A 55,045-nucleotide genomic window follows, 5' to 3' on the forward strand; every position below is an offset into this window, starting at 1 on the left:
GCCGTAGCCCGGCCCCGACAGTGACGTGGCACCACCTGCGAGCTGGTAAGCATTGGCCTGCGCCGCAGCGGCATAGCCCGCCTGCCCCGGCTGCAGGCCGTTGATGGTGCCAGCATAGTCGTCGACCCTATAGAAAGTGATCGACAGCGAATCCTGGCCGTTCTGGCGTACGCGCACCACCGCCTGCTGGTCGTCGGCACTACCAGCCGTCTCCGCGATCGCCACAGGCCGCGCCACGCGCACGACGCCGTCGCTCGACATGAAATCAGCAAAGCCGAACGAGCTGGTGAGGCCTGCCTGGATCGCCTGCGCGTTTTTGCCGTCGATCGACACGTCGACCGATTGTCCTGCAGCGACGTAACGCTGCATCGCCATACCCTGCCCCTGCTTGTCGAACAGCGTCACGAGAGCGGAATCGAAATCCGCCTGCAGCGACTGCATCGCAAGCTGGCTGGTCCAGGCATAGGTGGCCGACGCATTGCTGGTGTAGTCGAAGCCGCCACTGCCGATGGTCACGTCGACAGCGACGCTGCTGCCCGCCATGGTCTGGAACAGCAGGCTCTGCGCCGTGCCGCTGGTCCAGCCGTCGGCCAGACTGCCGTTCACCACGTCGGGCTGGTCGGCGAAATACATCTGCGAGTGCGCCGCCGCGCTCAAGGTGCGCGCCAGCACCGTGCCGTTGGGCGAGCCCAGGCCGGAGACGAGATCGTAGCCCGGCCCGGCATAGTAGCCGAAGCCGGTCGGCGTGATGGCCACCTGATCGCCGGAGTAGCTTTCGGTCGTGTAGGAGCCGCCGAAGACGAAGGACGAGATGTTGTTGCCCATCGTCAGGTCGTTGAACGACGCGGGCGCGATCGCCGAGGCGGTGTAGAGCAGGTCGTGCGCGTAGCCGAGGTCGGGCAGGCCCTGGTCGTCGAAGATCGTGTCGATCTGCGCGATCAGCGAGGCCCATAGCGGCGACGCGGCGCTGGTGCCGTAATAGAAACCTTCGGTGAAGCTCATGTTGGCGTTGGCCAGCCGGTAGCTCGCATTGCCGCCGGCATTGGCCGTGACGTCGGGCGCGCCGCGGCCGACCTGCGCCAGCGGATCGCTGGTCGTCGGGTTGAGCCCATAGGCCACCTGATACGACGGCACCGGCTGGGTCGGATCGACGCCGCCGTTGGTCGTCGTGTTCTTCATGTAGCCGCCGTGGAAGTTCGTCGTACCGCTGATCTCGGTGCCGGCGACGTTGTAGTAGTTCCACGGCGTCTCGACGAAGAACTGAAACTGGCCGCTCGTCATGTTGGCGGGCAGGATGTCGAGCCCGCCGACGACGAGCTGCCAGAGCGTCGCCATGTCGCCCGCCAGCGCCGGCGCCACGATCGAATTCACCAAGGTAGGATCGGCCTGCGCGGCGCCCAGCGACGACAACGAACTGCCGCCGACCAGCAGGCTGAAGGGCTGCGTGCAGTTGTATTGGAGGTTGGTCAGGCCGTTGCCGATCTCCTCGCTCGAGCCGCCGTCGCCCAGCGCCGTCACCGCGGTCTGATTGGCCAGCACCGTATCGACATAGAGTTCCCAGTAGGCGCGATAGAACGGCGAGTCCGGCGACATGCTCTGCATATCGCCGAACGAGTCGGACCAGGCGACGACCCGCTCGACGCCCTCGCCGGGAAAGGTCGCGCTCTGGATCGCGGTGTAGGTCGTGGCCTGCGCGCCGTTGCTGGTCTGGCCCGAGCCGTTGAACAGCGCGATGTCGCTGTTGGGGTTGACGCCGGCCACGATGCTGACGTCGAGCGAACGTTCGCCGGCGCTGTTGTCGTAGACCTGTCCGTTGGCGCCCTGCACCGTCACCACGCCGTCGCCGCTCTGGCCGATGTCGGCGAGATACTTGGTGAGCTTCTCCTGGAAGGTCGTGCCCATCTGGTCGCCAGGCAGCGCCGAGCCGATGCCGGGTTCGATCAGCCCGACCTTCTTGGTCTGCACCGCCGCGCCATCGAGCGGGAAGTCGTATTGCGCCGCCATGTCCTGCGGCACGAGGTTGGTCGCCTCCGAAGGCGTCCCGCTGTTGCCGAGGCTCTGCGGCCCTTGAGGCAGCGTGACCGACGCGCCGGGCGCGAGGTTCGATCCCGGCGGGATGACCGACGTGTCGAACCACAGGCCCGCCACCTTCAACTGCTCCGGCAGCGAGAGGCCGCCGTTCCAGTAGCCCCTCAGGTCGCCGTTGGTCGCCTCCATCTGCGGGGTGTTGAACAGCTTCTCGAACTCGGCCGGCGACTGGAGCTGCACCCAGATGGTGCGCGACTCGGCCGAGGTGACGTAGTTGCTGTTGGAGGCATTCAGGATGGTGAGGCCGAGATCGTCCTTCAGGACGCCCAGCGCCGCGTCGAACTCGGCCTGCGAGGCGCCGTAGGTCGACCATAGCGAGCTGCTCTCGTTGAGGTCCTTCAGCGCCTCCTGGCGCTCCCCCCAATTGCCCGCGAGCAGGTCAGTCGGATCGTTGGCCCGGTCCAGCACGATGGCGACGTTCGTATAGAAGGTCTCGCCGGATGGGATGCGCTGCCCCTCGGGGAACCCGAAGGCCGCCGGCACCGTCGTGGCGTCCGTGATGCGATAACCGCAGAAGTCGAGATAGCTCGAATTTTCGATAGACGTATAGGTAATTGCCACCACCACGCTCCCGACTGATCTCGACCTCACCCTTCATATCGCAGGCGGGTGCCGGGGCCAATGATGTCACACAATTGGCCGACCAAGGTGAACCACAACGCCCCTACGGTTTGGAGAAGAAACCAGGGGAGGCATCAATGGGCAGGAGGATTCTTGCGGTTGCGACTGCCGTCGTCGCCGCGGCGGCCATGATGGGTTCGCTTCTGGCTCAATCGGCATCGTTCGGCGATATCGCGGGCAAATGGGAAGGTGTTGGGGCGGGCGGGACCAGGCTCGACATGGATATCGACGCCGCCGGCAAATACTCGGTCTCCTCGGCGCGAGGCTCGGAGTCGGGAACGGCAAAGATGGAAGGCGGCCAGGCCGTGCTCTCGTTCACCAAGAACCCGGGAAACATCAAGGTCGCCAAGAAAGGCGAAACGCTGGTTGGAACCCTGACGCTGGGCGCCAACACCAACCCCATCACGTTCAACCGGAAGAAGTAGCGTGCAATCGATTGCACGGCTGGGGGCGCACGCTGGGGGCGCGCCACTCCAGTGGCGCGATTCATGATCATGACCGCGCGACTGGAGTCGCGCGCTCCCAGCGTCAGGCCAGCCGGCGACTCATCCTCCTCCCCCGTCATCGGGGGAGGTGCCGCGTCTCACGCGGCGGAGGGGTCATACCCCTTTCTCCGCTTGACCCCTCCGTCGCCGGAAGACGGCGACACCTCCCCATTTGAATGGGGAGGCGACGACGGAACAGTCCATCGAATGCGGCCGGGGAGGACGTACGAGAGTCGTACAATCGATTGCACGGCTACACAGCCCGGCAATGGACAGGCCGCAACTGGCGTCCGACAATTGGTGATGCCTTCGGCAGGATCCTTCCTCGGTGCGCTCGTTGCCCTGATCGCGACGGCGGCCTCGTGCTTCGCGGGCACGCAAGTGGAGATCCCGGCGGCCGAGCCGGATCAGAAGCCGTTGCCGGCCTATCTCGCCCGTCCCTCCGGTGCGGGCCCCTTCCCGGCCGTCGTCGTGCTGCATGGCTGCGGCGGCTTCGGCTATCGCCCCGTCTCATGGGCCGATCTCCTCGCGAGCTGGGGCTACGTGGCGCTCGCGATCGACAGTCTGACGCCGCGCGGCAAGACGACGGCGTGCAGCACCGGCCTGGGCGAGCAGCCGGTGGATGCCTATCAGGCGCTGAAGTACCTCGCCGCGCAGCCGTTCGTGCGCGCCGATCGCGTTGGCGTGCTCGGCATGTCGATGGGCGGCTGGTCGGTGCTGTTCGCCCTCCAGCGCGACATGCTCGAGCCCAAGTACACGCAGAAGTTCCGCGCGGGCGTCGCGCTCTATCCTCAGTGCCGGGGCATGTCCGGCCTGATGACGGCGCCGACGCTGATCCTGATCGGCGAACTCGACGACTGGACACCGGCCGCCGCGTGCCGCGCGATGGTCGCGGGCGAGGCCGAGAGCGGCACCTATGCGCCGCCCTACGGGAAGCGGGAGTCCGGCGACCGTTCGATGCTCGAACTGGTCGTCTATCCGGACACCTATCATTCGTTCGACGCCGCGAACCTGCGGTTCGGCGACGGCATGCGCTTCCTGGGTCACTTCCTGCAATACAACGATGCCGCGACCAGAGACTCCGTCGAACGGGTCCGTACCTTCCTCGGGCGTACGCTCGCCGACTAGGTGCAGGTGCATGGCATCAGCTCTGCAATAGCGGTGCCTTGATTCATCGCAGCCCGGCACGGCAAGGTGGTGCCCCCGGCGTCGAATGGAGGACCGCATGAAAGGTGATCGACCGAGCATCGCACGATTCATGGTCGCCTTGCTGGCGGGAAGCGCCCTCCTCGGGCTGGCAGACAGCGCCCTTGCCCAGCAGCAACCGGCGCCGGCCGGCACGCCTTCCGTGCTTCCCCGCCCCGACTTCCGCTTCCACGGCAATGTCGGCCGCACCTATCTCGACTCCGATCCGGCGCAGTTCCCGCAGCCCGTCCAGGCGCCCAAGGGCGCACCGAACATCGTGCTGATCCTGCTCGACGATGCGGGGTTCGGGCAGTTCTCGACATTCGGTGGCGGCGTGCCATCGCCGACGATGGATCGTCTGGCCAGCGAGGGCCTGCGCTACAACCGCTTCCACACCACGGCGCTGTGCAGCCCGTCGCGCGCCGCGCTCATCACCGGCCGCAACCATCATTCGTGCGCCTTTGCCGGCATCACCGAAGTAGCGACCGGCTACGAAGGCTACACCGCCGTCATGCCGCGCGAGTGCGGCACGGTGGGCGAAGTGTTGCGTCAGAACGGTTACATGACGGCCTGGATCGGCAAGAACCACAATACGCCGCCGTGGGAGACCAGCGCGGTCGGCCCGTTCGACCGCTGGGCCAATGGGCTGGGCTTCGACTATTTCTACGGCTTCAACGCCGGCGACATGAACCACTGGAACCCGACGCTGTTCGAGAACCGGGACCTCGTGCCGGTCAGCACCGATCCGAACTATCACCTGACAGCCGACATCGCCGACAAGGCCATCGACTGGGTGCGCAAGGCCAAGTCCATCGCGCCCGACCGGCCCTTCCTGCTCTACGTCGCGCCCGGCGCCACCCATTCGCCGCACCACGCACCGGCCGACTGGATCGCGCGGTTCAAGGGCAAGTTCGACATGGGCTGGGACAAGTACCGCGAGGAGACGCTTGCCCGGCAGAAGCAGCTCGGCGTCGTGCCGCAGGAGGCCAAGCTTACCCAGCGCTCCGAAGGCCTGCCGGCGTGGGATTCGCTCAACGCCGACCAGAAGAAACTCTACGCGCACATGATGGAGGTCTTCGCCGCCTACGGCGCACATGTCGACCACCATATGGGCCGCGTCATCGACGCCGTGAAGCAGCTCCCCGACGCCGACAACACGCTGTTCGTCTACATTGCCGGTGACAACGGCGCGAGCGCGGAAGGCGGCATCGAGGGCTCGATCAACGAGAACCTGTTCTTCAACGGCTTTGCGGAAACATGGCAGGACAATCTCAAGGCGATCGACGATCTCGGCGGACCGAAATACTTCAACCATTTCCCGTCGGCCTGGGCGCACGCGATGAACACGCCCTTCCAGTGGACCAAGCAGGTGGCGAGCCACTTCGGCGGCACGCGCAACCCGATGATCGTGTCGTGGCCGGCGCGCATCAAGGACAAGGGCACCGTGCGCAGCCAGTTCCTGCACGTGATCGACGTGGTGCCGACCATCTATGAGCTGGCCGGCATCACCGCTCCCACGATGTTGAACGGCATCCCGCAGAAGCCCATCGAAGGCGCGAGCTTTCTCGACACGTTCACCGATGCCAAGGCCAAGGACCGGCACGTCACGCAATACTTCGAGCTTGGCGTCAATCGTGGTCTCTACCATCAGGGCTGGATGGCCTCGACCATCTCCTTCCCGCCGTGGCAGCCGATCCGCACCGGCTTCGATCCCGACAAGCAGAAGTGGGAGCTCTACAACGTCGCCGAGGACTTCTCGCAGGCGACCGACCTTGCGGCCGCGAACCCGCAGAAGCTGCGCGAGCTGCAGGACATGTGGTGGGCCGAGGCCGGCAAGTACAATGTCCTGCCGCTCGACTGGCGCGCCTCCGAGCGGCTGAACGCCGAGGCCATGGGCCGGCCGAGCCTGACCGGCGACCGCAAGGTCTTCACCTACTATCCGGGCCAGGTGGCGCTGCCGAGCGAGGCCGCACCGCGCACCCTGAACAAGTCGTGGACCCTGACCGCCACCGTCGACACCAGCGATGGAAAGAACGAGGGCATGATCGCCACACACGGCGGCATCGTCGGCGGCTACGGGCTCTACCTGCGCGCGGGCAAGCCCACCTTCGTCTACAACTTCCTGGCCCTCGACCGCACGACCGTGGCGGCCGAGCAGCCGCTGCCGGCCGGCAAGGCCGAGATCAAGGTCGAGTTCGCCTACGAGGGCAAGCCGGGCGAGTTCGGCAAGCCCGCCACCGTCACGCTCTCGGTCGACGGCCGCAAGGTCGGCGAGGCGAAGATCGCCCGCACCGTCCCCGTCCAGTACTCGATCGGCGAAGGCTTCGACATCGGCGAGGAAACCAGCTCTCCGATCGACTTCACCTACAAGCCTCCGTTCAAGTTCACCGGCAAGATCGACAAGGTGGTGGTCGAATTGAAGTAGTCGAACTGAAGTAGTGGTGCATTGTTGGAGGAGTAGGCCATGAAGCGGACCTTTCTGCGAACGAGTGCACTGTGCACGGCGGCGCTCTCGGTCGGTCTCTCCTGGCCTGCAGCGGCTCAGGATCGGTCGAACCTGCCGATGCCGCTGTCTCCCTTCACCGGCAAGATTGGCCGCGACTACACCCAGTCGACGGCGGTCTGGCAGCAGGTGCCGACCGCCCCGGCGGGCGCGCCCAACGTGCTGATCATCCTGCTCGACGATGTCGGCTTCGGTCAGTCGAGTACCTTCGGCGGCCTGATCCCCACGCCCAACCTCGACCGGCTGGCCAGCGAAGGCCTGAAGTTCAACCGCTTCCACACGACGGCGATCTGCGGCCCGAGCCGTGCGGCATTGCTGACCGGACGGAACCACCACACCACGGGCAACGGCTTCCTGATGGAATGGGCCGTCGGCCTGCCGAACTACAGCACGATGATTCCGCGCGAGACCGCGACGGTGGGCGCGATGCTGAAGTACAACGGCTACAGCACGTCGTGGCTGGGCAAGAACCACAACACGCCGGACTGGGAGACCTCGGCCGCCGGCCCGTTCGATCGCTGGCCGACCGGACTGGGCTTCGAATACTTCTACGGCTTCAATGCCGGCGAGACCCATCAGTACTATCCGGTGCTGTTCGAGAACACGGTTGCCGTCGATCCGTCGAAGTCCCCCGAGCAGGGCTATCACTTGATGACGGACATGACCGACCGGGCAATCTCGCGGTTGCGTCTCACCAAGAGCGTCGCACCGGACAAGCCGTACTTCATGTACTTCGCCCCCGGCGCCATGCACGCGCCGCACCATGTCGCCAAGGAATGGCGCGACAGATTCAAGGGGCAGTTCGACATGGGCTGGGACCGGTATCGTGACACCGTGTACCGCCGCCAGCTCGAGATGGGCATCATCCCGCCGGACACCAAGCTCACGCCGCGGCCCGACTGGGTCCCGGCATGGGACAGTCTCTCCGCCGACCAGAAGAAGCTCTACACGCGGCTGATGGAGAACTACGCCGGCTACTTCGCCTTCACCGATCACGAGATCGGCCGCCTGCTCGACGCCGTCCGCCAACTTCCGGGAGCGGACAACACCCTGATCTTCTTCATCGTCGGCGATAACGGCGCGTCGGCCGAAGGCGGCCCGGATGGAACGGTCAACGAGATCAAGGCGCTCAACGGCGAGAAGACGACCCTCGAAGAGACGCTGAAGCGCTACGACGAGATCGGCGGCCCCAACACCGAACCGCACTATCCCGTGGGCTGGGCCTGGGCAGGCAACACGCCATTCCAGTGGGTCAAGCAGGTCGCCTCCCATCTCGGCGGCTCGCGCAATCCGATGGTCGTCTCCTGGCCGGCCAAGATTAAGCCCGATCCCAAGGCGCGCGATCAGTTCCTGCACCTCGTGGACGTCGTGCCGACCATCCTGGAAGCGTCGGGAATACCCATGCCGACGACGGTCGACGGCGTGACGCAGAAGCCGCTCGAAGGCGCGTCCTTCCTGTCGGTGCTGAGCGATCCCAAGGCGCCATCGCCGCGCAACGAGCAGTATTTCGAGATCCTCTCCAACCGCTCGATCTATCTCGACGGCTGGAAGGCCAACGCCCAGCACACCTTGCCGTGGCGACAGGACCTCGCGCCGGGCAACTGGGACAAGGACCGCTGGGAACTCTATGACCTCACGAAGGATTTCAGCGAAGCCAACGATCTCGCCGCCAGCCGGCCCGATAAGCTCGCCGAACTGAAAGGACGCTTCGAGGAACAGGCGGCACGCTACAACGTCTTCCCGCTGGATGACCGCGGCGCGGCGCGGCTCCTGGTTCCCAAGCCGCCGGTGCCGGGCTCCGATCCCAAGGCCACTCAGTTCGTCTACTACAGCGGCGCCACGCATCTTGCGGAGAACACCGCGCCGCCGATGAAGAACCGTTCATGGTCGCTGGTCGCCGACATCGACGTGAAGGACGACAGCAACAGTGGCGTCATCATGGCCTTCGGCGGCGTTGCTGCCGGCATGGTGCTCTATCTCGACAAGGGCGCGCCTGTCTTTCACTACAACTGGTTCGAGGAGAACCGTTACGTGATCACCGCCACGGAGAAGGTGCCTTCGGGCAAGAGCAAGGTGAAGCTCGACTTCACCTACGACGGCAATGGCGCGGGCAAAGGCGGCACGGCGGTGATCAGCATCGGCGACAAGAAGGTCGCCGAGGGCAAGATCGGCAAGACGGTCGCCGGCCGCTTCGGCATCGACACTTTCGGTATCGGCGAGGACAGCGGACAGCCGGTGGCGCCCGCCTACAAGCCGCCCTATCGCTTCCAAGGAAGCATCGACAAGGTGACGATCGACCTCAAGTAGGCCATCGAGCCCTGCCGCTCGGAAATCAACCGCTCCTAGTTCAGCCGCCGGTGTGGACGTATTCGAGTTTCATGCCGTCCGGGTCGGCAAAGAACACCGAGTAATAAACCGGGCCGTACTTCGGATAGTCGGCCGGCGGATCGAGGATCGTCACCTGCCTCGACGCGAGGAGCGCGTGCAGCGCGTCGACCGACTCGCGGCTGTCGGCAGTCCACGCGACATGGTGCAGGCCCGCCGTGTAGCGGTCGTGCGCCTGCTGGGAATGTGCGGGCCGGAGCGCCAGCGAACAGACATAGCGGCCGTCCGGTTCGAGATGCCAGACCACGACATCGTCAGAGGATTTGACCCGGCGATAATCGAGGAAGGCCAGGATCGGCTCGTAGAAGGCGACCGCCGCCTCGATGTCCCGCACCGACAAATCCAGATGATGGAACGATCCCTTCATGAATCCTCCTTCCCGAACGTGTCGGTCTTCAACCCTGCAACTCGGTGACGAGTTCCCCCGGCGTTCGGCGCGCTCAATCATGACACGAGCCGTAAACCGTCATGTTCCTCGACAGGTGCAGTGAATGTGCATACAAGTGTGAGACCGTCGCCCACCAAGCCCTAGGCTTGCGATGGCTGAGAGATGCGTGTGCTCCCGCCCGGACAGCGCGTGCACCTTCTCCAGCAACGGCCCACACCGCCCGTCCTGTTTCAGATTTCTCCTGTTGCTGATCGTCGGCGACGCAATCTTGCGCTCGCCGAACTGAGGCCGCTTCGGCTTTGAAAGCCGGCTGGCCTCGAAAGGACGTGTCATGGCAATTGCAATTCCCAAGAACGCCAGTTCGTATTTCTGGGCCGCCGTCGGTGGCGCCGTCGTCTGCGCGCTCGTCGGCTTCACCTGGGGCGGCTGGGTCACCGGCGGCTCGGCACAGAAGCAGGCCACCACCCAGGCCCGCGACGCCGTCGTCACTGCCCTGGCGCCGATCTGCGTCGAGCGCTTCAACGCCCAGAGCGATGCGGCGGCCAAGGTCGTCGAACTGGCCAAGGCCAGCTCGTGGGATCGCGGCAACGTGATCGGCCGCAGCGGCTACGCCACGATGCCCGGCGCCAAGGATTTCGACTCCGATGTCGCGCGCGCCTGCGCCGAACTGCTGGCCAACCCGCCGAAGCCCAAGGCCTAGGCACTACGCGCACGCTGCGGACGCGCCCGCACTCGCCCTCGAGTGCGGGCCTGCTCCGCAGCGCGAGCCTCACCACGGCAGCATCAACCGTGCGGCCGAGACGATCGACAAGAAGGACGACACACCTTCGCGACGGTGATGACAGAGCTGCGTCGAAGACGAACCATGCCGCTGTGACAATCCTCTCTGCTAATTGCAGTGGACCTCGATGAATATCGCCTGCCGATGGCCGGCCAACGCGCGACATTTACAAGAAACGTGCGCCGATTAAAGTCCGCCACCGTGCTCTATTGGATTATCGATTCGCGTAAACGTCTGGTCACGCATACCGCTGAAGGCGAGCTGACGCGTGGCGATCTCACGGCCTACTTCGATGCCGTCACCGCTGCGGACGCCTGGAGCTGGCGCAAGCTGTTCGATGCGCGCAAGGCCCGCCCCACCATGACGGCCGAGGATCTCATGGCGATCGGCGTCCGCATCCGCGCCCAGCACGCGCGCGGCGTGGCGGGGCCGATCGCCATCGTCCTGCCCGAGGTCGAAAGCGACACGTTCACCCGTCTGCTGGGATTCATCGCGGTGGCCGACCGTCCGATGCGGGTCTTCAAGACGCTGGACCCGGCCCGGCAATGGATCGAAACGACGTGAGCGTCATCTGGAGTACGGAACCGGCCAAGTGAGCCTCGCGTTGAAAGGATCGTTGCGGGCGTCGCCCGAGATGTCGCCCGAGGGTTCGCATGGGAGGTGGTGCATGCGTCTCCACACGACTCTGACCGCCGGGCTCTCGGCGATCGCGGCGCTGCTGGTGCTGTGGGCCTGCCCCACCGAGGCCCGCGAGCTGACTGCGGCCGACGTCTATCCGCCCGATCATCCGAACGTGCAGGCCGTCGCTCACCTCTCCACGCTCGTCGCGGAGCGCACGGAGGGACGCCACAGGATCGTCTTCCAGTCCAGCCAGCGCGGCAGTTCCGAGGGCTATCTGATCGGCCAGGTCCGCAACGGCACGCTCGACATGGCGCGCATCGACTTCGCCTCGCTCGCCAGCCTGGTGCCGACGGCCAACGTGCTGGCCCTGCCCTACATCTTCAAGTCGGCGGCGCACCGCCACCGCGTGCTGGACGGCGAGATCGGCGCGATGATTCTGGCCCAGCTCGAAGCGCAGGGCCTGATCGGCCTCTGCTTCTACGAAACCAGCCCGCGTTCCTTCTATGGCACGAAGCCGATCCGCCGCCCCGCCGACCTGCAGGGCCTGACGGTGCGTGCGCCGCAATCCGGTCCGTGGATCAGGATGATGCGCACGCTCGGCATCAAGCCCCTGGCGATGCCCTACGAGCATGTCTACGCCGCCCTGCAGCAGGGCACGATCGACCTGGCCGAGAACAACTGGCAGGCGTTCATCGGCTCGCGGCACCATGAGGTCGCCAGGTATTTCAGCCTCACCGAGCATATGAGGACGCCGTCGGTGGTGATCTTCTCCAAGCGGACCTGGGATACACTCGGCGCCGACGACCAGGCCAGCCTCCGCGCCGCCGCCCGCGACTCGGCGAACCATCTGCGCGACACCGTGGGCGACGCGCGGCCGACCCCGTCGATGGCGCCGGCCGGTGTCGAGATCGTCGCCGATGTCGACCATGCCGCCTTCGCCACGGCCGCCCTCCCGCTCTACCAGGACCTCGCGACCACGCCGCAACTGCAGGGCATCCTGAAGCGGATACAGGCGATGGAGGAGTAGCGACGGCGGGCGGCGGGCGGCGGCTAGCTGGACTCGCCGGACTCGCCCGACTTGCCGCCATCGAGGGCGGCTTTCACCGCCGCCTCGAGCTGGCTCAGCGTGTAGGGCTTCTGCAGCATGACGTGCTTGCTCCAGCCGTCCTTGCCGCGCATCTCCGCGAGATCGTAGCCGCTGGACGCGACGACGGGGATGCTGCGGCGCATCAGGACATCGATGATCGGTTGCGACGTCTTGCCGGCGAGCGACATGTCGATGACCGCGACATCGGCCTCCAGCGCGCTGGCCTTGTCCACGCCCTCGTCGAGCGAGGTCGCGGAGCCGACCACGTCGTAGCCCAGCTCCGCCAGCATGCTCTCCAGGGACATCACGAGGACGATTTCATCGTCGACAACGAAGACCTTCTTTCTGCGCAAGCACCGTCTCCTTTTCTCGCTGGAGTGATCCTCCTGCCTTCGGGATGCGTAAACGGGGACGCGGCGGCGAATGTTCCGGCCATTATTTGGCGCGATCCACGGGAACCGACTGTTCTGCTTGACCAGGGAACAACCCCCGCGTCCGAGGCGTTGGCCTAGACAGTAGAGTAGGATTCCCATGGCCGAGGAGCGACGATCGCGACCACAGTCGAGAGCTAAGGTAAAGCGTGCAGCCGCAGCGCGGGCGCGGCGGCTGGCCTCGGCGCTCAACCCGGAAGAGGACCGCGAGCGCCTGCTCGATTACGCGAAAAAGCTCGACGCCGAAGCCGACGCCCTCGACCGCCAGGACCCCGTCTCGACCCACAAGCAGGAACAGGCCCAGCAACAGGAAGCTGTGCAGGCACCGCCCGAAGGCGAGCCGAAGGGTTAGGACGATCGGTCCCTACTTCTTCACCACCGGCGGTGGCGCCCACTTGCCTTCGAGGAATTCCTCGCGGGGTGAATAGAGGCGCATCAGGAGCGTGAATGGCGCCTTGCCGACGGGAAGCCAGTTGGCCTCCTTTTCCTTCCCCGGCGAGTCGGCCTGGATGTAGAGGTCGAGCGAGCCGTCGGCGTTGGGCACGAGCCTGTCACGGTCGCCGATGGCGTAGCGCTTCAGCGTGTTCGGAATGAAGTAGCCTTCGATGTCGTAGGCCGTCACCGACCAGAAGGCATCGACCGGCGGCAGCTTGCCCTTATCGAAATGCAGCACGTAGGCGTTGTTGCCATCGAGCGGCCGTCCCTCGCCATCGCTCGACAGCGAAGGATAAACCGCGTCCTGCGGCAGGTTCATGCCCAGGCCGAAATCAGCGACGGCGGCACGGTAGAGATAGTCCACGCCATAGGCGCCGCTGCGCGTGGTGTAGATCCAGCCCTTACCGCCGATGCCCGCTTCCTTCTTGCCCGCGGCATGCACCAGCGCCTTGCCCTCGGCATAGCCGCGTTCGAGCGCCAGCCTGATGCTTGCCGGCGCTTTCGCGAGGTCGAAGCTCTGGCCGGCCTTGAAGCCCACCCGCTCCAGGCGATGGAGCGTGGGATAGTCGACGGGGTTCGGTGGATTGTCCTTCAGGAGATCGGCGAAGCGGCCTAAGTAGGTCGCGGCGTCCATGCGGTCGACGATCACCGGCGGCGGCGTCTTCATGTCGATGGCCGGATCGACCTTGTGCTTGGGCAGCGTGGAGACACCTTTCCCCCCATCCTTTCCCCATGCCGAGAGCGGCGTGAGCTTCATGGCGTCCTGCACCTTGTGGACGTTGGCATAGTCGGCGGCGCCGTTGGTCTGGGTGCGGCCGATGATCCAGACATAGCGCGTCGGACTGCGGATCAGCTCGAGGCCCGCCGGCACGCCGCCCTGCCACTGCGGCGCGACCACGAGGAAATCGCGCGCCGTGTTCCTGCCGGTCGTGCGCGTACCGGGCACGGCGAACACGTCGGTCCACAGGCTCAGCATCGGCAGCATGAAGTAGCGGTCGGTCGACGGCACGGTGAGCACCATCGGCTCGGCCTTCAGGTCGAGCGTGGCGGCCGAGTAGAGCGTGTCGACATTCTCGCGGATGACGATCCTGTCGTCGGGGTTGGGAAAGGCGCGCGCGTGGTTGAAGCGGTTGGGCGGGCCGAAGGCGTCGCCGTCCTTGGGCTCGGCGAAGTTGCTCAACTTCTGCAGAGTGGCATGAGTCAGCATCATCGGATAGGCGTAGACATAAGCGTCGCGGCCGATCGCCTGCGCTTCCTGCTCGGTAATCGCCAGTGTTTGCACAGGCGCCGTGTTCTGGGCGAATGTCGCGTGAGGAACAGCGCTCGCCAGGAACGTTGCGGCCGTGAGGGATACGAACCAGCGCCTCATGGAAGCCTCCTTGTCAGACGAACGGCGTCCCACCAATACCATCGCGTCGCCATAATCGCTGGGCTAATTTCACACTCCCATGTCCGGCGACTCCCCCACGCTGATCGTGACGACCCGCAGCGGCGTGCGGCCGCTCGGTGTGCGCGGCGAGCCGCTGCACAATGCGGCGCCGCAGCTCAGTCGCGTGCTGCGCCGGCGGCTGGGCGACGCGGCGGCCGATCTGCTGGCCGAGCCGCAGGTCCACGCCGACGGCAAGGCCATCGACTGGTATGCCGGCTGGTCCGGCGCCGTCCGCACGCTCGACTCTCTGCCGGCCGAGCAGCGCCAGTCCGTCATGGCCGGCGTCGAGAGCACGCTGGCGGAGATCCGGCGGCTCGGCGACCTGCTCGCGGGCCACGGTCCGAAAGAGGAAACCGGCGTCGTCGGCCTCTCGCTCAAGCTCGCCGCCCGCGCGCCCTCGCCCGCCTTCGTGTTCCTGGTCGGCGACCGTCCGGTGATCGTCGCCTGGGGTTACGAGAAGGATGGCGCGCCCGCGCTGCCGCCTCTCGGTGCCGTGCGCGTGCCAGAGAGACAGCCGGCGCGACGGTCGGTGCTGCAGCCCGAGCCGGAGCCGCACTCGACAATGACCGCGCGAGTGGACTCGCGCGTCCCCAGCATCCCCCCGCCTGTCGCCGGCATTCCGTGGTGGCGCACGATGGCCGCCGCGTTGCCGTTGCTGCTGCTGTTGATCGGCGGTGCGTGGCTGTTGCGCGGCTGCCTGCCGGCCGAGCCCGATCTCGACATCGTGACGCGCGAAGGCCCCGACACGCCGCTGCCCGGCATCGCGCCGCCGGATCGTTTGCCGGTGCTCAAGGCGTCGCTCTCCACCGAGCAGTCACGGAGTCGCGCGCTAAAAGTCGAGCTGTCGCTGGCCGAGGCCGAGATCAAGCGGCGCATCGCCGACTGCAAGCCGCCCGAAGCCGCGAAGCCGCCGCCGCAGGTCGCCATTGCGCCACCGCCGCCGCAGCCCGCGCCGCAACCGAAGGTGACGCCGCCTGCACCGCCGCCCCAGCCCAAGGTCGCGCCGCGCAATCCCAACGACAACCGCCTGCGCCTGCCGCAAGCGCCGACCAACAACTATTCATTCATGGAAGGCTGCTGGCGCACCGATCCGTTCCGCCACGAGGCGCAGCAGATGCAGCCCGGCGTCTCATCCTATTGCTTCGACGCCAGCGGCAACGGCCGCCTCGAATGGCGGCGCGGCCGCACGGCCTGCCGCACCAACGCGCAGGCCCGCTTCTCCGGCGCGGTGCTGGCGCTGCGCGACGCCGACTCGACGTGCAACGACGGCTCGCGCTGGTTCGCCGACCAGCTCAACTGCCAGCGCGGCGCCGACAATGTCGCGCAATGCAGCGGCAACTCGCGCGATGCCTACGGCCGCCTGGTCTCCTGGACCGTCAACCTGCACAAGCTGAATTGAGTCTCTATTTCTCTTCCCAGCCAAAGTCGTAGAAGACGCGGAAGTAATTGCCGTCGGGGTCCTGGGCGAAGAACTCGTAGAGCTTGTACGGCTTGGCCTCGGGCGGACCGGCGATCGTGGCGCCCGCGCCGGCCCACTCGGCGTGCAGCGCGTCGATCTCGGCGCGATTGTCGAGGTTGAGCCACAGCACCACCGGCGCCTTCAGGCCGAGCCCTTCGCGGAACGCAGCCGTCGACAGGAACATCCGGCTGCCGCCGCGCGACAAGCCGGCGAGACCGATATCGTCCGCCACCCAGTCGACGCCGAACCCCAGCCGCTCACGATAATACGCCACCGCCGCGCCGAGATCGGACACGGGGATTTCGGGACAGACCGACGGAAACCTCATCGCGCGTTTCTAGAACGCCTTCGCCTCCCCATTCAAATGGGGAGGTGTCAGCGTCTTACGCTGACGCAGGGGTCAAGGTGGAAAGAGACTATGACCCCTCCGCCGCATCAGATGCGGCACCTCCCCCGATGACGGGGGAGGAGAAGTCATGTCCTCCCCATTCAAATGGGGAGGTGTCCGCGTCTGCGCGGACGGAGGGGTCATACGGCCCCTACGCGCCCCGGCTCAGGCGGGGTTCTTCTGCGTCAGGGTGCGCACGGCCTCGAGCCATCGCGCGCCCTCGCCTTCGAAGCGGCGTGTGAAGTCTTCGGGCGAGCCGCCGACCGGCGACAGCGCGGCGTTGGCCAGGAGCTTGATCACCTTCGGATCGGTCAGCGCGTCGCGCAGGACGGCCGACATACGATCCACGATGGCTTTCGGCGTCTGCGGCGGCGCGAAGAGCGCGAACCATTGCGAGATGTCGACATCGGCATAGCCCAGTTCGGCCATGCCGGGGACATCGGGCAACAGCGGATCGCGGTCCTTCGACGTGACGGCGAGCAAGGTCAGCTTGCCCGACTGGATGTAGGGCACGACCGGCGCCGAACCCAGCAGACCGAGCGGCACGACGTTGCTCAACAGGTCCTGCACCGCCTGGCCGCCGCCCTTGTACGGCACGTTCATCACCTTCGCACCGCTCCGCCGGAAGATCGCCTCGGCCGCGATGGTGTTGGAGCCCATGCCGGACGAGGGCGTGGCATAGGACAGGCCCTGCGGCTCGGCCTTTGCCGCCGCGATCACGTCGGCCACCGTCTTCCAGCCGCGCGCCGGATTGGCCGCCAGGACCAGCGCCTGCGTGGTCAGGATCGTCACCGGCGCCAGCGGCTGGCCGGCCTTGACCGGCGTCTTCTGTTCCAGCGCCATCTGGTAGAACGACTCGGCCGGACCGACCAGGAAGGTCTGCCCGTCGGGCTTGGCGCGCGCGACCATGTCGATGGCGATGCGGCCGAGCGCGCCCGGCCGGTTCTCGATCACCACCAGTTCGTTGAGCCGTGCCGCCACCGCCTCGCCCAGCACGCGGGCAGTCACATCCGACGTGCCGCCGGGCGCATAGCCGACGATGAACTTGATCGGCCCGTCGGGCCACTTGTCGGCGCGCGCGGGCGATGTGCGTGCAATGAGTGCCGGAGCGAGACCGGCCGCGAGTGCCCCGAGGGAAAAGGAACGGCGCTTCATCGTCGTGCCCATGATCACGCCATCCCGATCTGCGGCAGCGGATCGATCTGATCCTTCGGCCGGCTGCGGATCATGTCTTCGAGTTCGCGCTGCACCTTGGCGACGCCGGGATCGCCGAAGCGGTTGTCCATCTCCTGCGGATCGTTCGCGAGATCGTACAGCTCGCCCGCACCGGAGTTGGTTTCGAGCGTCAGCTTGTGCGTGCCGGTGCGCACCGTGCGCAGCCACAGGTCGACGCCGCAGCGCGAGGCGCGCAGGTCCCATTCGCTGTAGGCGAAGTCGCGCGTCGCATCCTTCTCGATCAGTGGCTTCAGGCTGCGGCTGTGACGGGCGTCGCCCAGCGACACGCCGGCATAGTCGGCGAAGGTGCGCGGCAGGTCGATCGTCGAGACCGGATCGGCCACCACCTTGCCGGCCGGCACGCCCGGCCCGCGCATCAGCAGGCCGACGCGCAGCAGTCCCTCGTAGGCCATCGGGCCCTTGAGGATGAGGCCGTGGTCGCCCAGCCAGTCGCCGTGATCGGTCGAGTAGACGACCAGCGTATTCTCCGACAGGCCGTAGGCATCGAGCGCCGCCAGGATGCGGCCGACATTGTGATCGACCAGCGAGATCATGCCGTAATAGTTGGCGATCAGTTCGCGGAGCTGCTTGTCGGTCTGCACCGGCGTGCGCGAATGCTTTTCGCGGAAGTTGAGCAGCATCGGATCGTCGAGCTTGGGCTTGCCGTAGAGGCTCTCGCGGTGCCACCACGGGCGGCGTTCGAGATCCATCGTGCGATGCTCCGGCAGATCGACCTCGTCGGGATGATGCAGGCGGCTCCACGGTTCGGGACAGTCGAACGGATGGTGCGGGTCGGGGAACGAGGCCCAAGCGCAGAACGGCTTGTCCTTATTGGCGCGCAGGAACTCGATGGTGCGGTCGCCGATCCAGGTCGAATTGTGCCACGCGACCGGCAGCGCCGAATTGTAGGTCTGCGCTGCATCCGACAGCGGCGCCAGGCCGGTGTGCAGCAGCTTGTTCTTCTCCTCGCCGCGGCCGTCGGCGTAGTACCAGCGCTCGTAATGCTGCGTGAACGGCGGCTTGCGCGGCGCCCGCGTGTTGTGGCCCTCAACCATCAGCTCGACATGGTTCCAGCCCATGTAGGGCCCGTACCAGTCGTCGCGCTGTTCGGTCAGGCGGCATTCCGGCGAGCCCGTCGCGTGGAAGGTGTTCGACGTCTTGAAGTGCGCCTTGCCGATATAGCCGGTGCTGTAGCCCGCGCGCGCGAAGTCGCCGGCATAGCCCGCCTCGCCCGTCGCGTCGGGCAGGTCGATGCCGTTGTCCGAAACGCCGTGCGTCGACGGCAGCAGGCCGGTCAGGATCGAGGCGCGCGTCGGCTGGCAGACGAGGTTCGGCGTGATGCAGGCCGAGAAGCGCGTGCCCTCGCGCGCCAGCATGTCGAGATGCGGCGTCTTCACCTTGCGGCCCTCGAAGCCGTAGCAGTCGGCGCGCTGCTGGTCGGACGTGATGAACAGGATATTCATGTTTTCTCCTGGCGGCGGCTCTGGGGCACTGGGCCCGTTTCCTCAGGTGTCGGCGTTTGCAACGCTCTGTCTGCTCAAAACCTAGCTTGCCGGGATCATGCCGAAAAATGATAAGTTCTGATCAGTTCATGCATCAGGCGCATTACATGACGACCGTCGACCGCCCCCTCGATCTCCTGCAACTGCGCGCAGCACTCGCCGTCCGGGAGACCGGCACGGTGACGCGCGCCGCCGGCGATCTCGGCCTCAGCCAGCCCGCCGTCAGCCGCCTGATCGGCGCACTCGAAACCGAGCTGGGCTTTCTCATTTTCGAGCGGCGGGCCAAGCGCATGGTGCTGTCCGAGCGCGGCCGCCAGTTCCTCGACGAGGGCCAGTCGGCGATGCGCAGCATGGCACGGCTGGGCGTCGTGGCCGGCGAGCTGCGGCGTGGCAATCACGGCCTGCTGCGGATCGGCGCCATCGCACCGCTGGCGGTCGGGCTGGTCGCGCGCGCCGTCGCCGTGCATCGGCGGGCCTGGCCCAAGATGACCATCGACGTCGAGACGCGCGGCCGCGAGGCGCAGTTCGAGGAGCTGCGCGCCGGCCGCCTCGACATCGGCCTGGCCGCGATGCCGTTCGCCGGCACGGGCCTGCGCGTCGAGCCTGTCATGGACGCAGATGTCGTCTGCCTGCTGCGCACCGACCATCCGCTGGCACGCCGCGCGGCGCTGGGCCCGGCCGACCTCGCCGACGAGCCGCTGGTGCTCAGCCGGCCCGGATCGATCATCCGCCATCGCCTCGACGATATCTTCCGGCAGGCGGGCGTGGTGCAACGGGTCGCCGCGATCGTCGACAGCACGCCGGTGGCCGTCGCGCTGGTGGGCCTGGGCACGGGCGTTGGCATCATGCACGCCTTCCCGCAGGACGCGCTGCCGCCCAACGTCGTCTCGCGCCGCTTCCGGCCGCGCATCCCCTTCACCTACGCGATGATCACCCAGGACGACGATGCCCGCTCCGCCGCCGTCGCCCAGTTCGGCACCACCCTGCGCAGCGTCGCCCGCGCCGTCCATCGCGCCCACCGCCCCAGCCGCCCAGGCCGCTAACTGCCTCCCCCGTCATCGGGGGAGGTGCCGCGTCTGACGCGGCGGAGGGGTCATGCGCGTCGCATGCACGATGACCCCTCCGTCGCCGTAAGACGGCGACACCTCCCCATTTGAATGGGGAGGAGGATTGGCGCGGAAGATGCTGGTAAGACGGGGCACGGTTTTCGAGGAGAGAGAAGTGAAGGTTTCGCGTCGGTCGGTGATGGTGATGTCGAGCGCTACGGCGGCAGTATCGGCGGGTTCGGCATTTGCGAACGAATGGCCGAGCCGGCCCATCCGCTTCCTGGTGCCGTGGCCCGCTGGTGGCCTCAACGACCTGATCGCGCGCGCCTTCAACGATCGCGTCTCCAAGACCTTGGGCCAGACCATCATCACCGACTTCAAGGCGGGCGCCGCCGGCCGCATCGGCGTCACCGAGATCGCGAAGGCGAAGCCCGACGGCTACACGATCGGCATGGGCAATCTCGGACCGCTCACCATCTTCCCAGGCCTCTACAAGACGATGCCCTACGATGTGGGCAAGGAGCTGATCCCCATCACCATGTTCGCAGCCTCGCCGCTGGTGCTGGTGGTCGGCGCGGACTCACCGGTCAAGAGCGCAGCCGAGCTGATCACCGCCAGCCGCGCCAAGCCGGGTGGCTATAACTTCGCCTCGGTCGGCATGGGCAGCCCCGCGCATCTCACCTACGAGATGCTGAAGGTGAAGACCGGCATCGAGGTGGTGCACGTTCCCTACAAGGGCACCAACGAGTCCCTGCCCGCCCTCTTCGCGGGCGACATCCAGTCGACGTTCGACACCTTGCCGAGCCTGCTGCCCTTCATCCGCTCCGGCAAGCTGCGGGCGCTGGCGGTGACGACGCCGAACCGCGTGCCGCAGCTTCCCGACGTGCCGACGTTGAAGGAGCTGGGCCTGGGCGATGCCGACGTCATGTCGTGGTACGCGCTGATAGCGCCCGCCGGCACGCCGCAGCCGATCGTCGACCGCCTCTACACCGCCTACACCGCCGCCGCGCAGACGCCGGAGATCCAGAAGCTGCTCGCCGACCAGGGCCTGATCTACATCCCCAACACCACCGCGCAGTTCCAGGCCCAGATCGTCGCCGAGACGGCCCGCTGGGCCAAGCTGATCAAAGACAACAAACTCGAGATTGATCAGTAGTCACGCCGGGGGCGCGCCACTCCAGTGGCGCGGTCATGAATCGCGCGAGTGGACTCGCGCGCCCCCGGCACCTGCCCTTCGCCTCGTAGCAGCTAGTGGGCCTGGGCGTCGCGTCGCCAGGCCGTTGGCGTGGTGTCGAAGCGATCGCGGAACCAGCGTGAGAAGGCGCTGAGCGAGGAGAAGCCCGCCATGTCGGCCAGCGTGCTGAGCTTCCTCTCCGGATTCAGCAGCGCGCGCGACACGACCTCGGCGCGAACCGCCTCCACGATGCCAGAGAACGTCTGATCCTCTTCGGCGAGCCGGCGATGAAGCATCCGGCGGTTGAGATTCAGCTGTCCGGCCACCAGCTCGACCGTGCAGCAGCCCGTCCCCAGTTGCAGCGAAACGAGTTCGCGCACCTTGTCGGACGTTCCGACATTGGGGCGCGCCAGGAGCGAGTCGAGATGCTGGCGCACATAACGCGCCAGCGCGGGGTCCGCCGTCGGAATGGCACGGTCGAGGTCGCGCGTCGGGCACACGATGCCGTTGAAGTCGTGGCCGAACTCGACCTTGTCCCCGAACAGGCGGTGGTATGTTTCCCGGCGCCGCCCTGCCGCATGGGAAAAGCAGACCAGCGGTTTCCAGTGCGGCCCGATCAACGACTGCACCACGCGGTAGAGGACGCCGACCGTCAGCTCCGTTCCCTGCCGGAGAGGAACCGGTCGGGGAACGCGGATTTCCGTGATCATGACGGTGGTCCCGTCCCGTTCTTCGAGGCGCATATGGAGCGACTCGTTGTGCAGCGGGATGTAGCGCATCAGCGAGGTCACGGCGTCGCGCACCGTGGCCTCCTCGCGCACCAGCAGGCCGATGGGCCCGAGCACTGACAAGGTCCGGGTTTCCGCGAGTCTCAGGCCGAAATCCTCGACCTTGGCCACCCGTGCCGAGTTCTCCAGCAGCCGGCGGAGCGCCGCCGCCGACACCTTTACATCCGGGCTCTCCAGGAACCGCCGATCGATCCCGGCCTCCTTGAGCATGCGCAGCGGATCGAGCCCGACCGATCGGGCGATCTCGGGGTAGGAAGTGAGACAGGCGCTGCGAATGAGGTCGGTCACGGTGTCCGGCCCGAACTGTCAAATCCGTGTCCCCAAATGTCAAATGGCGTTCCCCGTCCCCCGCTACGCTCGGGCAAATCTCGGGAGGGTCCCATGGCCTATCAATCAATCGACGTCAGGAAACTCACGCCCACGATCGGCGCCGAGATCTTCGGCGTCGACCTGTCCACGCCGCTGGGCAACCAGCAGTTCGACGAGGTCCACCAAGCATTGATGGACAACCTGGTGATCTTCTTCCGCGACCAGCAGATGAGCATCGAGCAGCACAAGGAATTCGGCCAGCGCTTCGGCCGCCTGCACGTGCATCCCAACGCGCCGATCGGGCTGCCGGAGCATCGCGAGATCCTGGTGATCAAGGCCGACGAGACCTCCAAGCGCGTGGCCGGCGAAGAATGGCACAGCGACGTGTCGTGCGACGCCGAGCCGCCGATGGGCTCGATCCTGCATCTCACGGAGGTTCCGCCCGACGGCGGCGGCGACACGCTGTTCGCCAACATGTATCGCGCCTTCGAGACGCTGTCGGAGCCGATGCGGAAGATGCTGACCGGCCTGACCGCGATCCACGACAGCGCCAAGGCCCACGGCTACCGCGCGAAGGCGACCGACCGCGCCGACCTGGCCTTCCCGTCGACCGAGCATCCGATCGTCCGCACCCATCCCGAGACCGGCCGCCAGGCGCTTTATGTCAGCCGCGGGTTCACCAGCCGCATTCCGCAGTTGCGCAAGCACGAAAGCGATGCGCTGCTCGACATGCTCTATCGCCACATCGAGACGCCCGAGCTGCAGTGCCGCTTCAAGTGGCGGCCGAACTCCGTCGCCTTCTGGGACAACCGCGCCACCCAGCACCACGCGATGTTCGATTACTTCCCGCACCGTCGCTACGGCCACCGCGTGACCATCTGCGGCGACAAACCCTTCTACAGGGGCTGACACCATGAAGCGCCGTCTGTTCCTCGCCACGCCGTTCCTGGCCTCGCCACTCCTGGCCGCTGGCGCCGCCGCCGGCGCCGAGCCCTATCCGAACAAGCCCGTTCGCGTGATCCTGCCGGGTCCGGTGGGCGGCCTGCTCGACGTGGCGGGCCGCGCCGTCTCCGACGTCATGCAGCGCGAACTCGGCCAGCCCTGGCTGATCGATCCCCGGCCCGGCGCCAACGGCATCCTGGCCGCCCAGCTTGTCCTGGGCTCGCCCGCCGACGGCTACACCCTCTACCTCACCGTGTCGGGCCACGTCGTGCTCAACATGCTGATGAAGGCGCCCTTCGATGCCATGGCCGACTTCAAGCCGATCGCCATGGTGGGCGTGAGCAGCGGCCTGATCTGCGTGGCGCCGAATTCGCCTGCCAACACCATCGCGGAGTTCGTGGCCCTGGCGCGCGCCAATCCCGGCAAGCTCAACTATCTCAATCCGGGCAACGGCACCGGCGCCCACCTGATCCCGGAACAGCTCAAGATCAAGTACGGCGTCGACATCACGTCGATCTCGTACAAGGGCCTGCCGCCCGGTGTGCAGGACCTGCTGGGCGGCCGCCTCGACATCGGCGTTGTCAGCACCGTGCTGGCGGCGTCCCACGTCAAGGCCGGGCGCCTCAAGGCGATCGCCGTGGTGGGACTGAAGCAGTACGACGACCTGCCCGGCGTGAAGACCATGGCCGAACAGGGCGAGGCGGATCTCGAAGTCCAGTCGTCGATACCGCTCTATGGGCAGAAGAGCCTGCCCGATGCGGTCGTCAGCCGGCTGAACAGCGCCATCAACGCGGCACTGGCCGACCCGACCGTCCGCGCCCGTCTCGCCAGCGCCTACATCGACCCGATGCCGATGACTCCCGCCCAGCTCGGCGACGCCATGCAGCGCGAGCATGTGCGGCTCGGCAAGGTCATCCAGAAGCTCGGCATCACGGCCGACGGCGCGTAAGGCCAGTCCGGCCGTCCTCAGGAGGCCGGTGACGCGGCGGCCAGGGCGATGCGCGTCTCGGCGATCCAGCCGGTGGCCTTCATCTCCTCGAAGAGACGCAGCGCGCGTTCGAGCAACGGCCGGTCCTCCTGCGCATTGTCGCCCCGGCGAAAGCGGCCATACGCCAACAGCGTTTGGGCGAGTTCGGGAGGACACTGTATGTCGTCGAGGACCTCCAGACTGCGCCGGAAGGCAGCGTCGGCCTCGGCCCGGTCACCCATCGCTTCATGGATCTGTCCCAGGACACGATGGGCTGCGACTTCTTCGAGACGAAAGGAACGCCGCACGGCAGCAGCGAGCGCCTGATAAACGGTATCGAGGGCCTCGCTGTAGTTGCCGGCCGTCAGGTAGATCTGAGCGCGGGCGATCTGTGCATACGGCAGTGCCATCCATTGCGACTTGACGGCGCGCACGGGCAGTTCATCGAAGAGCCGATCGAGAACCCGCTGCGCATTGTCGGCCTGTCCGAGCTTCGAATAGGCCAGCGCCAGCCAGGCGGAGGAGAAGATGATCACGGGCCATTCGCCGATCTCCCATGCAACCGGCAATGCGTCCTGCGCCGCCACGACGGCTTCGTCCCAAAGCCCCCTGTAGTAATAGGGCTCGGCGTTCATCGCGCACCATGCCCGAAGCTCGGCATTGTTGAGAGCATCGGCGTTCTCGCGGACCTGTCCTGCGAAGTCGAGCGACTGATCGAGCTTTCCGGCTCGGGCGTTGTAACAGCGGCCGCCGCTCGCCATGACAATGCTCTGGCGCAACCGATTGCCCTGCGTCCCATAAATTTCGACGGCTCGCGCGAAATGCTCGAGTGACGCCTCGAATTGGCCATGCCCTCCGAGAACATCACCGTAGCGTTGGGCGCAATACGCCATGGCGAGCTTGTCTCCAGAGACCTCAGCGCGGGCAATCGCGCCCTCCAGGAGAGTCCTGTCATCCAGAATGCCGCCCCTTGTTGCCTCCAGCCTGGCCAGGTTCGCCGTTTGGCCCGCCTCGCTCGCATCGGTCATCGCGAGGTCGAGATGGTGCAGCATGCGCGCTTCCTCTTTCTCGTCCCGCCTCCAGCCCGGTAGCTGAACGATCGACACAAGGATCTCGAAGTGGACGCGGCTGCGTTCGGACGAGGCGGGCAAGCGCTCGACCAGCTCGAGCGCTTGCCAGTAGTGATTGATTGCTTCGGGACGCGCATAGAGGTTGCGGGCCCGTTCCGCCGCCTCCAGCGTGTAGGCGAGCGCTTTGTCCCACGCCTCGGCCCTGAGCCAATGATGCGCGAGGAGCGCCGACCGTTCACCGACAGACGTGTCTTGCTTCGGGAGTGGCCCGCCCAGCTCTTCGAGCGCTTTAGCGATGCCGGCATGAAGCTCCTGGCGCCGGCCGCGCAGCAGCGTGCCATAGGCCGCGTCCTGCACGAGCGCATGCTTGAAGACGAACGACGTCTGCTGCGCGCCGCCGCGGCGGAAGATCAAACCTGCGTCGACCAGTTGGTCCAGCTCGGCCCCCAGCCGATCGTCCGGGCGGTTCGTGACCGCCTTCACGATGTCGTAGGTGAACTCGCGCCCGATCGCGGCCCCGATCTGCGCCACTTCCTTCACCGGTCCCAACCGATCGAGTCGGGCCATCAGCGAATCGTGCAGGCTCGACGGAATCGCCAGCGACGGCATGGGACCGGAGAGAATGAATTGCCCGCTGACTTCCTGAAGGAAGTTGCTCTCCAGCAGCGCCTTGGTCAGTTCCTCGACGCAAAGCGGGATGCCGTCGGTGTGCTCGATGATCCGATCGAGGATTTCACCCGGAAGCGGCTTGCCGCCAGCGACGCCTCCGGCCAGTGCCATCGTCTCCCGCTCGCCAAGACGGCCCAACAGGACCGAGGTCACCTGCGCCTGGCCGATCCACACCGGCTCGAACTCCGGGCGGAACGTCACGACCATGAGGACAGGGAGCTGGCGCACGCGCTCGCCGAACCGCTCCAGCAGATCGAGGGAGGTCGAATCACTCCAGTGCGCATCCTCGAACAGCAGCAGCACAGGTTGCTGGCGGGCCAGATCTTCCAGCCGCCAAACGAGCGCCGAGAGAATCCGCTCGCGCTTTTCCCGAGGATTACCGGGCAGATTCGGAATGCCATCGCCGGCCGGCACCGCCAGAAGATCGGCGAAAGCGGCCTCCAGGTCGGGGACGGCGTTGCCCGACTGCGACAGCAGCGCCGAGAGCTTGGTCCGTTTTGCCGTGGCGTCGTCATGGCGTGCAAAAACCGCAGCGCGCTCGAGCTCGGCAATGATGGGAAAGAGCGCGCTGTTGCGGCGATTGGGCGAGCAGAAATAGCGTAACCGTACAGGCCGCTCCGCCTGGAGCCGTTCCTGCAACGCCGCGGCAATGCGTGACTTGCCGATGCCGGCTTCCCCGGAAATCAGCACGATCTGCCCTTCGCCGGCCTTTGCCTGTCTCCACCGTCGCAGCAGCAGCCTGACTTCTTCCTCGCGACCGACGAGTGGGCTCAACGTCGCCGAACGCAAGGCCTCGAAGCGACTTTCGATCGAACTCTCGCCGAGCACTTGCAAGGCCGATACGGAGTCGCGAAACCCCTTGATCGCGACGGGCCCCAGGTCGCGATACTCGAAGAGATCGCCGACGAGCCGTCGCGTACTCTCTGCCACCAGCACAGCGTTGGCCGGCGCCATCTCCTGTAACCGGGCCGCGAGATTGGGTGTCTCGCCGACAACCCCCCGCTCCTGCGCCTGGCCGACGCCGATGAGATCGCCCACGACGACCAGTCCGGTGGCAATGCCGACCCTGCTCGCCAACGCAGTGCCGCCAGCCTTCAATCGTCCGACGCCGGCGACCACGGCCATGCCGGCCCGCACCGCCCGCTCTGCATCATGCTCATGGGCTTGCGGGTAGCCGAAATACGAGAGGACGCCGTCGCCCATATACTTGGCCACGTAACCACTGCCATCCGCGACGACGGCAGCCACTGCCGCGCGATACGCCTCGAGGACTTCCCGCAGATCCTCCGGATCCAGCCGCGATGCCAGCGCGGTCGATCCGACGAGATCGCAGAACATGACGGTGAGCTGCCGTCGCTCGGCAGCGTTCGGACCAATGCCGGCATCTTGCTCCCGTCGCATAGGTTCCGCGGGCGACGCTGCTACGAACGAACCCCTGCCGTCCCTCAAGGCCGCAATTGCCGCCAGCAGCTTTCGCCGATGCCCGATCGACGTGACACCGAGGCCAACAAGGTCGTCGGCGGTGATCTCCAGCAGTATTTCGGCATCTATGTCATTGGCGAGGAACGCAGCTGCATAGTGCTCGAGCCCCAGCCCGCGCAACCAATGGACGATGTCCATCGACATCTCCGGTCGACCGGCTACCGCCCGAGGCGGCAGCGCCAACGGCGATCCCGCACTCCAACGCCGATCCGCAGAGTGTCGCCGGTCGTCGAGGACAGCCTGGAGGACGTCATGTCAACTCCCCTCCGCCGCTCGCAGTATAGCGTGAAACGCGCCTGGCAAGAAACGCACCGAGAGCGCCACCGGTAACGATTGAGTTCCCTGGCAGCGGAGAGGTGGTGCCGTCTGCGGCGACAGAGGGGTCATGACCCCTCCGCCTCGCAAGACGAGGCACCTCCCCATCTGAATGGGGAGGATGAAGAAGCGCGCTAGAAATCCGCCGTCAGTGACAGGCGGAAGGTCCGCGGCAGGCCAAGCGACAACAGCGTGGCCCCCTGCCCACCCAGCCAATAGTTGGTATCGAGAACGTTATCGACATTGAAGCGGATGGAGACGGGCTTGCCGGTCGGGCTGCGGTCGGTGTCGAAGGTATAGCGCGCACCCAGGTCGAGACGGGTCCAGTCCGGCAGGCTGCGCCGCGGGCTGGTGGTGTCGATGTACTGCGATCCGGTGTAGACGACGCGCCCGGTCAGCGTCAGTCCGCGCACGAAGGGCGTATCCCACTCGCCACCGAGATTGAGATTGAAGTTCGGCGAAAACGGCGCGGTCCAGCCGTCGGTAAGTCCTCCTGGTGTCTTCGTGAGGACCGCGTTGAGGAACATCGCACCGCCCAGCACGCGAACACCTTCCAGTGGTTCGCCGAAGAAATTGAACTCGAGACCCTGATTGCGTTGCTCGCCGGCCAGGACCTGCGTGTTGGTCGCGACGTTGGTGATGATGCTGGGCTGCGTGATCTGGAAAAGGCTCGCGGTCGTTGTGAACTTGCCCCAGTCCACCTTCACGCCCGCTTCGAATTGCGTCGACTTGTAGGGCGCGAAGGTCTCGCCGGCGTTCGAGAAGGCCGGACCGACAATGGCGCCTTGCTGAAGTCCCTGGATGAAGTTGCCGTAGACGGACACGTTCTGCCAGGGCTTGAACACGAGCGCCACCGAGGGCGTGAACGCGCTTTGATCGTAGCTTGAGGTTTCTGCTCCGGTCACAGGGTTGAAGTTCGACGCCTTCACCTGCTGCAACCGACCTCCGACCGTCAACTGGATGCGCTTGCCGGCCGCCGACAGCGTGTCGGCGATGGCAATGCTCGACATTCCCTGGGTCACCGACTTGTTCGCCGCAGGATTGGGAAGATTGGGGCGCGCGATGACGACCGAATTGTAGATGTTGGTGGCATAGGCCGGACCACTGACGCTCGCATAGCCGGAGTCCAGCGCATAGGTCGTCGCACTCACCGCAATCTCGTGGGTGATCGGGCCGGTGTCGGCCACGGCGCGCACGCCCACTTCTCCTGTCAGATATTGATTGTAGGCATTGGCAACCATCGGCGCCGCCGTCGCCGCACCGTTCTGATTGGTGGCGGTCATGAAGATGCCGCCGAGCAGATCGCCTTGTCGATTGTCGTGAATGCCGAAGGCCGCATAGGCCGTGACACGCTCCGTCAGATCGATTTCGCCGCGGACCACACCGAAGAGATCCTTGCGCTCGCTGTTGCTCCAGGGCTGCCCGCCCGGATTGTTCCGGACATTCGGCGCCCAGGGGAGCGGAACACCAGCGGCGACACCGAGATACGGGACGACGCCGCCTATGTACTGATACTGATAGCCGAGATCGGCCGAGAGCCGCACGCGCTCGCCGCGAAAGTCCAGGCCCAGCGTGGCCAGTGCCCTTTGATCGCTGTTCCACTGCATGTCCGTCTGGCCGGACTTGAACACGCCGTTGAAACGCACGCCGAACTGCTTGTCGGAGCCGAAGCGGCGACCGATGTCGGCATGCCCGCCAAACTGCGATGCCGATGCATAGGCCGCCGTGACCTGGGTGAGCGGCGCGTCTGCCGCGCGCTTGGGAACGAGATTGATCACGCCGCCGATGGCGCCGACCGGCTGCATGCCGTTCAGCATGGCGCTCGGCCCCTTCAGCACTTCGATACGTTCGGCCAGCTCCGGCATGATGGAGAAGGTCGGAAGCATGCCATAGAGGCCGCCATAAGCGATCGACGTGCTTCCCACGACGAAACCGCGAATATAGACGTTCTCGGCCGCGATGCTGCCTTCAGGAAGCGAGGCCCGCACGGACGGATCGTCGATCAGCGCGTCGCGGACCGTCTTCGCCTGCTGGTTTTGCACCTTCTGCGCCGTGTAGCTGGTCTGGTTGAACGGCGTGTCCATCACGTCACGGTTGCCGAGCAGGCCGAGCTGACCGCCGGTCGCGACCTGGCCACCGGCATAGGGCGGCGGCACATTGTCGATCATCGCCTGCGGCGGCACCGGGAAGACGCCCTGGACCTGCACGGGATCGAGCTGCATCGCGGCGCCTGCATCCGGCCCGCCGGTAACAGTCACGACAGTTGCCGAAGTGAAGCGATAGCCGACGCCCGTTCCGGAAAGCAGTCGCTGCAAGGCTTGCTCGGCCGTCATTACCCCGTTGACCGCCGTGCTGCTCTTCCCGGCAACCACTGTTGCATTGACGCCCACCTGGAGACCGGCTTGAGCCCCGAATGCCATCAAGGCCTGCCCGAGAGGCTGCGAGGGGATGTTGAAGTTCACAGTCCGCGGGGATTGTGCCTGCTGTGTTTCGGCGGGAGGAAAGGTCTGTGCCGTCAATTCGCTTGTGAGCAGGAAACTCGCCACAACAGCCATAACCGCAATGCCGCCGTTCGCTCGCCGCGGCGTCGTTCCTTGAACTGACACGAAACTCTCCCCCGAACTGTCCGTGCCGGCGGGTCACGGAACCTCATTCCTGCGAACAAAAATCGTTCGCCTGGGGTTTGACGAAAGCTGCCCTCGACATTTCTAGGGCGCAGCGAAAAAGATTTCGCGGCAGCCTAACGTCTCGACACGATGATCAGATAGGGAGTGATCTGCGTAAGCTGGGCATCCTGGGATCCCGCAAGAGCCTGCAGGGCATCCGACGGGTTGGACAGGTCGAAAACCCCGGTAACCAGCTGCCGGTTCAGCGACTTGTCCCTCAGTATGATCGCGCCCGGCACGTGCCGCCCGACTTCCTCAAGGATATCCTCGAAAGGCTCCTCGTGAATCATAAGGCGTCGGGAGCGCCATGAGGCGATCGTCGTCGAAGGCACATCGCGGCGGCTGACGACGCCGCTGTCGTGATCGTAGACAAGGGAATCACCTGCCGTCAGGAGGCTTGTCGGCTCGGAAGGCGTCGATACTTCGACGCTGCCGGATTCTACCAGCACCGAGGTTGAACGCGGCGCGATTCGCACTCCGAACGCCGTACCTGAGACCGCGACCGTAACCTTGTTCGCTTCAACGACGAAAGGCCGGTCGCTGTTCTTGACGACCTTGAAGAAGGCCTGTCCCTCCAGGAGGGTAATGTCCCGGCGCGTTCCGCGATAATTGACCGCAATTGCACTCCCAGCATCGAGATAGGCCGTACTCCCGTCCGGCAGTTCGACTTCGCGGAGCTGGGCAACCCCTGTCACATAGTCCGCCAGCATATGCTTCTGCAGGACCGGAAACAGCGCAAACGCCAGGCAAGCCGCGGCAACCAATGCCGCCCCGGCACCGACTAGCCGCAAGCCCCGACGCCGGCGCTCCGGCAATCGGATGACGGTCTCCGACTGAGCCGCCGCCTGACTCCCCCGCTTGACCGTGGCCGAAATGAACTCGACTTTTCGGTACGCGGCGCGATTTGCTTCACTTGCATCGAGCCAGTGCTCGAATTCCTGGCGCAACAGGGAGTCGGACGGCGACTCCTGAAGGCGCAGCAACCAGTCGACCGCCTGCATTCTTGCGGGGCTTCGCTCGTCAGCCGATGCGTCCACGAACTTCCATCCCGGTTGCAAGGTGCGCATGCAATTGCACGGCCCGATAATTGTAGATCGTTTGGGCACCACGTTTTCTAGGCGGCGCCGGAAATATATCTGCTTCAGTCGTCATCGCCGAAGAAGCGACGGGACGCATGCATGAACCCGTCTTGCACGAGTTGATGGGCGCGGCCAACGGAGATGTTCAAGACAGCCGCAATCTCATGCAGCGGCTTGCCCTCGATCTGGGACATCTTGAAAGCGATCTGCGTGCGCTCGGGCAGTTCGGCTATTGCCTCCATCACCGAACGAAACTCGTCCCGGTGGTAAACCACATCTTCCGCGGAAGGCGCATCCACCGGATGCGCCTTCCAGGTGGAGCCCGTTGGGTCCTCGATGACTTCGCGATGGCCCTTGCGTATCCAATCGAGGGCAAGGTTCCTGACGACCGAGTAAAGATAGCTCAGGGTATTGGCGACCTCGCTGTGCTTGCGGCCTGATACGCGCAGCCAGGCTTCCTGGACGACATCCTCGGCCTTCGCTGGGTCTCGAATGAAGCGATTCGCGTATTTCACGAGATCGCTGCGATTCTCGATGTAGACGTTCAAAAAGGAATCCGAGGGAGCCACGCCGGGGTCCAAGCAAATGCGAATAATTCGCAATCGTATAAACCCCGCCCCCGCTCAAAGCAATTGATGCATCCAAGCGCGCCTGCGAACGGCCCCCGACAGGAGTGAACAAGGCATCAGAAGTCCGCGGTCAGGGACAGGCGGAAGGTGCGCGGGGCGCCGACCATCAGGCTGGTCGCGGAGCCGCCGCCGGACCAGTAGTCGTTGTCGAGAAGGTTTTCGACGTTGAAGCGGGCCACCAGCGGCTTGCCCTTGGCGGCCGGATTGTCGAACGCATAGCGGACGCCGAAATCGACGCGCGTCCACTCGGGAATCATGCGGCGCGGATAGAGCGTGTCGTAGAACTGCGCGCCGGTGTAGATGAACCGGCCGTTGAGCGTCAGCCCGCGCACCCAGGGCACATCCCATTCGCTGGCGATGTTCAACTGGACCTGCGGCGACGACGGCGCGATCCATCCGTCGGTCGTGCCGCCCGGCGTCTTGGTCAGCACGGGATTGAGGAACATGGCGCCGCCCAGCAGGCGGAAGCCTTCCGTCACTTCGCCGAAGAAGTTGAGTTCGAGACCCTGGTTCCGCTGCTCGCCGCCAAGAGTCTGGGTGTTGCTCGCGACGTCGGTAATGACGCTGGGCTGCGTGATCTGGAAAAGGCTCGCCGTCGTGGTCAGCTTCCCCCAGTCGACCTTGACGCCCACTTCGAACTGCGTCGACAGGTAGGGTGGGAACGCTGTGCCGGCATTGGCAAAGGTCGGACCGACCGTCGCTCCGGGCTGCAGGCCCTGAATGTAGTTGCCGTAGACGGAGACATTCTCCCAGGGCTTGAACACCAGCGCGACCGACGGCGTGACCGCGTTCTGGTCGTAACTCGTCGTCACGGCCCCGGTCCCCAGCGCGTAGTTGGTGACCTGGACCTGCTGGATGCGGAGGCCGGCCGTCAACTGGATGCGCTTGTCGGCAGCGGAGAGGGTGTCGGCGATGGCGATGCTGTTCAGCGAGAGCGCGCTCGTCTTGGTCGTGTTCGGCGCAGGCACGTTGGGCCGGGCGACCACTGTCGGATTGTAGATGTTGGTGGCGAAGCCCGCGCCCTGAATGACCGAGCCCACGCCGCCTTGCCGGTTGTACGTCGTCGCGACGACGGCGATCTCGTGGCCGATGGGGCCGGTGTCGGCGAACGCCCGTACGCCCGTCTCCGCGGTCAGGTGGGAGAAGTATTGCTGGCTGTTGAAGTAAGGCCCCGCCAGGCCGTTGCCATTGAAGTTGTTGATGGTGATCGTGCTGGAGGAATAGATGCCGAGCCGATAGTCGTGCGCGCCGAACGCGGCATAGGCCGTGACGCGCTCGGTGATGTCGTACTCCGCGCGGACGACGCCGAAGATGTCGGTGGTCTCGCGGCTGCCCCAGGACTGGCCCATGTTCTTGCGGGCATCCGGCGCCCACGGCAGCGAGACCGTCGCCGGCGGTCCGAGATAAAGATACGGAACGACGCCGCCGATATACTGGCTCTGGTAGCCGAGATCGGCGGAGAGGCGCAGGCGCTCGCCGCGGAAGTCGAGACCGATGAGCGCAAGCGCCCGCTGGTCGGTGTTGTTCTCGATGGCCGTCTGGCCGGAACGGAAGGCGCCGTTCACGCGCACGCCGAACTGCTTGTCCTCGCCGAAGCGCCGCCCGACATCGGCCGCGCCGCCGAACACGCCGAGCGAGGAATAGTTGGCGGTGATCTGCGTCAGGTCCTCGTCGCGGGCGCGCTTCGGCACCAGGTTGATCGTGCCGCCGATCGCACCGTTGGGCGGCATGCCGTTCAGCATGGCGCTCGGACCTTTCAGCAACTCCACCCGCTCCGCCACTTCCATCATGACGGAGATGTCGGGCAGCATGCCGTAGAGGCCGCCATAGGCCATGTTCTGCGGACCGACCGGAAAGCCGCGGATGCTGACCTGGTCCTGGCCGGCGGTGCCTTCGGTGTAGGTCGTCCGCACGGACGGATCGTCGACCAGCACGTCGCGGATCGTCTTGGCCTGCTGGTCCTGCGCCTTCTTCGCGGTGTAGCTCGTCTGGTTGAACGGCGTGTTCATCACATCGCGATTGCCGAGCAAGCCGAGCTGGCTGCCGGTGCCGACCTGACCACCGGCATAGGGCGGCGGCACGTTATCGATCATCGCCTGCGGCGGCACCGGGAAGACGCCCTGGACCTGCACGGGATCGAGCTGCATTGCGCCGGCGCCGCTCGGCTGATCGATCCGGTGAACCGTGATCGTGCCGCCGGCCGCACCGCTGAAGGTGAGGCCGGTGCCCGCGAGCAACCGGCCGAGCGCTTCCTCGGCAGTCATCGTGCCCTGCACGCCCGGCGTCGCGGCTCCGCGAACGAGCGCGCCGTCGACGGTGAGATGCCGGCCGGCCTGCTGGCCGAATTGCACGAGCGCACTCGACAGCGACTGAGCCGGAATGTTGAAGGCGCGCGCGTTGCCTTGCGCCATCTGCGTCGGTGCATCGACCGCTTGAGCGCGAACGACGGCGGGCGACAGCGCCACCGTCGCGGCCATCACCGACGTCAGCATCCCCAATCCCGAGCGGCGAGCCCTGGTCCTCATACGCGATCTCCCCCAACGCAAACGCGACGCATCCGCTGTTCCGAGGGGTAGACGGAGTCGACCGATGGCTTTCTACAAACGCCGCAAAAAAAGTTTCGCTACTTGCTCGACAGGACGAGCATCCACGGCGAGATCCGCCGAACATCCGCACCGATGGCGCGGGCAATGTCGCGCAACGATGCTTCCGGATCTGCCAGTCCATAGACGCCCGTCACCCGGCGCGTCGCCAGCGCGGAGTCCATGATCACGATCGTGCCGCCGTAGTAACGCGCGAGGTCGGCCACCGCATCGCCGACCGGCCGATCGTCTGCCAGCAGCAGCTTCTGGCGCCACGCTGCGACGGTTGGAGTCGTGTTGCTGGTCACGCCGGTGCGGCCGACACGGGCCGACTGGCCGGCACCCAGCCGCGTATTCAACGAAGGAAGCTGCCGGTCGCTCAGTGCGACCAGCCCCTCCTCGACCGAAACCGTCACGCCGTCGTCGCCGCGGTTCACCTCGAAGCGCGTGCCCAGCACGGTCGTCTCCACCGCGCCAGCCTGCACGATGAACGGCCGCTCGGAATCCTTGCGCACGGTAAAGAAGGCCACGCCGCTCAGAAGCTCGACCTTGCGCTCGCGCGCCGCATAGTCGACAGCGATCGCGCTTTTCGGCGCCAGGGTGACTTCGCTGCCGTCGTCGAGCGTCACCGTGCGCAGCTCAGCGGTCGCGGTCGTGTAGTCGGACTTGAGCTGAAGCAGAACCGCGGGCGCTGCGAACGCGGCAATGCAGGCCGCCAGTGCAACACCTGCAAGCATCGCGGCCGGCCGACGCGCGAACCAGCGTTGTCGTGGTCCTGGGCGCGGGCTTGCGGGTTGCGGTCGAGAGGAGTCGCGGGGATGCGTTGCCCATTCGTCGGCATGCGCGGCCTGGACCTGTTCGAGTCCGCCCGACAAGCGCAGGGTCGATTGCCAGGACGCGGCATGGATCGGGCTGGCGTCGTGCCATTCCTCGAAGCGGCGACGCAGATCCTTGTCGGCCGGCTCCTCCTTCAGGAGCAGCAGCCAGTCCGTCGCCTCGCGTGCGGCCTTCCGTTGGGGTGCGTCGGGCGTGAGACCCATCGTGCCTATTCCGTCGGTCGCGTTAGACATCCATCCTAGACGGGCTAACGGGTGAAAATTCTACAAGAAGATTGAAACGCCGGTGTTGGTGCGATCTACCACCAGCCCAGCCGTTCGCGACAATGCTCCAGCCCCTCGGCGACGAGCCTCTGCGCATAGGGCAACGAGATGTCGAGGAACGCCGCGATTTCCCTGAGCTTGTAGTTGCCCAGCCGGTGCATCTCGACGGCGATGCGTGTGCGCTTCGGCAGCTCCGCCAGCGCCTGCTCCAGCGAGCGCAGCTCGTCCTTGTAGAGCGCGATCGTCTCGGGCGACGCGCTCGCCGTGCCGGAAAGCACGGGCGCATTTTCGTGGCTGAGGTGAAGAAGCCGCTGCTTGCGCGCGAACTCGCGGCGGCCGTCGTGCGCGAGATTGCGGATGATGCGGTAGAGATAGGCCAGCGGCTCGCCGACCAGGCGCTCGCGCGTCGCCTGCTCGAGCCGCACCCACGCTTCCTGCACCAGGTCCTCGGCTTGCGTGCGCGACCCCACCATGGTGGTCGCGTAGGCGACCAGCGAGCCTCTATGCTCGACGAAGACTGCCGTCGGATCTGAAGACACAGCGACTCTCGGAGCCCCCGCCCAGTTGCGCACAAACGAGACTGCCCTTAGCGCAATTGCGAATTATTCGCAATATCTTCTCCTCCCCATTCAAATGGGGAGGTGCCCCTGTAACCAGGGGCGGAGGGGTCAGGGCCACACATCGCGCATGCCCCCTCCGCCTCGTAAGACGAGGCACCTCCCCATCTGAATGAGGAGGCGTACGGAGCATGCGCCCTCCTCTTCCTACTCCGCCGTGACGCCGCCCTACTTCGCCGCGCCGGCTCCCAGAATCTTCAGGTGGAAGTCCACGAGCCGGTAGCCGAGCCGCTGCGCCACCTTCTCGATCTGGCGTGCCAGGTCCTCGTCGTCGACCTCGACGATCTCGCCGGTCGTGACGTCGATCAGGTGCGGATGTGCCCTCCGGCCGAGGATCTCGTAGCGCGCCCGGCCGTCGCTGAAGAGGCTGCGCTTCAGGATGCCCGCTTCGGTCAGCATGTTCAGCGTGCGGTAGACGGTGGCCAGGGCGACCCGGCGCTTGCGCGAGATGCGACGCCTGATCTCGGTCGCACAGGGATGGTCGGTCGCCTGTTGCAGCACCTCGAGGACGATCCGCCGCTGACGCGTAAGCGTAATGCCCAGGCTGCCGCACAGCCGCTCCACGCTCTCGAACGCCGTATCGGCCCCTGGCCGGGTACTGTAGTCGCCCTCCATCGCGGCCGATCTGCCGGCGGGCATCGGTGTCGTTTCCAGGCTCAGCGTCGCCTCCCAGCGAATGCCCCTCTCAAGACTAGACGTATGAGCGCTGGGGATATTTCGCAAAAAAGAGACATTTGTTCGTGAACCACTCTGGTCCACGACCGTGCGAAACCCGACCTGGTGCTGCCCGCCGTCGACGTTCCAGCGAGCTGGCATCCGCGTCAAAATGGAGACGCCCGACACAAGTGGTTGCGAGAGTTCTTAGTCAAAGTCTCGGGAATGCAATAGGCCCGCTTGGGTCCTCCGCGTCATTTCTGTGGCTTCGCAACAACTCGGTCATGTCCAGGGCGACTGGGGGTATTTCCGGCGAAAGAGACACTTGTTCCTGAGCCGCCCTGGTCCACGTTCCTACGAAGCCAGACTTGATGGCCTTGGGGCAGGACCGAGGGAGCTCCCATGGTTTTCTGGACAGCGAGCGTGGTTGGGCTGGCGTTCGCCTATCTCTTCGGCTCCATACCGACGGGCTATCTGGCGGGGCGCCTGCTCAGAGGCATCGACATCCGCGAACACGGCTCCCGGTCGACCGGGACAGCGAACGTCCTGCGCACCCTTGGGAAAGGGCCGGCGCTGGTCGTGCTCCTGGTCGATGTGCTGAAGGGCGCGGTCGCGATCGTCCTTGCGCTCTGGTTCTATCCCTGGCTCGTGGAAACACCCTATGTCGAACACTTCGACGAGATCGATCCGGAAATCTGGTTGCCGTGGGCCATCTGCCTCGCCGGACTCGCCGTGATGCTGGGACATAGCCGGTCGATCTGGCTGAACTTCGCCGGTGGCAAGGCCGCAGCGACGGGGCTCGGCGTGCTGCTGGCCTTGTCGTGGCCGGCCGGTGTCGCCGCCGTGGCGGTCTTCGGCGCGGTGCTCACCCTCACGCGCATCGTCTCGCTGGCAGCGATGCTGGCCGCCCTGACGGCGATCGTCCTCGTCTTCGCCCTGGAGGAACCGCTGCCCTATTGCCTGCTGGTGCTCGCCGGCGGCCTCTATGTGGTCGTCCACCATCGCGCCAGCATCCGGCGCCTGCTCGCAGGAACCGAGCCGCACCTCGGACAGCACGTTCGGTGACCGCCGGGGGCGCATCACCTCGAAAGCGCTAGTCCGCTGTCTTGCGGAGCCAGACCTGACTGCCCTTCGAGAGCATCGTGAACTTGTTGGCGTAGAGCGCGACGAAGGCGTCGATGGCGGGCTTGGGCCGGCCGTGTTCGCGCAGGCGGCTGTCGTCCCACCTGTAGTCGTCGAACGCCAGGATGCCGCCGGTCTTGAGCAGCCGGAACGACAGCACCGCATCCTCCATCACGTCGATGGTCGCATGGCTGCCGTCGACATAGATGAAATCGTAATGCAGTTGCGGCAGGCGGCGCAGCGCGTCGCGCGACGGCTGGTTGACGAAGGTGACCTTCTCCGCACCGCCGGTGGCCGCGACATTGCCGTCGAAGACCGGCTGCTTCACGCCGTCGATGCAGGTCATCGTCGCGTCGGCATGGGTGGCGACATGCTGCAGCAGCCAGCAGGTCGCGCGGCCTTCGTGGCAGCCGATCTCGAGCAGATGGCAGGGCATGCCCGCCAGCGGCGCGAGCCGCTTGTGAAACTGCTTCGTATTCGCGGAGAACCAGTCTTCGCTGAACGAAAATCCCGGCGGATCGGGCCGTTTCGGCAGCAGGCGTGAGACAAACCAGAAATAGCGGCGCAACATGCGTGCGCTTCTAGCGTGCGGCCTCGCCCACCGTATCGAGGCAAACGGCCGCCCCCTTTCACCGCTTGCGGCCTTGCTTACTCTGGAAGCCCCGCCCTGCGAAGCGCCGTTTCGAAGAGTTTGCGATCCGAGGCTTGGAAAGGACCGAAGCGCGCCATGCATCCTGCGATCGAAAAACGGGGACGCAACGATTTCAGTTGCTCAAGCAGATCCGCCAGTTCGTCGGGACGGTTACCCTCCATCGCTAGTGCAACGATCTTCCACATTATGGCCAGAAACGAGCGCGGCCTGTCGCGAAGCGCCCGTTCGGCCCAATGGAGAGCCTGGTCATGGCGACCGAGGAAAAAGCAGGGAGTGACGAAACCGATGTACGTTTCAAATGCAAAGTCATCCCTGGGGCTGAGCTGCATCGCCCGTTCAAAATACTGAATGGATTTCTCGTGCTTTCCGATCATCGAGTGCGCGGCACCGCCAAATCGCCACGCCATGAGGAAATTGGGATTTAGAGTCAGCGCGCGTTCTATGTGCTCCACTCCCTCCTCAGGCTTTCCGCCGAGAGAGGCAATGCCGAATCCTCCGAGCGCAAGGGCAACGGGATCGTCCTTGCCAATCTCGACAGCTCGCTTCGCTGCTTCATAGCCCTGTGCCCTCGCCTCGCGACTCGAACCCCATCCTTGATGCAGGCGCCCCCAATGAGCGCGGGCCACGTAGGCATAGGCGGACGAAAACTGCGGGTCGGCGGCAATGGCACGATCGAGCAGCATCAGGGCTTCGCTGATTGAGCTCTCCGTAGCGACGGGGACAATCCCCGGAATTGCACGCAGATAGAAATCGTAGGCTGTCAGGTTGCTGGTCGGCTTCGCCTGGGCGCGGGTTATCTCGGAACTCATGAGCTGAGGGTAGATCGTGGCGACGATGCTCGACGTGATGCTGTCCTGCAGATCGAAGACGTCCTCGATGGCGCCGTCATAGCGTTCGGCCCAAATGTGATTTCCGCTTGTCGCGTCGATGAGCACGCAATTGATACGCAGCCTGTTTCCGGCACTGCGAATGCTGCCGTCGAGGACGTAGCGGACCCCGAGTTCGCTCCCTATCTGCCGTACGTCGACGGAACGGCCTTTGTACGAGTAAGAAGAATTGCGGGCGATCACCAGGAAGTTCGGAACACGCGACAGGATGGTGATGATGTCGTCGACCATGCCGTCCGCGAAATACTCGCGCTCGGCATCGCCGCTCAGATTTCGGAAGGCAAGCACGGCGATCGAGGGCTTGTCGGAAAGGGCAAAGGCCGGGACGGGGATGACGGACTTGGGCAACGGCGCTTGGGTAGCGGTCGGCCAGTCAGCTTCCTTCCACTCCACTCGAAAGGCACGGATCGGCCGCACGATGTTCTTGAGGGATAGCTCTCCTAGGGCGTGAAGCTCCGCCTTGATGCGGCCGTCTACCGCCTCACGTACGGCGCGCGAAATTAGGATGCCACCTGGCGGGGACTCACCCTGGAGGCGTACTGCGATGTTCACGTCGTCGCCGTAGAGATCATCAGCCTCCACGATCACTTCGCCGAGATGGATGCCAGCCCGAAAGACAATGCGGCTTGGCTCCGGCTGGTCTCGGTTTGCACCGGCCATCGCTTGCTGCAGCTCGATGAGGGCGCTCAGCGCATTGACGGCGCTATCGAACTCGGCAAGCGCGCCATCGCCGGTTAGCTTGACCACGCGACCTCCATGGCGGTGGATGGAGGGCTCTACGCGTTCGGCAAGATGCGTCTTGAGGAGAGCATGGGTGCCACTTTCATTTTGGCCCATCAGGCGCGAGTAGCCCACAACGTCTATGGCGACGATAACCGCAAGTCTGCGCTGCTCGTGGGCCAATGGCGTATCCTCCGTCGCCTGGCCACGATGATATGAAGGGCCTTCGAACAGGGCAATGGCCGCAAGCCCACCCCGGAAGGACCGCAAGGAGCAGCGCTCGGTCGATCCATAGCTCTATCGCCAGCGCAATCCGGTCGAGCGCTTCTTCGACAAACTCAAACACTTCCGATGTATCGCAGCACGCTACGACAAGACCGCCCGAAACTTCCTCACTGCCGTCCTCATCTCATCTGCCAGACTGTGGGTTATGTTTGAGTCCACTACTTAATCCGAATCGCCGAGGAAGATTTCCTGGCCGACGTTGAGGTGCAGGACGAACTGGCTCATCGCGTAGGCGTTAACGAGTTGCGTGGCGGTGTCGTTCAAGTGATAGCGCGCGCCGCGGTCGTTGACCGGGTTGCCGCCGAAATCCTGGTGGCGGTCGGCGATGTCGTGGAACGCCTCGTGGATCAGGATGGTCGGCCGCAGGAACCGCCCCGACACGCCGTAGTCGAGATTGATGTAGGTGTGGCCGTCGCGCGGCGTCGGCGTGTCGGCGAAACCGGGGCTCGTGCCCTGACGCAGCCAGGCGCGCGCCGACAGCAGCCGGCTCGACACCTGCGCCAGGTTGTTGCGCACCTCGCGCGCGACGCGGTCGACGTCGGGCGCGGCCGTCACCTTGTAGTGCCGCGTAAGAGCGGCGAGCCCCAGGGTCCGGTCCGCCGCAGCACCGCCATCGATCACGGCGTTGAGCACGGTGCGCGCACGGTCGCGCATCCCGCTCGCGGCGGGTACGGCCGCCAGCGCGAGCGCGAGTGTTGACTGCGAGCCGCCGCCCGTGAGCTGCTTGGCGGTGCCGCCTGAGGAGCCGCCCGCTCCACCCGTCGAGTCGACAGGAATCGCGAAGGCGAAGAAGTGTTCCTTGCGCGCGCCGCCGCTGGCCGGCGTGTAGGTGCAGCCGCAGCGCTTGAGGCTCACCTGGCGGCCGAACATCTCGTTGTCGAGCGAGGCCATGGTCATGCGGCCGACGATATTGTCCGGCGTCGTCTGGTAGCGCGCGTTGACGATGCGGCGCCGGCGCTTGTAGGCCAGCACCGCCGCGGCCGTGCTCGGGCCGTAGAGGTCGTCGGCGAGTTCGTCGCTGGCGATCTCGGCATCGTCGAGCAGCATCAGCGCGAGATGGATCTTCTCGACATGCGGGCCACGGCCGCCCGGCACGATATGCGCGCTGTCGCGGCTGGCCGCGCCCTCCAGTCTCGTATCGCCGCGAAACAGTTCCGACCGGAGAGGCATGGCGTACCTGAATAAAAAGGGTACCTACTTCGAGGTGCGTAGTACGGACGCGCCGAGCATCCCATATGGGGCGGATGACCGACACAAGATCCGCTCTCCCCAACAAGACTGCCAGCTGTGCATGCGGCGGCCTCAGGCTCACCGTCGCCGGCGATCCTGCCTCCGTCTATGCCTGCGGCTGCCTCGAATGCCAGCGCGCCACCGGCACCGCCTTTGCCTGGCGTGCGCGCTTCGCCAAGGCGGCGATCGTGAGCGTCGACGGCGAACGCCGCTCGTGGCGCCGCAGCAGCGACTCCGACCGCTGGATCGAGCAGACCTTCTGCCCGAGCTGCGGCACGCTTCTTTACATGTCGGCCGAAGCCATCCCCGATGACATCGTGGTCTCCGCCGGCTGCTTCGGCGACCCCGCCTTCACCGCTCCGGCCGCGTTCTTCTGGTCCAAACACCGCCCCGCCTGGTACGCGCTCGACAACGGCGTGCGGTCGGTGGCGTGATCTCCGCCTCCCCATTCAGATGGGGAGGTGCCTCGTCATACGAGGCGGAGGGGTCATGACCCCTCCGTCGCCGCAGACGGCGCCACCTCCCCATTTGAATGGGGAGGGGTCATGAGCCTTCCTCATTTGAAGGGGGAAGAGGAAAGCGACTATAGAGAGCGCCCCGTTTCATAGGTCTTTCCCCCGTGTCCCTTTCTGCGCGCGTGACGTGGCGAAGTTTTCAGGCCGGTGCGTTGCGCATGATCCTGCCCGGCCTCGCCTCGCTGCCCTTCGGCATCGGCTTCGGCGTCGCCGCGGCGCAGAAAGGCTTGAGCGCCTTCGAGACGACGTTGATGAGCTTCACCGTCATGGCCGGCACCAGCCAGATGGTGGCGCTCGACATCTGGGCGCGGCCGCTGCCGCTGGTCGCGCTGTTCGTCTCGGTGTTCGTGGCCAACCTGCGCTACTTCGTGATGGGCGCCGCACTGCAGCCGCATCTGCCGCACCTGCCGTGGTGGCAGCAGCCGCTGGTCTGGTACGTCACCGTCGACCAGAACTGGGCGATCAACATCGCCGAGTATCGCCGCGGCCATGGCGACCTCGGCCGATTCCTGGGCGGCGGCTTCATCATGGCCTGCATCTGGTCAGGCTCGACGCTGCTCGGCCATCTCGCAGCGGGCGGAGTTCTCAGCGATCCCACGGCCGCGCGTCGGCTCGGCCTCGACTTCGTGGGCGTCGCGGTATTCGTCGTGGTGGCGACGATCCTCTTTCGCGGCAAGCGCGATCTCGCGCCGTGGGCCGTCGCCATCGTGGTCGCGCTTGCGGCCAAATGGTCGATCGGCGGCAACTGGTACATCGTGATCGGCGGACTGGCCGGCGGCCTGTTCGGCGCGCTGCGCGATTACCGCAAGACCGGCGAGAAGACGCCCTCATGAGCGCGAGCCCCGAGAACCTCGTCGCGATCTTCGTGATGGCGCTGGCGGCGATGGCGGCCAAGGGCGGCGGCTTCATCGCCATGCGCTGGCTCGGCCGTCATCGATTTGTCGCAGCAATGTTGGATCATGCGCCGGGCGCCGTGCTGGTCTCGGCGGCGGTCGTGCCCCTCACACAAGCGGGCGGCGCCTACTGGGCGGGCGCGATCGCGGCCGCCGTGCTCACGCGCACGGCGGGCGGATTCACGCCCGGCCTGTTCGGCGCGGTCGGCGCTGTGGCGCTCGCGCGCTGGGCCGGACTTCAGTGAGTGAGGAAGATTAGTGAGGTGGTGCGGCCCCGCTCAATCGGACGATCTCGTCCTTGATCATTAATTTTCGTTTCTTGAGGCTGCAGATCGCATCGTCATCGGGATGCGGGCGCGTGCTTTCTTGATCGATCGCGTGCTCCAGCGAAGCGTGCTTGGCTTTCAGCGCTTCGATGTGGTCCACGGTGCTCATAAAGCGACCTCCGAGCTGGTTGTGGATAGCCGACTCTGACTCTTACATAGGGACGAGTCACGCTGAATCGAGCACCAGTTGTCGCACCCCTCCCGGACTGTGCATAAGCCGCACGAAACGAGCTGCCGTGACGTGAGTTGTCACGACGTGAGTTGTCACGGGCAACGGCTTCAAAAGCGTGGAACGGATGGAAGGACGCCGACGTGCGACGGCTCGCGGATGTGGCATACCCAATCGGCAACCCCGCCGGTGCGTTTTCGAGTGGATCGTCCTGACCGGGGATGGTCGTGGCACCCTGCTCTACGCGCACCTTGCTGAGATCGCCTACGGCATCACCAGCAAATTGCTGACGCGAGCCGCCGACGTCGTGCTGAAGAAACGCCGCAAATTGGTCTTGGTTGCCCGAGAAACGCCTTTGCCTGTGGATCGTCTTTGATGTCGTCCTCCTCCCCATTCAAATGGGGAGGTGGCGGCGTCTGCGCCGTCGGAGGGGTCATGACCCCTCCGCCTCGTATGACGAGGCACCTCCCCATTTGAATGGGGAGGTGTTGACGCCCGACCTAGCCGCGGCAAGCCTCGGTGAGCTTGCGGACATGCGCGCCGTCCTGGTCGGTCGTCGCGTACCTCTTCACCTCTTTGCCGTCGGCGGTCAGGGTGAAGCCGCCTTGCAGCAGGTCGGCGAGTGAGGGCGTCATCGTGGTCTGGCCGTCGATCACATAGCGGCCCCTGTACATCTGGCCAGTCGCGTCGATCGCAACCGAGGTGGCGCCGCGCGACAGCGCGAGCTTCACCTGCGTCTTGCCGTCCGGCCCCTTGGTCTCCGGCATGAAGGCGACGATCGTGTCGGTGTAGCCCTTGGTGCAGGACACGGAAAAGCTCACATAGGTCGGCTCGTAGAAAGCGAGGTCCAGCGTCGGTGCCAGCTCCTCGTGCAGGAACCAGCCCTTGGGTATCACCTTCGTCTGGGCGGATGCGGCGAGGGCGCCGGCAGAGAGTGCAACCGACAAGAGCGCAGCACGCGACCACAGTGACATGGATACTCCCCCGCTTCGCTCCAAACGAAACACCATCGTGGTTGGATGAGCAACCCCCTCTGTCGTCCTCAATCGAAGGCGACTTCCACCTGGCCCAGCGGGCCGAAGTCGGCGGTGTGCGTCGTGCCGGGAGCGATGAGGGTCATGCCAGTGCAGCTCCCCGTGGTGACGATGTCGCCCGCCTTCAGCGGCATGCCTTCGGCGGCGCGGCGATTGGCGAGCCAGGCCAGCGCCTTCAGCGGATGGCCGAGCACTTCCCGGCCGCTGCCGCGTCGGCGTTCCACGCCGTCGATGCTCAACGCCACGGTCGCGGCCGCGAGATCGTGCCGGCGCCAGTCCGGTACCGCGGCGCCGAGCACGAGATGGCCCGCGGCCGAGTCGTCGGCAATGAGCGCGGCAATCGGTACCGGATGGGTGCGCGCGATGCGCCGCTCGCCGACCTCGATGGCGGGATGCAGCGCGGCGATGCGCTCGGGAAGATTGTTGCCAGACCACGGCTCCGCGCGCGCCGGCAGATCGTCCGCCAGCACGAAGGCGAACTCGCACTCGTCGACCGGCGTCATCAGGTCGGCGAAGCGAAGACGGCACGGGCTGGGACGGACGGCGCTGGCGGCAACCCGGCCATAGATCGGCTGCGACGCGCCGAGATCGCGCAGGTTATCGAGCGCGGTGGCGCCGATCTTCCACGCGCCGACGGTCTGTCCTGTTGTCTCCGCGACAAGCGCGGCAACGCGATAGGCGGCGTCCTCGTCCGGCGGCACCAGCCGATCCGCCAGACGCTCGATCGGCCGGCGCGTGCGCCGCGCTTCGACGAGCTGCGCCGCCAGCTCGGCTTCCGGCGAAGTCATGTGACGCGATCGGCCTGCAGTCCGACCGCATCCGCGATCTCGACCGGCACCAGCGCGGGAAACGTCGCGCGCATGAGCGTCGCCACGGCCACACGATCCTTCTCGTCGGGCACGACGCCGAGACAGACGGCGTAGACGCCGAGGTTGCCGACCGCGGCGCGCATCCGCTTCTCGGGCGGCTCGTCGCGATGGATGGCGCGATCGGCGAGCGGCATGTGCAGGCTCGCGAGTTCGAGCTGCTCGGCATGCTCGGCCGCCAGCTCGGCATCGGCGACGCGACGACGCACGGCTTCGACGGTCTCGGGCAAGGCGCCAGCCCAGCTTCCATCCTTCAGCTTGCGCCGGATCGCGCGCAGCGGCTTCACGACATCGGCCTGCCAGGCATCGCTCGCCTTCAGGATCGCGCGCAGCCGATCGGCGCTGAGCGTCGGCCGCCCCGACGCGGCGAGCCAGCAGCAGAACAGCAGCACGTTGACGTCGCAGCCGCGCCGGTCCTGCAGATCGAGACAAGCCTCGGCCACGCCCTCAGCCCCGTAAAGCTCGAGCGAAAAATTCCAGAACGGATGCGGCAGGAAATCGGACACGGCGCAGGTTCTAGACCCTGTCGCCGCGGGACTCCAGAGGACCAGTTCTGCTCAATCCGCCTTTGCGAAATGCGCCAACTGGTCGGCGTGCGCCTTCGCGAAAGCCGGACGGGCCGTGGCGCGCGCGACATAGGCGCGGCAGGCGGGATAGTCCGCCAGCCCGTCGAAGCGATGAACGGGACGCAGCACGTCCGACATGACGATGTCGGCGGCGGAGAACGACCCCGCCAGCCAGTCGCGTTTCGCCAGCACAGGCTCCATGCGCTGCAGCCGCAGCGTGAGGAACCCGTCGAGAAATTTCCAGGCCGGCGTATCGTCGTTGTTGTTGGTGAACATCAGGAGCGCCCAGGGCAGGCTCGCCATCTCGACCGAGTTGAGCGCGGCGAACAGCCACTCCGTCGCCTCGCTGCGCGCCCGCGGATCGGCCGGCAGCAGCGCCTCGCTCCGCTGGCCGAGATGCAGCAGGATCGCGCCGCTCTCGAAGATCGAGAGGTCGCCGTCGGTCAGCCACGGCACCTGGCCGAACGGTTGATGCTCGATATGCGCCGGGCCGCGGTCGCGAAACGGCACGCTTTCGACGCGATAGGGCAGCCCCGCTTCTTCCAGCGCCCAGCGCACGCGCAGATCGCGCACGAAGCCGCGCGGCATCTCGGGTACCCAATCGAAGGTGGTCAGGACCAGCTCGCCCATTCGGCAACTCCCTCCATCGATGCCGACCTATGGCAGCTTTACCCGCCGTATTCCACGCACACCGCGTTGTAGTCGACGATCTCGGCGGTCGTGTCGGCGGTGAGCGTGCCGTCGGCGTGGGCGGTGGCCATGACGCCGAGCAGGCGTTGCTTGAGGTCGTTCATGTCGGCGCTGTTCGGTTCGACGGTGAGATCGACGGCGAGACGGATCTTCTTCTGGCTCATGTGAGTCCTCCTTCCAAAGTGTTCGCCTCACCCTGAGGAGCCGCGCGAAGCGCGGCGTCTCGAAGGGTCGGCAACAGCATGACTGGCTCCCACCCTTCGAGACGCGCTCCTATGGAGCGCTCCTCAGGGTGAGGTTTTGTTTTGTCCCCTTCCCTCGCAATAGGTCGCCGGGCAGACCCTCCTTGGTCGTACAGCCCTCCTTGGCTGGCCCGGCTTCCCATTGCAGCGACCTTCCCCGGTCACTGAAACTCGCACTGAAACTCTTCGGCGATCATCCGATCCGAGTCTGCGAAACGCGAATCTTGCGCGCCAAACTTTTTTGCAGATCAGCCTTCCTCGCCTAGCTCTCCTCGACGGTGAGAGCGAGATCGGGAAAGTTTTGTTCGAAGACCGCCAAGGTGGCTTCCCAGCCGATGGCGGCCATGTGCGCCTTGAACTGCGCATCGGTAATCGCGGAGGCTGAGATCGCGGGTTCCGAAGAGGCGACACGCCGTTGAGTCCCCTCGCCTTTCGCCTCGCCCTTCGTCTCGCGCACCAGCGCGTGCAGCTTCAGCACCGTCATATCCTCGGCCGCGGCGGTCGCCAGCCATTGCGAGGCATTGTCCTGGGTGATGACGCCGACCAGCTCCTTGAGCTTGGACCAGCCGACCGGCTTCAGCTCGTTCCATGTCAGGCCGAGGTCGATCACGCTTTCGTAGATCGACACGAGATAGAGCGCCTTGCGCAGCTTGAAGCCGTGGCGCTGCTCGACGTAGCTGCGGAAGTCGGCATGGCCGGCGCCGACGAACCATTTCTCGCGATGGATGCGCGCCAGCAGGCCGCCCAGGCGAAAGGCGTCGAAGTCGCTGGTTTCGGCAATCTCCGCCGCCAGCATATGCGCCTCCGCTTCGGACATGTTCTCGATCTCGTGCGCGGCGCAGGTCAGCGGATCGGGCGCGAGCACATCGCCCTTGAGTGCGCGCGCCATAGGGACGTGAGTCTTGGTGGCGAGTTGCATGATGCTGCCTCTATCGAATGAAGGCTTGGGTCGGCGCGGCGAAGGCGGCGGGATAGCGCGTGATCCCGCGCGTCGCCTTGAAGCGGCGGATCGCCGCCTGCTCCTCGTCGACCGTGAGGCGCGGCTGGCGTGCCAGCTTTGCCATCAACAGGCGGTTGGCGATGAGCTGCGCGGAACGGCGTTTGTATTCCGCGCCGTTGCGGCCCGCTGCACCGCTCGTCGCTGCCGTGGCTTCGCATTCCTTGACGATGGGTTCGGGCGCAGGCGCAACACCGCGCCGCACGATCGTGATGGGCATGTCCAGCGACCCTCCTTGGTCTTTGCCAGAATCCTACTTCTGCGACGTTTCTCCAGGAACGCAAGGAATCCCGCTTAACGAGGATTCCGAAAGGATGTGCAATCGAGGGGCGTGCAATCGATTGCACAGCCAACCACCTGCAGCGCGGCGCGCAGGTTGCCGATGTTGGGCGTGCGCTGGCCGCGCGCCCACGAGCCAATCGTGTCCTTGCCCAGCCCGGCATCGAGCGACACCTGCTCGCGCGCGAGCCCGCGCTCCTCGATCTCGCCGACGAGGCGATGCACCAGCGGATCGAGGGCCGTGCTGTGCTGCGGGCTCATGCTCCTCCCCATTCAAATGGGGAGGTGGCGCCGTCTGCGGCGACGGAGGGGTCATGACCCCTCCGCCTCGCAAGGCGAGGCACCTCCCCCGTTGACGGGGGAGGAAGCTTGATTGCGGCGCTCACATCGCCTCCGCCAGCTTGGCGATGTCGAACGAGCGTGGCGTGAAGGTGGCCGCCACTGGAGCGCGGCCGAGGCCGAGCTGGATCAGGCGCGACGCGGGCAGGTAGGGAAACTCCTGCTCGTAGTTGGCGGGCACGCCCTCAGCGCCATACTTCTCCGCCAGCACGTCGAGCGGCGTGCGTTCGACGAAATCGAACTCCGTGCCGACGCCGGGCGAGAGACCGTCGCCGGTGTCGAGGCGCGTCACCGCCATGGTCACGCCATCAAGGCCACCGAGCGTCGTCGCCTTGAACTGCAGCTTGGCGAGCGTGCTCTTCTTGGCGACGAACAGTTTGCGCTGGTCGACCACGACCGTGCCCGCCTTGGGGCCGCGGCGGATCGTGTAGGGCCGGTGGTCGATCACCGTGAAGGCCGCGACCAGCGCCGGCGGGCGGCCACTGTCGCAGATCGGGCACGGCTCGGCACCGCCGCCGACACAGACGAACGTCGCCCAGCGCCCGGCGAGCTGCACCGTGTGCTCGTAGAGGCTGGGCACCGCCAGCAATCCATCCTCGTCGAGCGCGCCATCGAGGAAGGTGATGCGCGCCGGTTCGTTCACGTCGATGCGAAAGCGATGCAGGCGCCGCTGCGCCTCGCGGCGGACCTCCTGCTCGGCGGCATCGCGCGCATAGGCCTCGTGCGCGGCCTTCCCGCGCATCATCCAGCTTGGTGTGGTGTTGGGAGTCGTGGGAACAGCGTCGTTCGGAGCGATGGACATCGAAATGGTCCTCCTTGACCGGTGAATGTCGAACACGGTCGAGGAGTAGCCGCCCCTCACAATCCTGCAAGTTTTCTGTCGATCTTTCAGCGGTCGCGGAGCCGGTTCCAGTCCGTGCGCGCCAACTCGTACCAGACGTCGCCGTGCTCGTTGCCCGGAATGGGATCGGGCCTGTCGACGAAAACCGTGCGCGCGTACGTCAAGCCGATCTTCTCCATCACGCGGCGCGAGGCGTGGTTCACCGCCATGGTGGTCGCCACGACCTTGTCATACCCACCGCTTCTGAATCCCCAGTCGACGAGAGCCGACGCCCCTTCCGAGGCGAACCCCTGCCCCCACTCCGTCCGGCGCAGGCGATAGCCGAGTTCGGCCACCGTCTCGCTCTCCGGCCACAGACAGAACCACCCGACGAACGCGCCGTTGGCGGTGCGACGCGCCGTCCAGACGTGAGGCTCCGTGCCTCTCGGCATGAGGAACGTCGCGTTCGGATCGATTTTCTCGTGGTCGACGGCGTGTCCGCCGTTGAGAAAGCGCATGACCTCCGGGTCGCGCTCGAGGCTCATGAAGTCGGCGCGGTCACTCGGGCAGCACGGACGGAGCGTCAGCCGCATCGTCTGCAAGACGGTCATTCTCGAACATCCATCCATCGCATTGCCGAGTATCTATCGCTTCTTCTTCGGCTTGCTCTGGTTGAACGCGATAGCGGCGCGGACGAGGGTCTTGAGGGCGGGCGCGTCGACCTTGTCGCCCTCTGAGAAGTCGATGGCACGCCACACCTTGCCGCCGAGGCCGGCGTTGAAGAGCTTGTCGGGGTCGGCGAGGCTCGCGCCGTGGCTGAAGGTGAGCTTCACCTTGTCCTTGTGGGCGTTGCCGACCGCGATCATGCCGTCGCGCGACCAGACGGGGCTGCCCATCCACTTCCATTCTTCGACGATCTCGCGGTCGGCCGCGAGGATGGCCTTGCGGACGCTGGCGAGCGTCTTGCCACGCCAATCGTCGAGCTTCTCGATCTTCGCGTCGATCAACTGAGCCGCAGTTTCTTTCGTCTTCGTCGTCATGGTTTCGACCCCAGTTCCTCGGCCGCGATGGCGAACACCTCGTCGCCCGATCCGACGGCCACGAAATGGCCGGCGCCCTCGACCTCATGCCAGACCGCGCCCGGCATCCGGTCGGCCACCGTCCTGTTGATCGAGGCGGCGACCAGCCGGTCGTCCGTTCCCTGCCACAGATGGACCGGCCGTTCGATCTTGGTCACGTCGAACGCCCAGCGCCGGTAGAGGCATTCGCTGTCGCGCACCAGCCCGTCGCTGCCTTGCGCGAAGCATTCGGCGGAAGTGTCGGCGAAGGCCGCGTCGACTTCCGGCCGACGCAGGATCGCGCGGTCGTAGTCGTTCACGGCCTTGCGCACCTGCTCGACATAGGTCGTGCGGAAGTGCTTCGCGGTGAGGCCGAGCATTGCATAGAGGAGATGGAAGCCGGGCGTGAAGCGCAGCGCCAGGGTTCCCCCCAGCGCATCGGCCTTGGAGAGACGATCGGCGGCCCAGTTGTCGCCAAAGGCGCCGTAGCTGCCGCCGGCGATGCTGCTGACATGGCGCAGCCGCGCGGGATCGATATAGGCCGCCGCCGCCAGCGCCCACGGGCCGCCCTCCGACCAGCCGGTCACGCCGAACTCTTTGTATCCCAGCGCGTCGGCGATGGTCGTAAGGTCGTCAGCCCAGCCCGCATAGGTGCGGTCCTTCTGGCGCGTCGACTGTCCGATGCCGGGCCGGTCGACGCAGACGAGCCGCAGCCGGTTCTTCGCGGCCGAGCCTGCGAAGAGGCGCGCCTCCAGGCGGCTGCTGGGGCCGCCGTGATTGTGCAGGATGAGCGGCCCGCTGGGATTGCCGACTTCGAGACAGGCGAGCGTGCGGCCGTCGCGCGTCGTTACTGTCGTGCTGGTGCCGCTGCTGCTGTTCACCGTCTTGTCGTTCACAGGCGCTCGCCGGGTAGTTTGCTCGCCTGCTTGATCCAGTCGGCGAGTTGGGCTTCGTCGATCGGATCGTCCTCGCGGATGTCGAGGTAGCGCACGTCCTTGTGCTTGGACGCGCCCGGCGGCACGGGCTTCAGCGACGCGCCGCGGAAGAACGCCACTTTCACGTACTTCGTGAAGCAATGAAAATTGAGGAACCAGCCCTCGTCCTTGAGGCCATAGAAAGGCGAGTTCCATTTCACCGCCTTGTGCACGCCGGGAACGGTACGCTCGATCAACGCGTCGAGGCGTCGGCCGATTGTGCGCTTCCAGCCCGGCATGGCGGCGATATAGGACTGCAGGACCGCATCGCCCTCGCCCTTCGCGATCTGCGGATTGCCGCCCGCGAGGAGGACGGGCTTCTTTTTGCTGGTCATTACCTTCAACCGTGGACAGTGTTCGTGAGTTCCAGAGGGGACCAAGGGGGAGAGCGCATGAGAAGAAAATGGCGTGACCGGCCGCGTACCGAGCGCTGGGGTATCATCGGCGCGTTCCTGGGCATGATACCCGCGATCTTTGCCGTGTTCGAGTTTGCCTACAACGGCACGACGCTCGACCGCTACCTGATCATGGCCGCCGGCTTCCTGGGCGGCTTCGGGATCGGTATCCTGCTCGCAAAGCTCACCACGCCAAAGCAGCCGTCGTAGCAAGCGCCGTGCTCGTTCCCACCCTTCGAGACGCATCGCTTAAGGCGCATATGAATGCGCCGACGCGATGCTCCTCAGGGTGAGGTGCTTTCTTGGACTCCTCATCCTGAGGAGCGCTCCACAGGAGCGCGTCTCGAAGGATGGGCCTCAGGCGTGGTGCTCGCTCCTCAGGATGAGGTTGTTGACCGCGCCAACACCTGTTCGAGGTTGGCGAAGAACTTCGGCCAGCCGTACTTCGCGCCCTGATAGGCCTGCTGCTGGTCCGGCCGGAAACCGACCTGCTCCATGCGCAGGTGCGTCCCCGCGCCCGTCGGCGTCAGGGTCCAGGTGACGACGCTCTCCAGACCCAGCGCCGCCCAGGTGTAGGACAGCGTCTTGTTCGGCTCGACGGTGCGGACCTGGCACTCAACGGTGCCCCAATCGGCGCGAAGATTGAAGCGATGATCCACCGCCGGCTTGAAGTCGTTCTTCATCAGCCACTCTTCGATCAGGTGCGGCTGCGTCAGCGCGCGCCAGATCTTCTCCGCCGGAAACGGGATCTCCCTTTCGACGACGACGGAGAGCGTTTCGGTTGCTGCTTTGGTGGCCGCATCGGTCATTGGTCCATCCTCTTCAAAAGGTCTTCGAGATCGTCGAACCGGTTCTCCCAGAACCGGGTCATCTGGTCCGCCCAGGCGATGAGCGGCGACAGCGCCCCGAGCTGCGCGCTGTAATGGGTCTGCCGTCCGTCGGGACGATCGCGGACCAGCCCAGCCTGCTTCAGCACACCGAGATGCTTGGAGACGGCCGGCTGGGAGATGCCGGCCCGCGCCGTCAGCGCCCCGACCGTCTGCGGCCCGTCGCGGCACAACCGCTCGAACAGAGCCCGCCGCGTCGGATCGCCGAGCGTCCGGAAGAGCACATCGTGAGCCTTCGCCATCGTCGATTCATAACCCGTCAGCTATTGATCAGACTCATAACCACCGGGCTATGGGTTAGTCAACCGGAACGTCTTGCAGCCCACAAAAAAGGGATGCCGTGCAATCGATTGCACGAATATCATTCGCGGCAACGGGGGAGAGCGAACAAGGTGTATCAGCCCAAGAACGCCGTGAAGACGGCCGCCGAGGTCAAGGCGATCCTCGGCCCGGACTTTCCGAGCCAGGTCGCGAAGATCCTCGACCATATCGATCAGCATTGCCGGGCGTGGATCGAACGATGCCCGTTCGTGGTGATCTCGAGCAGCAACGCGGCAGGCGCCATGGATGTGTCGCCGAAAGGCGATCCGCCGGGTTTCGTCAAAGTCCTCGACCGGCATACGCTGGCGATTCCCGATCGCATCGGCAATCGTCGCGGCGACACGTTGATGAACGTGCTCGAAAATCCCAACGTGGGACTCCTGTTCATCGTGCCGAAGCGCCGCGAGGTCGTGCGCGTCAGCGGCACGGCCGAGGTGGTGAAGGACCCCGAGCTGCTCGACAGCATGGCGGCGGCCAACGGCAGAGCGCCGGACCTCGCGCTGCTCGTGCGCGTGCGCGAAGCCTTCTTCCATTGCGGCAAGTCCGTGATCCGCTCCGGCCTGTGGGAGCCGGAGCGCTGGGGCTCCATCGACGGACTGCCGAGCTATGGCCAGGCCCTCAAGGATCACGCCAGCCTGCAGTTTCCGCTGCCGGACATCGAACGCAACCTGGCATCCAACGAAACCGACCGGCTCTATTGACGAACCGAGGTGCCTACCCCTGCTCCTTGCGCAGCGCGGTGAGATAGCGGACGGCCTGCGTCGAGAGCGTGAGCGGCCCCCTCGCCGGCGGCGTCATCGAGATGATGCCGTAATGCTCCAGCGAATAGACGCCCGAGGCGATGCCCGCGATGTGGAGATATTCGAGCCGGCGGATGCTCGGGCCGTCGCAATCGACCCGGCCGTCGACGACGCCGGTCTCGGCTTTCTGGAAGTCGCGGATGGCGGCGTCCGTCAGCGGACCGGGAATGCCGTCGACGGCCAGCACCTTGAGCCCGCGTGGCCGCCGCCATTCGTTGAGCAGGAACTGGACGTACTTGGCATCCGGCGGATGGCTCTTCACCGCCTGGCCGACGGGCTTGGTGAGTCGTGTCATGGGTTCCTCCTCACGCCGCCTCTTTACGCCGAAGGTCCGCTCGGCGGACCGAGGAGACCGCCCGCCGGCTGCGTCTGCGGCACCCGCCCGCCCATCATGATCAGCAGCGCGATGCCCAGCAGGAGGATGAGCGCCGCCTCGCCGACATGACTCGTCTGCTCCTGTTCCTGCTCCTGGCGCTTGCGGTAGCAGATCTCGTAGAGGATGAGGCCCCGCTCCTCCTGCCACCATTTGAGTTCGAGTTCGTAGACGAAGCCGCCGATCGTGATGGAGCTGGGGAACGGCGACGACTTGATCGGGTCGTATTCGTGGCCGGCCCGGATGCCGAGGTGGAAATCCTTGATCAGCCGGTTGAAGTTCACGATCTTCGCCCGGCCCTCGCGGCGTCCGTTATGCGAGTCGGGCTTGATCTCGTAGAACTCGCTCGACGCCATCGGCTGGCGCTGCGTGACGATGTCGGGCACCGAATAGATGCCGGCATTGTATCCGGCCCTCATCTTGGACGTGTCGACGCTCATCCCCGGCGTGTTCTGCGACAGCCACTTGATGATCTTGTCCGGCCCGGTGCCGTCGCCGGGATCGATGAAGATG

At 65.7% G+C, this 55,045-nt stretch carries 55 protein-coding genes and 3 pseudogenes (1 of these 58 cut by a window edge); 21 read left to right on the plus strand and 37 right to left on the minus strand.

Annotated features, from left to right (window positions below; all coding sequences use genetic code 11):
* Positions 1 to 2,649, minus strand: a pseudogene (locus EPO50_RS17500) (hypothetical protein); the annotation flags it as partial.
* 137 nt (positions 2,650 to 2,786) lie between these two features.
* Here EPO50_RS17500 and EPO50_RS17505 point away from each other — a divergent pair.
* The 4 genes from EPO50_RS17505 (at position 2,787) to EPO50_RS17520 (ending at position 9,189) form a co-directional block, all read left to right on the plus strand.
* Positions 2,787 to 3,134, plus strand: a complete 348-nt coding sequence (locus tag EPO50_RS17505) for a hypothetical protein (protein WP_296346286.1) — start codon at positions 2,787 to 2,789, stop codon at positions 3,132 to 3,134.
* Positions 3,135 to 3,497: 363 nt separating this feature from the next.
* Positions 3,498 to 4,322 carry a dienelactone hydrolase family protein gene (locus EPO50_RS17510; RefSeq protein ID WP_296346287.1) on the plus strand — a complete coding sequence of 275 codons (825 nt, stop codon included), beginning with the start codon at positions 3,498 to 3,500 and terminating at the stop codon, positions 4,320 to 4,322.
* A gap of 97 nt (positions 4,323 to 4,419) precedes the next feature.
* On the plus strand, positions 4,420 to 6,804 hold the full coding sequence (locus EPO50_RS17515) for an arylsulfatase (protein WP_296346288.1): 2,385 nt from the start codon (positions 4,420 to 4,422) through the stop codon (positions 6,802 to 6,804).
* A 39-nt stretch (positions 6,805 to 6,843) separates the two neighbouring features.
* A complete protein-coding gene (locus EPO50_RS17520) occupies positions 6,844 to 9,189 on the plus strand; it encodes an arylsulfatase (protein WP_296346289.1) in 2,346 nt (781 codons plus the stop codon).
* 40 nt (positions 9,190 to 9,229) lie between these two features.
* On the opposite strand, the gene EPO50_RS17525 is transcribed toward EPO50_RS17520, so the two are convergent.
* Positions 9,230 to 9,634 carry a VOC family protein gene (locus EPO50_RS17525; protein ID WP_296346290.1) on the minus strand — a complete coding sequence of 135 codons (405 nt, stop codon included), beginning with the start codon at positions 9,632 to 9,634 and terminating at the stop codon, positions 9,230 to 9,232.
* Between the two features lie 352 nt (positions 9,635 to 9,986).
* Between EPO50_RS17525 and EPO50_RS17530 the strand changes: the two genes are divergently transcribed.
* The 3 genes from EPO50_RS17530 (at position 9,987) to EPO50_RS17540 (ending at position 12,084) form a co-directional block, all read left to right on the plus strand.
* Positions 9,987 to 10,355 (plus strand): hypothetical protein, encoded by a 369-nt coding sequence (locus EPO50_RS17530; RefSeq protein WP_296346291.1) that lies wholly within the window; start codon positions 9,987 to 9,989, stop codon positions 10,353 to 10,355.
* 282 nt (positions 10,356 to 10,637) lie between these two features.
* Complete coding sequence (locus tag EPO50_RS17535; protein WP_296346292.1) at positions 10,638 to 11,000, plus strand: hypothetical protein; 363 nt, start codon at positions 10,638 to 10,640, stop codon at positions 10,998 to 11,000.
* Between the two features lie 103 nt (positions 11,001 to 11,103).
* The gene (locus EPO50_RS17540) at positions 11,104 to 12,084 is read left to right on the plus strand and encodes a DctP family TRAP transporter solute-binding subunit (protein WP_296346293.1); all 981 of its coding nucleotides are present in this window, start codon (positions 11,104 to 11,106) and stop codon (positions 12,082 to 12,084) included.
* 23 nt (positions 12,085 to 12,107) lie between these two features.
* Here EPO50_RS17540 and EPO50_RS17545 read toward each other — a convergent pair whose 3' ends face one another.
* Positions 12,108 to 12,497 (minus strand): response regulator, encoded by a 390-nt coding sequence (locus EPO50_RS17545; protein ID WP_296346294.1) that lies wholly within the window; start codon positions 12,495 to 12,497, stop codon positions 12,108 to 12,110.
* 178 nt (positions 12,498 to 12,675) lie between these two features.
* On the opposite strand from EPO50_RS17545, the gene EPO50_RS17550 reads away from it, so the two are divergent.
* The gene (locus EPO50_RS17550) at positions 12,676 to 12,927 is read left to right on the plus strand and encodes a hypothetical protein (RefSeq protein ID WP_296346295.1); all 252 of its coding nucleotides are present in this window, start codon (positions 12,676 to 12,678) and stop codon (positions 12,925 to 12,927) included.
* 12 nt (positions 12,928 to 12,939) lie between these two features.
* Here the strand turns inward: EPO50_RS17550 and EPO50_RS17555 are convergent, their stop codons facing one another.
* Complete coding sequence (locus EPO50_RS17555) at positions 12,940 to 14,379, minus strand: DUF1254 domain-containing protein (RefSeq protein ID WP_296346296.1); 1,440 nt, start codon at positions 14,377 to 14,379, stop codon at positions 12,940 to 12,942.
* A 79-nt stretch (positions 14,380 to 14,458) separates the two neighbouring features.
* On the opposite strand from EPO50_RS17555, the gene EPO50_RS17560 reads away from it, so the two are divergent.
* Positions 14,459 to 15,838 carry an SrfA family protein gene (locus EPO50_RS17560; protein WP_296346297.1) on the plus strand — a complete coding sequence of 460 codons (1,380 nt, stop codon included), beginning with the start codon at positions 14,459 to 14,461 and terminating at the stop codon, positions 15,836 to 15,838.
* A gap of 4 nt (positions 15,839 to 15,842) precedes the next feature.
* On the opposite strand, the gene EPO50_RS17565 is transcribed toward EPO50_RS17560, so the two are convergent.
* The 3 genes from EPO50_RS17565 to EPO50_RS17575 form a co-directional block, all read right to left on the minus strand.
* Entirely contained in the window at positions 15,843 to 16,226 is a 384-nt protein-coding gene (locus EPO50_RS17565) for a VOC family protein (protein ID WP_296346298.1), read from the minus strand.
* Positions 16,227 to 16,451: 225 nt separating this feature from the next.
* On the minus strand, positions 16,452 to 17,453 hold the full coding sequence (locus EPO50_RS17570) for a tripartite tricarboxylate transporter substrate binding protein (protein WP_296346299.1): 1,002 nt from the start codon (positions 17,451 to 17,453) through the stop codon (positions 16,452 to 16,454).
* Positions 17,454 to 17,455: 2 nt separating this feature from the next.
* Positions 17,456 to 18,964 (minus strand): sulfatase-like hydrolase/transferase, encoded by a 1,509-nt coding sequence (locus tag EPO50_RS17575; RefSeq protein ID WP_296346300.1) that lies wholly within the window; start codon positions 18,962 to 18,964, stop codon positions 17,456 to 17,458.
* 128 nt (positions 18,965 to 19,092) lie between these two features.
* Here EPO50_RS17575 and EPO50_RS17580 point away from each other — a divergent pair, with 128 nt between their 5' ends.
* Both EPO50_RS17580 and EPO50_RS17585 read left to right on the plus strand, forming a co-directional pair.
* The gene (locus EPO50_RS17580) at positions 19,093 to 20,046 is read left to right on the plus strand and encodes a LysR family transcriptional regulator (protein ID WP_296346301.1); all 954 of its coding nucleotides are present in this window, start codon (positions 19,093 to 19,095) and stop codon (positions 20,044 to 20,046) included.
* Between the two features lie 178 nt (positions 20,047 to 20,224).
* Positions 20,225 to 21,205 (plus strand): tripartite tricarboxylate transporter substrate binding protein, encoded by a 981-nt coding sequence (locus EPO50_RS17585; RefSeq protein ID WP_296346302.1) that lies wholly within the window; start codon positions 20,225 to 20,227, stop codon positions 21,203 to 21,205.
* A 92-nt stretch (positions 21,206 to 21,297) separates the two neighbouring features.
* Here EPO50_RS17585 and EPO50_RS17590 read toward each other — a convergent pair whose 3' ends face one another.
* Complete coding sequence (locus EPO50_RS17590) at positions 21,298 to 22,299, minus strand: AraC family transcriptional regulator (RefSeq protein WP_296346303.1); 1,002 nt, start codon at positions 22,297 to 22,299, stop codon at positions 21,298 to 21,300.
* Between the two features lie 93 nt (positions 22,300 to 22,392).
* Here EPO50_RS17590 and EPO50_RS17595 point away from each other — a divergent pair, with 93 nt between their 5' ends.
* Both EPO50_RS17595 and EPO50_RS17600 read left to right on the plus strand, forming a co-directional pair.
* Complete coding sequence (locus EPO50_RS17595; RefSeq protein ID WP_296346304.1) at positions 22,393 to 23,229, plus strand: TauD/TfdA family dioxygenase; 837 nt, start codon at positions 22,393 to 22,395, stop codon at positions 23,227 to 23,229.
* A gap of 4 nt (positions 23,230 to 23,233) precedes the next feature.
* Positions 23,234 to 24,211, plus strand: coding sequence for a tripartite tricarboxylate transporter substrate binding protein (locus EPO50_RS17600; protein ID WP_296346305.1), 978 nt, complete (start codon positions 23,234 to 23,236; stop codon positions 24,209 to 24,211).
* A 17-nt stretch (positions 24,212 to 24,228) separates the two neighbouring features.
* On the opposite strand, the gene EPO50_RS17605 is transcribed toward EPO50_RS17600, so the two are convergent.
* From EPO50_RS17605 to EPO50_RS17640, 8 genes are all read right to left on the minus strand, one after another.
* A complete protein-coding gene (locus EPO50_RS17605) occupies positions 24,229 to 27,588 on the minus strand; it encodes an AAA family ATPase (protein ID WP_296346306.1) in 3,360 nt (1,119 codons plus the stop codon).
* A gap of 311 nt (positions 27,589 to 27,899) precedes the next feature.
* Positions 27,900 to 30,185, minus strand: a complete 2,286-nt coding sequence (locus EPO50_RS17610) for a TonB-dependent receptor (RefSeq protein ID WP_296346307.1) — start codon at positions 30,183 to 30,185, stop codon at positions 27,900 to 27,902.
* Positions 30,186 to 30,505: 320 nt separating this feature from the next.
* Positions 30,506 to 31,432 carry a FecR domain-containing protein gene (locus EPO50_RS17615; RefSeq protein ID WP_296346308.1) on the minus strand — a complete coding sequence of 309 codons (927 nt, stop codon included), beginning with the start codon at positions 31,430 to 31,432 and terminating at the stop codon, positions 30,506 to 30,508.
* A gap of 140 nt (positions 31,433 to 31,572) precedes the next feature.
* Positions 31,573 to 32,058, minus strand: coding sequence for an RNA polymerase sigma factor (locus EPO50_RS17620; RefSeq protein WP_296346309.1), 486 nt, complete (start codon positions 32,056 to 32,058; stop codon positions 31,573 to 31,575).
* A 137-nt stretch (positions 32,059 to 32,195) separates the two neighbouring features.
* A complete protein-coding gene (locus tag EPO50_RS17625; protein WP_296346310.1) occupies positions 32,196 to 34,664 on the minus strand; it encodes a TonB-dependent receptor in 2,469 nt (822 codons plus the stop codon).
* A 98-nt stretch (positions 34,665 to 34,762) separates the two neighbouring features.
* Positions 34,763 to 35,791 carry a FecR family protein gene (locus EPO50_RS17630; protein WP_296346311.1) on the minus strand — a complete coding sequence of 343 codons (1,029 nt, stop codon included), beginning with the start codon at positions 35,789 to 35,791 and terminating at the stop codon, positions 34,763 to 34,765.
* Positions 35,792 to 35,856: 65 nt separating this feature from the next.
* Positions 35,857 to 36,360: a sigma-70 family RNA polymerase sigma factor gene (locus tag EPO50_RS17635; protein ID WP_296346312.1), complete on the minus strand. Its 504-nt coding sequence runs from the start codon at positions 36,358 to 36,360 to the stop codon at positions 35,857 to 35,859.
* A 246-nt stretch (positions 36,361 to 36,606) separates the two neighbouring features.
* The gene (locus EPO50_RS17640; RefSeq protein WP_296346313.1) at positions 36,607 to 37,053 is read right to left on the minus strand and encodes a Fur family transcriptional regulator; all 447 of its coding nucleotides are present in this window, start codon (positions 37,051 to 37,053) and stop codon (positions 36,607 to 36,609) included.
* A gap of 441 nt (positions 37,054 to 37,494) precedes the next feature.
* Between EPO50_RS17640 and plsY the strand changes: the two genes are divergently transcribed.
* Positions 37,495 to 38,157, plus strand: a complete 663-nt coding sequence (gene plsY, locus EPO50_RS17645) for a glycerol-3-phosphate 1-O-acyltransferase PlsY (protein ID WP_296346314.1) — start codon at positions 37,495 to 37,497, stop codon at positions 38,155 to 38,157.
* A 28-nt stretch (positions 38,158 to 38,185) separates the two neighbouring features.
* Here the strand turns inward: plsY and EPO50_RS17650 are convergent, their stop codons facing one another.
* Both EPO50_RS17650 and EPO50_RS17655 read right to left on the minus strand, forming a co-directional pair.
* Positions 38,186 to 38,785 (minus strand): class I SAM-dependent methyltransferase, encoded by a 600-nt coding sequence (locus tag EPO50_RS17650; protein WP_296346315.1) that lies wholly within the window; start codon positions 38,783 to 38,785, stop codon positions 38,186 to 38,188.
* Positions 38,786 to 38,862: 77 nt separating this feature from the next.
* Positions 38,863 to 40,656 carry an adenylate/guanylate cyclase domain-containing protein gene (locus tag EPO50_RS17655; protein WP_296346316.1) on the minus strand — a complete coding sequence of 598 codons (1,794 nt, stop codon included), beginning with the start codon at positions 40,654 to 40,656 and terminating at the stop codon, positions 38,863 to 38,865.
* A 112-nt stretch (positions 40,657 to 40,768) separates the two neighbouring features.
* Here EPO50_RS17655 and EPO50_RS17660 point away from each other — a divergent pair.
* Positions 40,769 to 40,924, plus strand: a pseudogene (locus EPO50_RS17660) (IS5/IS1182 family transposase); the annotation flags it as partial.
* Here EPO50_RS17660 and EPO50_RS17665 read toward each other — a convergent pair.
* The gene (locus tag EPO50_RS17665; protein ID WP_296346317.1) at positions 40,921 to 41,928 is read right to left on the minus strand and encodes a hypothetical protein; all 1,008 of its coding nucleotides are present in this window, start codon (positions 41,926 to 41,928) and stop codon (positions 40,921 to 40,923) included. The pseudogene EPO50_RS17660 and the gene EPO50_RS17665 overlap by 4 nt on opposite strands.
* Before the next feature lie 74 nt (positions 41,929 to 42,002).
* Between EPO50_RS17665 and EPO50_RS17670 the strand changes: the two genes are divergently transcribed.
* The 3 genes from EPO50_RS17670 (at position 42,003) to EPO50_RS17680 (ending at position 43,641) form a co-directional block, all read left to right on the plus strand.
* Positions 42,003 to 42,422, plus strand: a complete 420-nt coding sequence (locus tag EPO50_RS17670; RefSeq protein ID WP_296346318.1) for a GFA family protein — start codon at positions 42,003 to 42,005, stop codon at positions 42,420 to 42,422.
* 203 nt (positions 42,423 to 42,625) lie between these two features.
* On the plus strand, positions 42,626 to 43,336 hold the full coding sequence (locus EPO50_RS17675; RefSeq protein ID WP_296346319.1) for an AzlC family ABC transporter permease: 711 nt from the start codon (positions 42,626 to 42,628) through the stop codon (positions 43,334 to 43,336).
* Positions 43,333 to 43,641 (plus strand): hypothetical protein, encoded by a 309-nt coding sequence (locus EPO50_RS17680; RefSeq protein WP_296346320.1) that lies wholly within the window; start codon positions 43,333 to 43,335, stop codon positions 43,639 to 43,641. The genes EPO50_RS17675 and EPO50_RS17680 overlap by 4 nt, the downstream gene beginning before the upstream one ends.
* A gap of 10 nt (positions 43,642 to 43,651) precedes the next feature.
* On the opposite strand, the gene EPO50_RS17685 is transcribed toward EPO50_RS17680, so the two are convergent.
* Complete coding sequence (locus tag EPO50_RS17685) at positions 43,652 to 43,831, minus strand: YdcH family protein (RefSeq protein WP_296346321.1); 180 nt, start codon at positions 43,829 to 43,831, stop codon at positions 43,652 to 43,654.
* A gap of 239 nt (positions 43,832 to 44,070) precedes the next feature.
* Between EPO50_RS17685 and EPO50_RS17690 the strand changes: the two are divergent.
* Positions 44,071 to 44,249 (plus strand): annotated as a pseudogene (locus tag EPO50_RS17690) (flavoprotein); the annotation flags it as partial.
* Positions 44,250 to 44,391: 142 nt separating this feature from the next.
* On the opposite strand, the gene EPO50_RS17695 reads toward EPO50_RS17690, so the two are convergent.
* The 13 genes from EPO50_RS17695 to EPO50_RS17755 form a co-directional block, all read right to left on the minus strand.
* Entirely contained in the window at positions 44,392 to 44,865 is a 474-nt protein-coding gene (locus tag EPO50_RS17695) for a hypothetical protein (protein ID WP_296346322.1), read from the minus strand.
* Positions 44,866 to 44,933: 68 nt separating this feature from the next.
* Positions 44,934 to 45,713 carry a fumarylacetoacetate hydrolase family protein gene (locus EPO50_RS17700; RefSeq protein ID WP_296346323.1) on the minus strand — a complete coding sequence of 260 codons (780 nt, stop codon included), beginning with the start codon at positions 45,711 to 45,713 and terminating at the stop codon, positions 44,934 to 44,936.
* Positions 45,710 to 46,297: a TIGR02444 family protein gene (locus EPO50_RS17705; RefSeq protein WP_296346324.1), complete on the minus strand. Its 588-nt coding sequence runs from the start codon at positions 46,295 to 46,297 to the stop codon at positions 45,710 to 45,712. The genes EPO50_RS17700 and EPO50_RS17705 overlap by 4 nt, the downstream gene beginning before the upstream one ends.
* A 51-nt stretch (positions 46,298 to 46,348) precedes the next feature.
* Positions 46,349 to 46,987, minus strand: coding sequence for a glutathione S-transferase family protein (locus EPO50_RS17710; protein WP_296346325.1), 639 nt, complete (start codon positions 46,985 to 46,987; stop codon positions 46,349 to 46,351).
* A 38-nt stretch (positions 46,988 to 47,025) separates the two neighbouring features.
* Positions 47,026 to 47,211 (minus strand): hypothetical protein, encoded by a 186-nt coding sequence (locus EPO50_RS17715; protein ID WP_296346326.1) that lies wholly within the window; start codon positions 47,209 to 47,211, stop codon positions 47,026 to 47,028.
* 340 nt (positions 47,212 to 47,551) lie between these two features.
* On the minus strand, positions 47,552 to 48,208 hold the full coding sequence (locus tag EPO50_RS17720; RefSeq protein WP_296346327.1) for a hypothetical protein: 657 nt from the start codon (positions 48,206 to 48,208) through the stop codon (positions 47,552 to 47,554).
* A gap of 10 nt (positions 48,209 to 48,218) precedes the next feature.
* Complete coding sequence (locus tag EPO50_RS17725) at positions 48,219 to 48,506, minus strand: hypothetical protein (protein ID WP_296346328.1); 288 nt, start codon at positions 48,504 to 48,506, stop codon at positions 48,219 to 48,221.
* Between the two features lie 74 nt (positions 48,507 to 48,580).
* Positions 48,581 to 48,826: a helix-turn-helix transcriptional regulator gene (locus EPO50_RS17730; RefSeq protein ID WP_296346329.1), complete on the minus strand. Its 246-nt coding sequence runs from the start codon at positions 48,824 to 48,826 to the stop codon at positions 48,581 to 48,583.
* Positions 48,827 to 48,947: 121 nt separating this feature from the next.
* Positions 48,948 to 49,706, minus strand: a complete 759-nt coding sequence (locus tag EPO50_RS17735) for a hypothetical protein (RefSeq protein ID WP_296346330.1) — start codon at positions 49,704 to 49,706, stop codon at positions 48,948 to 48,950.
* 86 nt (positions 49,707 to 49,792) lie between these two features.
* Positions 49,793 to 50,335: a GNAT family N-acetyltransferase gene (locus EPO50_RS17740; RefSeq protein ID WP_296346331.1), complete on the minus strand. Its 543-nt coding sequence runs from the start codon at positions 50,333 to 50,335 to the stop codon at positions 49,793 to 49,795.
* 33 nt (positions 50,336 to 50,368) lie between these two features.
* A complete protein-coding gene (locus EPO50_RS17745; protein WP_296346332.1) occupies positions 50,369 to 50,764 on the minus strand; it encodes a DUF1801 domain-containing protein in 396 nt (131 codons plus the stop codon).
* Positions 50,761 to 51,678, minus strand: coding sequence for an alpha/beta hydrolase (locus EPO50_RS17750; RefSeq protein ID WP_296346333.1), 918 nt, complete (start codon positions 51,676 to 51,678; stop codon positions 50,761 to 50,763). The genes EPO50_RS17745 and EPO50_RS17750 overlap by 4 nt, the downstream gene beginning before the upstream one ends.
* Complete coding sequence (locus tag EPO50_RS17755) at positions 51,675 to 52,091, minus strand: DUF1801 domain-containing protein (protein ID WP_296346334.1); 417 nt, start codon at positions 52,089 to 52,091, stop codon at positions 51,675 to 51,677. Before EPO50_RS17755 ends, EPO50_RS17750 begins: the two co-directional genes overlap by 4 nt.
* A gap of 57 nt (positions 52,092 to 52,148) precedes the next feature.
* On the opposite strand from EPO50_RS17755, the gene EPO50_RS17760 reads away from it, so the two are divergent.
* On the plus strand, positions 52,149 to 52,361 hold the full coding sequence (locus tag EPO50_RS17760; protein ID WP_296346335.1) for a hypothetical protein: 213 nt from the start codon (positions 52,149 to 52,151) through the stop codon (positions 52,359 to 52,361).
* A 167-nt stretch (positions 52,362 to 52,528) separates the two neighbouring features.
* On the opposite strand, the gene EPO50_RS17765 is transcribed toward EPO50_RS17760, so the two are convergent.
* Together EPO50_RS17765 and EPO50_RS17770 are read right to left on the minus strand one after the other, a co-directional pair.
* Positions 52,529 to 52,960: an SRPBCC domain-containing protein gene (locus EPO50_RS17765; RefSeq protein WP_296346336.1), complete on the minus strand. Its 432-nt coding sequence runs from the start codon at positions 52,958 to 52,960 to the stop codon at positions 52,529 to 52,531.
* Positions 52,957 to 53,280 carry a helix-turn-helix transcriptional regulator gene (locus EPO50_RS17770; protein WP_296346337.1) on the minus strand — a complete coding sequence of 108 codons (324 nt, stop codon included), beginning with the start codon at positions 53,278 to 53,280 and terminating at the stop codon, positions 52,957 to 52,959. The genes EPO50_RS17765 and EPO50_RS17770 overlap by 4 nt, the downstream gene beginning before the upstream one ends.
* Before the next feature lie 150 nt (positions 53,281 to 53,430).
* Between EPO50_RS17770 and EPO50_RS17775 the strand changes: the two genes are divergently transcribed.
* Positions 53,431 to 54,060, plus strand: a complete 630-nt coding sequence (locus EPO50_RS17775) for an MSMEG_1061 family FMN-dependent PPOX-type flavoprotein (protein ID WP_296346338.1) — start codon at positions 53,431 to 53,433, stop codon at positions 54,058 to 54,060.
* Positions 54,061 to 54,073: 13 nt separating this feature from the next.
* Here the strand turns inward: EPO50_RS17775 and EPO50_RS17780 are convergent, their stop codons facing one another.
* Complete coding sequence (locus tag EPO50_RS17780; RefSeq protein WP_296346339.1) at positions 54,074 to 54,454, minus strand: peptidoglycan-binding domain-containing protein; 381 nt, start codon at positions 54,452 to 54,454, stop codon at positions 54,074 to 54,076.
* A 23-nt stretch (positions 54,455 to 54,477) separates the two neighbouring features.
* Positions 54,478 to 55,045, minus strand: partial view of a hypothetical protein gene (locus EPO50_RS17785; RefSeq protein ID WP_296346340.1) — the 3' portion only. The gene runs 143 nt beyond the window's last position; only the last 568 of its 711 coding nucleotides appear in the window; its start codon lies off the right edge, out of view — the gene reads right to left on this strand; the stop codon is at positions 54,478 to 54,480.

It is taken from the genome of Reyranella sp., assembly GCF_004297405.1.
Lineage (GTDB): Bacteria > Pseudomonadota > Alphaproteobacteria > Reyranellales > Reyranellaceae > Reyranella.

What these genes read in the sequence shown, in the direction of transcription:
- EPO50_RS17695 (WP_296346322.1), bottom strand. Translation starts at nt 44,865, where the DNA reads ATGTCACTGTGGTCGCGTGCTGCGCTCTTGTCGGTTGCACTCTCTGCC.
- EPO50_RS17600 (WP_296346305.1), top strand. Translation starts at nt 23,234, where the DNA reads ATGAAGCGCCGTCTGTTCCTCGCCACGCCGTTCCTGGCCTCGCCACTC.
- EPO50_RS17745 (WP_296346332.1), bottom strand. Translation starts at nt 50,764, where the DNA reads ATGACGACGAAGACGAAAGAAACTGCGGCTCAGTTGATCGACGCGAAG.
- EPO50_RS17640 (WP_296346313.1), bottom strand. Translation starts at nt 37,053, where the DNA reads ATGGAGGGCGACTACAGTACCCGGCCAGGGGCCGATACGGCGTTCGAG.
- EPO50_RS17540 (WP_296346293.1), top strand. Translation starts at nt 11,104, where the DNA reads ATGCGTCTCCACACGACTCTGACCGCCGGGCTCTCGGCGATCGCGGCG.
- EPO50_RS17740 (WP_296346331.1), bottom strand. Translation starts at nt 50,335, where the DNA reads ATGACCGTCTTGCAGACGATGCGGCTGACGCTCCGTCCGTGCTGCCCG.
- EPO50_RS17770 (WP_296346337.1), bottom strand. Translation starts at nt 53,280, where the DNA reads ATGGCGAAGGCTCACGATGTGCTCTTCCGGACGCTCGGCGATCCGACG.
- EPO50_RS17515 (WP_296346288.1), top strand. Translation starts at nt 4,420, where the DNA reads ATGAAAGGTGATCGACCGAGCATCGCACGATTCATGGTCGCCTTGCTG.
- EPO50_RS17615 (WP_296346308.1), bottom strand. Translation starts at nt 31,432, where the DNA reads ATGCAGGCGGTCGACTGGTTGCTGCGCCTTCAGGAGTCGCCGTCCGAC.
- EPO50_RS17555 (WP_296346296.1), bottom strand. Translation starts at nt 14,379, where the DNA reads ATGAGGCGCTGGTTCGTATCCCTCACGGCCGCAACGTTCCTGGCGAGC.
- EPO50_RS17780 (WP_296346339.1), bottom strand. Translation starts at nt 54,454, where the DNA reads ATGACACGACTCACCAAGCCCGTCGGCCAGGCGGTGAAGAGCCATCCG.
- EPO50_RS17605 (WP_296346306.1), bottom strand. Translation starts at nt 27,588, where the DNA reads ATGGACATCGTCCATTGGTTGCGCGGGCTGGGGCTCGAGCACTATGCA.
- EPO50_RS17595 (WP_296346304.1), top strand. Translation starts at nt 22,393, where the DNA reads ATGGCCTATCAATCAATCGACGTCAGGAAACTCACGCCCACGATCGGC.
- EPO50_RS17755 (WP_296346334.1), bottom strand. Translation starts at nt 52,091, where the DNA reads ATGACCAGCAAAAAGAAGCCCGTCCTCCTCGCGGGCGGCAATCCGCAG.
- EPO50_RS17730 (WP_296346329.1), bottom strand. Translation starts at nt 48,826, where the DNA reads ATGAGCCCGCAGCACAGCACGGCCCTCGATCCGCTGGTGCATCGCCTC.
- EPO50_RS17560 (WP_296346297.1), top strand. Translation starts at nt 14,459, where the DNA reads ATGTCCGGCGACTCCCCCACGCTGATCGTGACGACCCGCAGCGGCGTG.
- EPO50_RS17765 (WP_296346336.1), bottom strand. Translation starts at nt 52,960, where the DNA reads ATGACCGATGCGGCCACCAAAGCAGCAACCGAAACGCTCTCCGTCGTC.
- EPO50_RS17725 (WP_296346328.1), bottom strand. Translation starts at nt 48,506, where the DNA reads ATGCCCATCACGATCGTGCGGCGCGGTGTTGCGCCTGCGCCCGAACCC.
- EPO50_RS17710 (WP_296346325.1), bottom strand. Translation starts at nt 46,987, where the DNA reads ATGGGCGAGCTGGTCCTGACCACCTTCGATTGGGTACCCGAGATGCCG.
- EPO50_RS17650 (WP_296346315.1), bottom strand. Translation starts at nt 38,785, where the DNA reads ATGTTGCGCCGCTATTTCTGGTTTGTCTCACGCCTGCTGCCGAAACGG.
- EPO50_RS17530 (WP_296346291.1), top strand. Translation starts at nt 9,987, where the DNA reads ATGGCAATTGCAATTCCCAAGAACGCCAGTTCGTATTTCTGGGCCGCC.
- EPO50_RS17505 (WP_296346286.1), top strand. Translation starts at nt 2,787, where the DNA reads ATGGGCAGGAGGATTCTTGCGGTTGCGACTGCCGTCGTCGCCGCGGCG.
- EPO50_RS17630 (WP_296346311.1), bottom strand. Translation starts at nt 35,791, where the DNA reads ATGTCTAACGCGACCGACGGAATAGGCACGATGGGTCTCACGCCCGAC.
- EPO50_RS17570 (WP_296346299.1), bottom strand. Translation starts at nt 17,453, where the DNA reads ATGGGCACGACGATGAAGCGCCGTTCCTTTTCCCTCGGGGCACTCGCG.
- EPO50_RS17610 (WP_296346307.1), bottom strand. Translation starts at nt 30,185, where the DNA reads ATGGCATTCGGGGCTCAAGCCGGTCTCCAGGTGGGCGTCAATGCAACA.
- EPO50_RS17715 (WP_296346326.1), bottom strand. Translation starts at nt 47,211, where the DNA reads ATGAGCCAGAAGAAGATCCGTCTCGCCGTCGATCTCACCGTCGAACCG.
- EPO50_RS17625 (WP_296346310.1), bottom strand. Translation starts at nt 34,664, where the DNA reads ATGAGGACCAGGGCTCGCCGCTCGGGATTGGGGATGCTGACGTCGGTG.
- EPO50_RS17575 (WP_296346300.1), bottom strand. Translation starts at nt 18,964, where the DNA reads ATGAATATCCTGTTCATCACGTCCGACCAGCAGCGCGCCGACTGCTAC.
- EPO50_RS17735 (WP_296346330.1), bottom strand. Translation starts at nt 49,706, where the DNA reads ATGTCCATCGCTCCGAACGACGCTGTTCCCACGACTCCCAACACCACA.
- EPO50_RS17700 (WP_296346323.1), bottom strand. Translation starts at nt 45,713, where the DNA reads ATGACTTCGCCGGAAGCCGAGCTGGCGGCGCAGCTCGTCGAAGCGCGG.
- EPO50_RS17580 (WP_296346301.1), top strand. Translation starts at nt 19,093, where the DNA reads ATGCATCAGGCGCATTACATGACGACCGTCGACCGCCCCCTCGATCTC.
- EPO50_RS17670 (WP_296346318.1), top strand. Translation starts at nt 42,003, where the DNA reads ATGACCGACACAAGATCCGCTCTCCCCAACAAGACTGCCAGCTGTGCA.
- EPO50_RS17550 (WP_296346295.1), top strand. Translation starts at nt 12,676, where the DNA reads ATGGCCGAGGAGCGACGATCGCGACCACAGTCGAGAGCTAAGGTAAAG.
- EPO50_RS17520 (WP_296346289.1), top strand. Translation starts at nt 6,844, where the DNA reads ATGAAGCGGACCTTTCTGCGAACGAGTGCACTGTGCACGGCGGCGCTC.
- EPO50_RS17680 (WP_296346320.1), top strand. Translation starts at nt 43,333, where the DNA reads ATGAGCGCGAGCCCCGAGAACCTCGTCGCGATCTTCGTGATGGCGCTG.
- EPO50_RS17720 (WP_296346327.1), bottom strand. Translation starts at nt 48,208, where the DNA reads ATGCAACTCGCCACCAAGACTCACGTCCCTATGGCGCGCGCACTCAAG.
- EPO50_RS17510 (WP_296346287.1), top strand. Translation starts at nt 3,498, where the DNA reads ATGCCTTCGGCAGGATCCTTCCTCGGTGCGCTCGTTGCCCTGATCGCG.
- EPO50_RS17565 (WP_296346298.1), bottom strand. Translation starts at nt 16,226, where the DNA reads ATGAGGTTTCCGTCGGTCTGTCCCGAAATCCCCGTGTCCGATCTCGGC.
- EPO50_RS17760 (WP_296346335.1), top strand. Translation starts at nt 52,149, where the DNA reads ATGAGAAGAAAATGGCGTGACCGGCCGCGTACCGAGCGCTGGGGTATC.
- plsY (WP_296346314.1), top strand. Translation starts at nt 37,495, where the DNA reads ATGGTTTTCTGGACAGCGAGCGTGGTTGGGCTGGCGTTCGCCTATCTC.
- EPO50_RS17665 (WP_296346317.1), bottom strand. Translation starts at nt 41,928, where the DNA reads ATGCCTCTCCGGTCGGAACTGTTTCGCGGCGATACGAGACTGGAGGGC.
- EPO50_RS17685 (WP_296346321.1), bottom strand. Translation starts at nt 43,831, where the DNA reads ATGAGCACCGTGGACCACATCGAAGCGCTGAAAGCCAAGCACGCTTCG.
- EPO50_RS17525 (WP_296346290.1), bottom strand. Translation starts at nt 9,634, where the DNA reads ATGAAGGGATCGTTCCATCATCTGGATTTGTCGGTGCGGGACATCGAG.